Source organism: Paracoccus saliphilus (assembly GCF_028553805.1).
Classification (GTDB): domain Bacteria; phylum Pseudomonadota; class Alphaproteobacteria; order Rhodobacterales; family Rhodobacteraceae; genus Paracoccus; species Paracoccus saliphilus.
This window is the reverse complement of record NZ_CP067140.1, coordinates 740316-797986: the sequence shown is the minus strand read 5'-3', so window position 1 is coordinate 797986 and position 57671 is coordinate 740316. Positions and strand designations below refer to the sequence as shown.

Genomic DNA, 57671 nt, shown 5'->3' with positions numbered 1-57671 from the left:
CGCGCTGGCTTTCGCGCCATATACGCCATTCGGCGGCAATACGGGGCGATTGCAGCACGAGGATCACCAGAACCAGCGCCGCCTTGATGACGAGGTTGTATTCCGAGGGGAACCCGGCCAGCAGGATCCCGGTATCGATGGTCTGGATGATCAGCGCTCCCAAAAGCGCCGCAAGGATCGAGAACCGCCCTCCCAACAGGGAATTACCGCCGATCACCACCGCAAGGATCGCGTCCAGTTCCAGCCACAAACCGGAATTATTGGCATCCGCCCCGCGAATATCGGCGGTCACGACGATCCCGGCCAGCGCCGCGCAAAGTCCCGATGCCACGTAAACCGCGATCAGCAGCACGGTCGCGTTGACACCGGCCAGGGCGCTGGCCCGCCGATTGATACCCGTGGCCTCGATCAGCATGCCAAGCGCGCTGCGCCGCATCAGCAGTGCCACGCCCGCCCCGGTCAGCAGCCATAGCCAGGCCGGAACCGGCAGGCCGAGAACCGTGCCCGAGCCGAAGAACGCGAATCCCGGATGGTTGAAGGTCAGGATGCGCCCCTCGGTGATCAGCTGGGCGATGCCGCGCCCCATGGTCATCAGGATCAGCGTGGCGACGAAGGGCTGAATGCCGACCACGGCGACCAGCAAGCCATTCCACAGCCCTGCCGCCGCGCCCGCCGCAAGTGCCAGAACAAGCGCGGGCACAAGTCCCCACCCCGCCGCAATGGCCCATGCCGCCACCGCGCCGCAGATCGCCATCGTGGTGCCGACGGACAGATCAATGCCGCGCGTGGCAATGACCAGCGTCATGCCGACGGCCAGCAATGCCACGGGGGCACCACGCTTCAGCACGTCGATCACCGGGCCGACGAGGCGGCCGTCATTAATGGAAATATCGAGAAAGCCGGGATAGACCAGCGTCACCAGCAGGATCAGGGCGGCCAGCGCGATCAGTTGCGGAGCGATCCGTTTCAGCAGCATCTGGCGGCCTCCCCATCCTTGGCATCGTCCTTGGCGATGGCCCGCATGATGGTATCGGGAGCTATCCTCTCGCCTCTTAACTCTGCGACATGGCGACGGTCGCGCAGCACGATGACCCGGTCGGATACCGCCACCAGTTCCTCGATCTCGGAACTGATGACCAGCACGGACATGCCTGCATCGGTCAGGTCATGGATCAGCCGCAGGATCTCGGCATGCGCGCCCACATCGATCCCGCGCGTTGGCTCGTCCAGGATCAGGAAACGCGGGTTCATCGCCAGCCAACGGGCCAGAACGACCTTTTGCTGATTGCCCCCGGACAGGTCCCCGACAGGTTTTTCGCGCCCCGAGGTGCGGATATCCAGCCGCTTGATATAATCATCGGCCAGTCGGTTCTGCTCGGTCCGAGGGATCGGCCGCGCCCATCCTCGTCGCGCCTGCAGGCCAAGGACGATATTCTCGCGGATGGACAGATCGGCGACGACACCGTCGGTCTTGCGATCCTCGGGGGCGAAGCCGAAACCCGCGGCAATGGCGGCGCGGGGGTTCTTCAGGTCCAGAGGCCCCTTGTCATCGCGGGCAGAGCCGGTTTGGGCAGGGCGAACGCCGAACATCAGCTCGGCACTTTCGGTGCGGCCCGAGCCCAACAAACCGGCGAGCCCCACGACCTCGCCCTGCCCGACGGTCAGATCGAAAGGCTCGACCACACCGCGGCGACCGATGCCCTTGAAATGCAGTAAGTCCGGGTGGGCCGTGTCAGCCCCTTCGGCGCTTTGCTGCTCCACCTCGTTTTCCAGCGCACGGCCCAGCATATGCTCGATCAGGCTCATCCGGTTCAGATCGGCAGTGCGTTCGGTCACGATCTTGCGGCCATTTCGCAGCACGGTGACGCGGTCGGTCAGGTCGAACACCTGATCGAGGAAATGCGACACGAAGACGATCCCCAGCCCGCGCTCGCGCAATCCGCGCACAACATCGAAAACCATCTCGACCTCGCGGGCATCGAGGCTGGCAGTGGGCTCGTCGAGGATCAGCACCTTGCCCGACAGTGCCACCGCGCGGGCGATGGCGATGATTTGCTGGATGGCGACGGAATAATTGCCAAGGTCGCGATCGACATCGAGTTCCAGCCCGTATTGGCGCAGCATCTCGCGCGCCTCGGCCCGCATGGCACGGGTATTGATCAGTCCGAAACGACGCGGCTCGCGCCCGAACATCAGGTTCTGCGCCACGGTCAGGTTCGGCAGCAGGTTGACCTCTTGGTAAACGGTGCCGATGCCAAGTTCCTGTGCTTCAACCGTCGAGCCTGGGGCAATCTCTGCCCCGTTCAGCGCCACCGTCCCGCTATCACGCTGATAGGCGCCGGTCAGGCATTTGATCAAAGTCGATTTTCCAGCGCCATTCTCACCCAGAAGCGCGTGGACTTCGCCCGCTTCCAGATCGAAATCGACTTCGTCCAGCGCAAGCGTTCCCGGGAATGTCTTGGTCAGCGAGCGGATCGAGAGCAGCATAGCATCTTTCCCTGCCAAATAGACCGGGCCGCGAGAAACGGCCCGGTCACGATCATCAATAGCCCAGATCCTTGCGCGTCTCGTATTCACCCATCGGATCGTTCTCCTGCGTGTACAGCTTGGACTCGGTCTGGATGAATTTCTCGGGCATCGTGCCGTCGGCCCAGTACGCCTCCAGCGCGTCAAAGGCCGGACCCGCCATGTTCGGGGTCAGTTCGACCGTGGCATTGGCCTCGCCATCGGCCATGGCCTTGAAGATGTCCGGCACAGCATCGATGGAGACGATCAGGATATCATCGCCCGGTGCCAGCCCGGCTTCCTTGATCGCCTGGATCGCGCCTACCGCCATATCGTCGTTATGGGCGTAGAGTGCGCAGATATCCTTGCCGCCATTCTCGGCCTGCAGGAAGCTCTCCATCACTTCCTTGCCCTGCGCGCGGGTGAAATCACCAGTTTGACTGCGGACGATTTCCAGGTTGTCATGGCCTTCGATGGCATTCTCGAAGCCGGTCTTGCGGTCGATGGCCGGGGTCGAGCCTGTCGTCCCCTGCAACTCGACGATGCGGCATTCCTCGTCGCCGACAGCGTTCACCAGCCATTCGCCTGCGACCTCGCCCTCATGCACGAGGTCCGAGCCAACCGCCGTCAGGTACAGATCATCAGAGCTGTCCACCTGCCGATCCAGCAGAACCACCGGGATCTCGGCCTCTTGCGCCTCTTCCAGCACCGAATCCCAACCGGTCGCCACGACCGGGGCCAGCAGGATCGCATCGACCCCCTGCGCAACGAAGGAACGGATCGCCGCGATCTGGTTTTCCTGCTTCTGCTGCGCGTCCGAGAAGCGCAGGTCGATCCCGCGCTCTTCGGCCTGCTGCTTGGTCAGCGTCGTTTCCGCAGCGCGCCAGCCCGATTCCGAGCCAATCTGGGCGAAGCCTACCGTTTCGCCTTCGGCCATCGCTGCTGTCGTCGAGATCATCAACGCAGCAGCCGTTCCTAGCAAAGTCTTCATTTTTCCCTCCCTTGGGTTTTACAATTTTATTGGAACCGTCTCCCTCAGTTCCGCAGGTCTTCGGGCAACAGCTCCTCGGGCATGTTCTGGAAACAGACCGGCCGCAGGAAGCGGCGGATCGCCAGGGTGCCAACGCTGGTGGCTCCGAAATTCGTGGATGCGGGATAGGGGCCGCCATGCACCATCGCATCGCAGACCTCGACCCCGGTGGGCCAGCCATTGGCCATGACCCGTCCCGCCTTGCGCTCCAATACCGGCATCAGGCGGCGGGCAAGCGGCGTGTCGCCCTCGTCCATCTGCAGGGTCGCGGTCAACTGCCCCTCCAGCCCGCGCGCCAGTTCCAGCATCTGATCTTCGTCGCGGGCGGTGACGATCAAGCCAAGCGGACCGAAGACCTCTTCGCCAAGCGCATGGTCGCGCAGGAAATCGTCGGCGCTGGTCTTGTAGATATTCGGCAAGGCATTGCGGCCGGGGCTTTCGGTCTCGATCACCGCCGAGGCCAGCCCGGCGACGCGCCCGGCGCCTTCACGGTAAGCATCGGCGATGTCGTCGGTCAGCATCACTTGCGCCGCCGGATCGGCAAGGGCGGTACGGGCAGCCTCGGTGAAGGCATCAGCCGCATCGCCTTCCGGCAGGACCAGCAGGCCGGGATTGGTACAGAACTGCCCAGCCCCCATGGTCAGGCTGCCCGTCCAGCCCTCGGCAATCGCCTGTCCGCGTGCGGCCAGGGCTTCAGGCAGGACAAAGCAGGGATTGATGCTGCCAAGTTCTCCGAAAAACGGGATCGGTTCGGCGCGTGCGGCGCAAAGGTCGAACAGCGCCCGGCCACCGCGCAAGCTGCCGGTGAAGCCCACCGCCTTGATCAGCGAATGCTGGACAAGTGCGCCTCCGACCTCATGGCTGTCGCCATGGATGAAGGAAAACACGCCCTTGGGCATGCCGGTGCGGGTGATAGCGGCATGGATCGCCTCGGCCACGATCTCGCCGGTGCCGGGATGGGCGGGATGCCCCTTGACCACCACCGGGCAGCCTGCGGCCAGCGCCGAGGCGGTATCCCCTCCGGCGGTCGAGAAAGCCAGCGGGAAATTCGAAGCGCCGAACACCGCGACAGGGCCAATGGGCCGCTGGATCATCCGCAGATCGGGACGCGGCAACGGCTTGCGCTCGGGCAGCGCCTCGTCATGGCGGCGGTCGAGATAGTCGCCCTTGCGGATATGTTCCGCAAACAGGCGAAGCTGGCCTGTGGTACGCCCACGCTCGCCCTGCAACCGTGCCTCGGGCAGGCCGGTTTCCTGAGTTCCGATCTCGGTAATCGCATCGGCGCGCTCTTCGATCTCGTCCGCGATGGCGTCAAGGAAAGCAGCTCGCTCTTCCCGGGTCGCGTAGCCATAGGACCAAAAGGCCTCTTCGGCGGCCTCGACGGCGCGGTTCACCAGCTCGACGGTTCCGGCGCTGAACTCATAGACTGGTCCATGCGCGGGCGTCGAGGGAAAGCTGCGATCCGCCCCGACCCATTCGCCAGCGACCAGATGTTTGCCATGCGGTGTGAAAGTCATTGCGTTTCCTTCTAGAATTCAAAATCTTCGACGATATTGCGACGCCCCAGTGTGAAAGCGTCCGCCACCTGAACCATCGGCGACAGGTCCACGTCCGAGCTGCCAGATCGAACTAACTCCGCCATGCGGGCATAAAGCGCGGGATATTCTCCCATGATGCTGTCCTCGCCCCCCGCGGGCTGGCCATCGACCTCCATCACATTGCCCCCCATGCGCAACGCGAGAGTCCCCGCATCGGTGGAGAACTCCATGTCCCATGTCTGCGGGCCTTCCTGCCGGAAATCGAAATCGGCCGAGATGCTCTGCGTGAACGCCAAACGGGCGGCGATGGGTGCCTGCCGGTTGGACGGGAAATCCAGTTCGGCACCCGTCAGATGCACCGGGTCGGGCAGGATCTCTGTCAGGATCGACAGGGCATTGATGCCGGGATCGAATACGCCCATGCCACCGGCCTCGAATATCCAGTCCTGCCCGGGATGCCATTTGCGCACATCCTCGCGCCAGATGATGCGGCCTTCGCGGATCGTCTTGCCCGCCAGCCATGCCTTGGCCTTTGCCACCGCATGGGCCATGCGCGAATGCCAGGTCGCGAACAGGCTGACGCCTTGGGCCTGTGCCAGGGCGGCGAGCGCGTGAACCTCGGACAAGGTCGCGCCGGGTGGTTTCTCCAGCATCAGATGCCGGCCCGCCCTCAGCGCCGCCTGTGCTGCGGCAAAGCGTGGGACCGGAGGCAGGCAAAGGCTGACAAGCTCGATATCGGGACGCGCGTCCAACATGTCCTCGATCCGGGTGAAGGCCTCGACACCATCGACCGTCCCGCTACGCGAAACCGTGGCGGCCAGTTCCCAATCCGGGCTGGCCGCGATGGCGGGAACATGCTGATCGAGGGCGATCTTTCCGATGCCGACAAGTGCAAGCTTCATCAGTGGCTGTCCTTTCCGACCGGGTTGCCCCGGCAACCTTTCAGGAACTCCAGATCGGCGCCGGTATCCGCACCGCCGACATGCTGCTGGTGCAACCATGCATAGCCGCTATCGGCCTGCTCATGCCTCGGTTGCCACTCGGCCAAGCGGGCGGCGAGTTCCTCGTCGCCGATTTCAAGATGCAGGCGGCGGTTTGGCACATCCAGTTCGATCATGTCGCCGTCTTGCACCACGGCCAGGGGACCGCCCGCCGCGGCTTCGGGGGAGGTATGCAGAATGACGGTGCCATAGGCGGTGCCCGACATGCGCGCATCCGAGATCCGCACCATGTCTGTGATGCCCTTTTTCAGCACCTTGGGAGGCAGCCCCATATTGCCGACCTCGGCCATGCCCGGATAACCCTTGGGCCCGCAATTCTTCAGCACCATGACACAGGTTTCGTCGATATCCAGCGCCTCGTCGTTGATCCGCGCCTTGTAGTCGTCGATATCCTCGAACACGACTGCACGGCCACGATGGGTCAGCAAATTCGGACTGGCAGCGGAGGGTTTCAGCACCGCGCCTTTCGGGGCAAGATTGCCGCGCAGAACGGCAATGCCGCCCTGTTGTGTCAGCGCCTTGTCGGTCGGTAGGATGACGTCTTCGTTGTGATTGATGACATCCTTCACCTCGTCCCAAATCGTGTCGCCCGAGACGGTCAGCGCATCACGGTTCAGCAGGCCCGCCTCTCCCAACCGTTTGATGACGACGGGCAGGCCGCCAGCATAGAAGAATTCTTCCATCAGGTATTCGCCGGAAGGCATCAGGTTGACAATGGTCGGCACATCGCGACCGCAGCGATCCCAATCGTCCAGCGTCACATCTATGCCAACCCGCCCTGCCATCGCCAACAGGTGGACTACGGCATTGGTCGACCCGCCGATCGCACCATTCGTGCGAATGGCGTTTTCGAAAGCAGGCTTGGTCATGATATCAGATGGCTTGAGATCGTCCTTGACCATCTGCACGATCCGCCGCCCGGAAAGCTGCGCCATCACCCGGCGACGCGAATCCACGGCCGGGATCGCGGCATTGCCGGACAGGGCCATGCCCAAGGCCTCGGCCATCGACGCCATGGTGGAGGCCGTGCCCATCGTGTTGCAGGTGCCCGAGGAACGGCTCATCGACGCCTCGGCCTCCAGGAACTCCTCCTGTGTCATCTCACCCGCCTTCACGGCTTCTGAGAATTTCCACAGATGGGTGCCGGAACCGACGCGCTCGCCCCGGAAATAACCGTTCAGCATCGGCCCGCCGGTGACAACGATAGAGGGAATATCCGTCGATGCCGCAGCCATCATCAGCGAAGGCGTGGTCTTGTCGCAGCCGACCAGCAGCACGGCACCATCCATCGGTTGCCCGCGAATGGTTTCCTCGATGGCGAGCGCAGCCAGGTTGCGGAACATCATCGCCGAGGGGCGGAAGGTGTTTTCCGAGGCCGAGAATACCGGCACCTCGACGGGAAAACCCCCGGCCTCCCACACGCCCGCCTTCACCTTTTCGGCCAGTTCCCGCAAATGGCCGTTGCAAGGGGTCAGATCCGACCAGGTGTTCAGGATGCCGATGATCGGGCGCCCATCGAACAGGTCATGCGGATAACCCTGATTTTTCAACCAGCCGCGATGGTAGATCGTGTCGCGCGAATTGCCGCCATACCATTCCTGCGAACGCAGTTTCCGGGGCCAAGGTGCGGGAGTGAAAGACATTTGGGACCTCAGAGTGCATCGACGGCGACGAATTCCGATCCGGCCGCCTGCTGTTCCAGTGGATTGCGGAGCGCGTGCCCGAAGGCATCGCAGGCAATCTCGAATTCGTCGCCCGGCTGGACGGTTACCCCGTCGGCGAATGACAAGGTTGCGGTGCCGAAGAAATGCACATGCACATCGCCGGGCTTGCGGAACAACTCGTATTTGAAATGGTGGTGCTCCAGGTTGGCGAGGCTGTGGGACATGTTCTCTTCGCCCGACAGGAACGGTTTTTCCCAGATCGCCTTGCCGTCGCGGAGAACCCGGCTGGCTCCCTCGACATGCTGCGGCAGATCGCCTAGCAGCATCTCGGGACCATAGCTTGCAGGACGTAGCTTGGAATGGGCGAGCCACAGGTAATTGCCGCGTTCGGTGACGTGATCCGAGAACTCGTTTGCCAGCGCAAAGCCAAGCCGGTAGGGTCGCCCATCAGGGCCAATGATGTAGAGCCCCGCGATTTCGGGCTCCTCCCCTGCATCCAGCGCGAAAGAAGGCGAGGTCAGCGCCGCTCCGGGTGCGGCAGTGGCGTAACCGTTGCCCTTGTAAAACCACTCGGGTTGCACCCCGGCCTCGCCGGCACGGGGCTTGCCGCCTTCCAAGCCCATCCGGAACATCTTCATGCTATCAGACATATCCTCGGGATCGGCCTTCTGATGCATGGAGTCCCGCGTCGATGCGGAGCCCAGATGCGTCAGCCCGGTTCCGGTCAGGTGCAGATGCGCCGGATCAGGATGATCTAGCGGCAAGAGCACCCGGCCCTCGGCCAGCGCTGCTGCCAGATCAACCGCTTCGCCAAGTCCGCGCGCGGCGATTTCATCACCCAACTTGTGGCCTGCCGAAATTGCAGCAAGCGCCAGGTCGAGCGTGCCTGTGGCACCAGAAACCAGCCGGGCCTCATCCCCGTCTCGCATGGCGACGGCACGGCTACCGTCAGGCATTCGGATTTGCGACAGAAGCATGGATCAGCCTTCCTTGTTCTTGTTGTAGACGTCGAAAAACACGGCGGCGAGCAGCACCAGGCCCTTGATCACCTGCTGGTAGTCGATACCGATCCCAAGGATCGACATGCCGTTATTCATCACCCCCATGATGAAAGCGCCGACGACTGCGCCGACGATCTTGCCGGAACCGCCCGCCATCGATGCCCCGCCGATGAAGACGGCGGCGATCACGTCCAGCTCGACCGCGAAGCCCGCCTTTGGGGTGGCCGTGTTCAGCCGCGCCGCAAAGACCAGCCCGGCCAGCGCCGCCAGAAGCCCCATGTTCACGAAGGTCAGGAAAGTCAGCCGCTCGGTCCGGATACCGGACAGCTTGGCGGCCTTGGCATTGCCGCCCACGGCATAGATGCGGCGCCCTAGCGTGGTGCGTTCCGTGATGAAGACATAGATCACCGTCAGGATCACCATGGACAGCAGGACATTGGGCAGGCCGCGGAACCAGGCCAGTTTCCAGGTCACGAACAGAAGCGCGAAGGCGACGATGCCGTTGCGGAGCAGGAACAACCCCCATGGCTCATCCTCGATCCCGTAGCGCATGTTGCGGGACCGGTTGCGCAGCGCCAGCCAGACCAGCACCAGAACCGCCGCCACGCCTATCGCCAATGCCACCACATTCGGCTTGTCCGGTCCGAACAGGTCGGGAATGAAGCCGGTGGAAAGGGACTGAAAGTTGCGCGGGAACGGACCGATGGATTGTCCGGCCAGAAGCCACAGCGACAAGCCCCGGAACACCAACATCCCGGCCAGCGTCACGATGAATGAGGGAATTTTCCAATAGGCGACGAAATAGCCCTGTATCGCCCCGATCAACATACCGACGATCAGGCAGATTCCCATCGCGATACCGACGGGCATTTCCCATGAGACGATCATCACCGCGGCCAGAGCACCGATGAACCCCATGACCGAGCCGACCGACAGGTCGATATTGCCGCCGACGATCACCAGCAGCATGCCAAGTGCCATGATGATGATATAACTGTTCTGCAGGAACAGATTGGTGATGTTGACGGGTTTCAACAGGACCCCGCCGGTCATGATCTGGAAGAAGGCCATGATCGCGATCAGGGCAAATAACAGCCCGTATTCGCGGATATGCTTGGCGATATATGCACCTATACCAAGACCCGGTGCGCGTTCGGTCTGTTCCATGCTGCCCTACTCCCTGACGATCAGCGACATGATGCTTTCCTGCGAGGCGTCTTCGGCCTGCAATTCGCCCACGAAACTGCCCTCGTTCATGACATAGATCCGGTCGCACATGCCCAGAAGCTCGGGCATTTCGGACGAGATCATGATGACAGCTTTTCCGGCCGCGCTCAGATCATTGATGATGTTGTAAATTTCATATTTCGCGCCGACATCGATCCCCCGCGTCGGTTCGTCGAGGATCAACACCTCGGGTTCAGTGAACAGCCATTTGGCCAGCACTACCTTCTGCTGATTGCCGCCCGACAGGTTCATCACCTTCTGGAACACGCTCGGCGTGCGGATATTCATCACCTTGCGGTATTTCTCGGCCACCTCGGTCTCGCGGCTTTCATCGACAACGCCGCGATTGGCGACACCGTCCAGATTGGCTAGTACCGTGTTGCGGCGAACCGTTTCTTCCAGGATCAGGCCAAGGGACTTGCGGTCCTCGGTCACATAGGCGAGCCCCGCCGCAATCGCCCTGTCCACCGTGGAAAGATCGACCGGCTGGCCGCGCATGAATGCCTGCCCCGAGATATTGCGACCATAGCTGCGGCCGAAAATGCTCATCGCAAGCTCGGTGCGCCCCGAGCCCATCAACCCGGCAATGCCCACCACCTCGCCGGCGCGGACATTCATTGAAAGATCGCGGATCACCTGCCGGTCCGCATGCTCGGGATGCCAGGCATTCCAGTCCTTGATCTCGAATACCATGTCGCCCGCACGCCGCTCGCGATCAGGGTAGCGATGGGCCATGTCGCGCCCGACCATGTCGCGCACGATGCGATCTTCTGTCAGATCTCCACCACGCGCATCGATGGTCGAAATGGTCGCCCCGTCGCGGATCACCGTGACGCTGTCGGCAACCCGGCGAACCTCGTTCAGCTTGTGGCTGATAATGATCGAGGTCACGCCCTGCTGCTTCAGTTCCAGCAACAGATCCAGCAACGCCTGGCTGTCCCCCTCGGACAAAGCTGCCGTGGGCTCGTCCAGGATCAGCAGGCGGACATTCTTCGAAAGTGCCTTGGCGATCTCGACCAGTTGCTGCTTGCCGACACCAAGGCTGTCCACCTTGATCCCCGGAGCCTCCCGCAGCCCGACCTTGGCCAGCAGGCCCTCGGTTTGCCGGAACGTCTCACGCCAGTTGACGACGCCCTTGCTGGCGCGTTCATTGCCCAGGTAAATATTCTCGGCAATCGACAAAAGCGGCACCAGCGCAAGTTCCTGGTGGATGATGATGATGCCTTGATCTTCGCTGTCACGGATACCGCCGAATTCGCTGGTCTTGCCGTCATAGACGATCTCGCCATCATAGCTGCCGGCGGGATAGACACCCGACAGCACCTTCATCAAGGTGGATTTACCTGCACCGTTCTCCCCGCAAATGGCGTGAATTTCACCTTCGCGGACACTGATGCTGACATTGTCCAGCGCTTTGACACCAGGGAACGTCTTGGTGATATTGCGCATTTCCAGAAGCGCGGTCATGCTGGAGCACTCCGGTGGTGGCTGCGGATATAGGGCCGCCCGAAGATGGGCGGCCCGGAATCGAGGCGGGCTTACTTGATCTCGTCTTCGCTGTAATAGCCGGACCCGATCAGCACCTCTTCCCAGTTCGAGGCATCAACCGGCTGCGGCTCCAACAGGTAGGACGGCACGACCTTGACGCCGTTGTCATAGGTTTCGGTATCGTTGATCTCGGGCTCGCCGCCCTTCAGCATCGCATCGACCATGCCAACCGTCACACGGGCAAGTTCGCGCGTATCCTTGAAGATCGTCGCGTATTGCTCGCCCGCGATGATCGACTTGACCGATTGAACCTCGGCGTCCTGACCGGACACGATCGGCATCGGCAGATCGCCTGACCCGTATCCGACCCCCTTGAGAGAGGACAGGATGCCGATCGACAGGCCGTCATAGGGGGACAACACGCCGTGCACCTGTTTATCGGTGTAATTCGCCGACAGCAGGTTATCCATCCGCGACTGCGCGACCGCGCCGTCCCAACGCAGCGTGCCGACCGTATCCATGCCCATCTGTCCCGACGGGACCACGATATCGCCCGCATCGATCAGCGGCTGCAGAACCGACATTGCGCCATCATAGAAGAAATAGGCGTTGTTGTCGTCGGGGCTGCCGCCGAACAGCTCGACATTCCACGGTTTCTCGTCGGAGAAGCGCTCTTCCAGACCCTGAACCAGCGTGTTCGCCTGCTGCACACCGACCTGAAAATTGTCGAATGTGGCATAGTAATCGACATCCGGCGTGTCGCGGATCAGGCGATCATAGGCGATCACCTTGATATCGGCGGCGGCGGCATTGGCCAGTGCATTCGACAGCGTGGTGCCGTCGATGGCCGCGATCACCAGCACGTCAACGCCCTTGGTTATCATGTTCTCGACCTGGGCAAGCTGGTTCGGGATATCATCCTCGGCATATTGCAGATCGGTGTCGTAGCCCGCCTCCTCGAACTGCTTGACCATGTTGTTGCCGTCGTCGATCCAGCGGGCCGAGGATTTCGTGGGCATCGAGATACCCACGGTTTCGGCCATGGCACCGAAGGCGAGTCCTGAAACGCCGAGCGCAAGCGCAATGGCGGCTGTGGTGAATTTCATGGTTTACCTCCCTCTGATCGGCAGAGCTCTCTCACCCCGCCCAAATGGCCACCCGTTCGCCGGGGCGGCATTCGCGAAACGCTTAACAAGCCGATGACATGATGGTAAAATGACAAATTCAGCCATCTGCATAACGGAAATGATATGCCAAAGCCTCCCTCTCGTCTGATGCTCAAACCTGCGCAGCTGCGGTTGATCCACGAGATCGCGCAGCACGGGCAGCTTCAGATGGCCGCCGAAACTTGCGCGATGACGCAACCTGCCGCCTCGCGCATGCTGGCGGAGATCGAGCGGCAAGTGGATGCAAAGCTGTTTCTGCGTCAGCCCAAGGGCATGGAGCCGACCGAGATCGGGCAGACGGTCCTGCGCCGCGCCCGGGTGATCCTGCGAGAGATGTTCAGCATGGCAACCGATGTGCAGGAAATGCAGGGTGGGGCTGCCGGGTCTGTGCGTGTAGGTGCGGTGACGGGACCGGCGGTGGGCTATCTCGTCTCGGCCATCCGCGAGATCAAGGCGCAGGCGCCCGAAGCCGATATCACCGTCGATGTCCTGCCCTCGCGCGATTTGCTGACGCATCTGGCGGCAGGTGACATGGATTTCGTGCTGGCCCGGATTCTGCCCGAATTCGACAGCCGGGATTTCAACATCCTGCCCATGCGGGACGAAAAAGTCAGTTTTCTGTCGCGTGCCAGCCATCCGCTTTCGCGCGCCGCATCGGTCACACTGACCGAATTGCTCGATTACGAATGGATCATGCAGCAGCGCGGCGCGCCTATCCGCGAGGCCACGCTCTCTGCCTTTGCCAGTGTCGGGCTGCCCGAACCCCGCAATATCGTCAGCAGTCCTTCGCTGTTGTTGACCATCGCCTATCTGGCCCAGAGCGAAGCGGTATCACCAATGTCGGACGAGGTCGCACAATTGCTGTTGCACCCGCCAATCAGCGCGGGACTGACAACCCTGCCGATGCCACATGAGATCCGAGTTTCGCCCTATTATATGCTTAGTCTGCGCCGTCGCCCGCTATCGCCATTGGCATTGCGATTGCGAGATTCGGTGATCCGGTATTCGAAACTCCCCGCTCGGAACGATGCCGCTTGACGGCGGCACAGCATTTCGGGGCAGACCAGGCAGCCGCAGACATTTATCGGACCAATCCCGCCCGATATGCGATTGATTTCATCATCATGCCATGGGTAATAGTCGATCCGTCCTCGTGTGGCCTTTCCGAATCGACGACCGACTTGCGCAAATCGGCTCGATCACGCATGAAGCGAGGATCGCGGTCCCGTAGCTCAACTGGATAGAGCAGCCGACTTCTAATCGGCAGGTTGAGGGTTCAAGTCCTTCCGGGACCGCCAGAACTCCGAATAACTGTCAATGGGTCATAAGAGTGCACATTTTGGCGTTTTCATGCACACCCCCTGCCAATAGAAAAGTGAAGTAATGAAAGAAATTACTTCAACTGATTGATTTTCATTTTTTATTTTTCTCTGACATGGATGCACCGCTCTATCGAGCAGGCAGCAGCCTCACGAATTGCGATCGTGAGTGAAGAGCTTCTCTATCGAATCTCTCAACCAAATCGAGCCGGCAGGTTTCCCATCAAAGCTGAAGGGCTCTACTTTATGTGCTCTCAAAACTGCCAGAATCGTGTTCCTGTGCAGGCCGAATTCCGCTTCGACCGTCGAGACCGTCAGGAACTTTCGATGGAAAACTGCGATGTCCTCATCGGTCATACGGTGCTGTTTTCGCCTGGTGTTGGGATGCAGGACGACATGTGTCGGCACATGGCCCGCCTCGCCCAGGGCGAGGAAGCGGGCGCCGTCGCGCAATGACTTTCGGTGCTCTGGTGCGTGGCACAAGCAAACCGCCAGCCAGCAATGACGCGAACGCGGCCTTGGTGGTTCCCATTGCGGCCAGCATCTCGCCTGGGCCAACCCACGTTGGGATCTCGGTCAGTATCGAAGCGTAGTCCTTTGCGATGAAAGTCTTGCGACTACGGGCGCGTGGATCGTCGGGTGAGAACGCGCCCGCATCCGTCAGGATTGCATCAAGGACCGCGTCCCAGACCCCCGTCTCACGTGCGGCCGTGACGACCGAATGCAGGCGGCGTTCGTTGACCCGCTCCCCCAGCAATGTATCGCCGACGGCATAGGGCCAATGCGACAGGATGCATTCGCGAAGGATCTGCCGAAACGGTGCGAAAGCCTCGTCAAACAGAAGATCCCTGGAAAGCCTGTCAAACAAATTGCCGAAGGCCTTACCCGCCTCGTCCAATGGACCATCGGCACGGGCGGCGAGTCGAGCCAGCGCTTCCCTGAATGCGCCCTCTCCATTCCGCAAAACCTCGAAACCACTCAACAGCGCAAGCCTGTGTCGCGCGATCTGAGTTTTAGAAGCATCTGGATTTGCCTTGAGAAGCTCTGCTCCAAGCAAGCCACAGATGGTTGTTGCGGCATAGAGCGAAAAGTCGCGTAGCCATGTCGGATCAACGCCCGTCGCCAGCCTTTCGTCAAGCCAGATGTCGTAGGGTGAAGGATTAACGACAGGTTGGTCGTAGCACTTGGCTAGGCAGAGAACCCATACAAGATTTTGATAAATTGTGGTATTCTTCATCTGTATGAGGATAGGAGCAGACGCCATGTCCAAGGATCACCTGTTTTAGCTTTCCGATGCAGCCTGGAAAGCCATCGAACCGCATCTTCCGCATGGACAACCGGGAAAGCCACGCGTGGATGATCGCCGAGTGATTTCGGGTATTCTACACGTGCTGAAGACCGGTTGCCGTTGACGGGACGTTCCGAGCGAATACGGTCCAGCCACCACGGTCTATAACCGTTATCATCGCTGGTCGCGGCGGCGCATCTGGCAAGGCATCTTTGAACGCATGGCGGCGACCGGGCCGGTTCCGGAGGAGCTGTCGCTGGATAGTAGTCACATTAAGGCGCACCGTTCGGCGCAGACCGAAAAAGAGGGGCGTGGGCTCAAGCGATTGGCACGTCGCTTGGCGGAAGAACGAGCAAAATCCATGCATTGGCCGATAATCAAGGCCGACCTGTCGCCTTCGCCCCGACGCCGGGAAATGTCGCCGACATCACCATAGCTATTCCGATCATGGAGGGCCTGCCGAGCCCCCAGAGGCTCGTGGCCGACAAAGCCTATGATGCCGACAAGTTCCGCGGATGGCTAAGGAACCGAAGGATCAAAGCCGTGATCCCCTCAAATGCAGCACGCAACAAGCCCTACCCGCTGGATCGTCACGCCTACCGGAGACGAAATGTCATCGAGCGCATGTTCGGCAGGCTCAAGAACTAGCCAATCGTCGGGAAAACAGTCCCCCAGACTGTTTTCTGATCCTCCTCATACATCGCCACCAGATATGACAGGCTCGCGCGAAACTATCTCGCCGCGTTGGCCCTTGTATCCGTCGTCATCGCATGGACTTGAATGAGTCCCCAACCTAACACTACTTTGGCAGATTTTTCTCACCCGCTGCGATACGCCTTTCGCAATGAGGGCATCGAATAGGCGGTGGACGCTCCAGGATATCGAGGATTGCTTGCCTGACGGCTGGCATGGTTGGTTGTGGGGGTGGTCCCGGGACTCTTTTTCCCCCGTCCCGCAGCCTTGAGGCGGCGGGATTGGAGGAAGGCGTAGGCGATCATCGTCATCAGTGCGTGTCGGTGAAGACCCGTCCAGGACCGCCCCTCGAAATGATCGAGACCAAGCTCTTCCTTGAGTTGTTGATGCGCCTGTTCGCAGATCCATCGGGCCTTGACGGTAGCGGCGAGCGTCTTGAGGCAGGTGTCGGCTGGCAGGTTCGAGGCGTAATATTTCCGTTCGCCGGTCGCACGGCGTTCACCGATCAGCCAAACCTCCTCGTCACCAGGCATAGCCTGCACACGGCCATCCGCCATGCGATGCCGATAGCCATCGGCGATGCGGACACGGATTGCGGCGAACTGGCAATTCAACCTGCCTTTGGTCCCACGCCTCCAGCTGACCTTCCGCCATTTCTCGTCCTTCAGCATCTGTTCAGCGGAAACGGCCACGCGGTCGGGGAGGTGATATTTGCGGCGGCGACCGCGTCCCACCTCGGGAAAGACCAGCCCGACATCCGCCGGATAGACGTTCTGGCGCCGCGACAGGCCGACCGCCCATGCAAGGCCGCGCTCGCTCAGAGACTGGCGGAAAGGCCCGCCCGATCCGTAACCCGCATCGGCCAGCACACAGCCGAAGCGGACGCCCGCATCCCTCACCCGGTCAATCTCCTCGATGGCAATCTCAGGTTTACTCAGGGCCGCTCGCCGATATTCCGGCACCCGGGCTCGGGCCATGCGGTCGGGATCGTCGGTCCAGACTTCCGGTAGAAACAGCCGCAACCCCACCGCCACCGGCACCTCGCGCGACGCCAGTGTTACCGAGACCAGCGACTGGCAATTCGCGGTCTTGCCCAGCGAGGAGGCATATTGTGGCGCAACCCCAACCGAGCGTTCGCCCTTCTTCGGCAGACAGGTATCATCGATGACCAGAAAGGCCTCCGCGCCGCCAACCAGCCTGTCGGCCTCGGCCAGCAAGGCCGCTTCCAGCGGCGCGCTGTCCCAGACCCCGTCGGCGATGAAATGATGCAGTTGGTCATAGCTGACCGCCCTGTCCCGCTCGGCCATCGGCTGCACGCTCTTGCGATCACCCGGGCCGATCAACCCGGCAACATAGGCCGGACACATCCGCCCCCGCGTCTTGTGCCCAAGCCCCGCAATAAACGGTGCCAGCCATGTCTCCAGATCGTCCCGCCAGTTCTCCATAATCCGCCAGCCTCCCTCAAAGCTGGCTCCCTATGAATCACCCAAAACACCTCCCGTGAATCCGGAGATTGTCGTATCAGCAAAAATCTGCCAAAGTAGTGCTAAGCGAAGCCATCCTTCATTGACGCTCGACGAGTCAGCCAATCAGGATCCATGTTCGGCACGGAGGAAAGAAGCAACTTGGTATAATCTGCCTGGGGATCAGCGAAGATTCCGGCGGTGGGGCCGCTTTCTTCAATCTTGCCACGGCGCATCACGACAACATCGTCGGCAATGGCCTTCACTGTGGCCAGATCATGCGTAATGAACATATAGGTCAGATCCAATTGCTTCTGCAGCCGGTCCAGCAAGTCCAGGATGCTTTCGGCCACCAGCTGATCGAGAGCGGAAGTGATCTCATCGCATATGATGAAGCTGGGGTTCGCCGCCAGTGCCCTGGCTATCCCGATCCGTTGCTTCTGTCCGCCGGAAAGCTCTGCGGGTAACCGATCGATATAATCGTCAGGTTCCAGATCGATCATTCGCAAGAGCTCTCGTATGCGTTCGTGGCGTGCGCGCCCGCGGAGGCCGGAAAAAAAGGAGATGGGCCAGCCAAGTGTCTCGCGGATGGTATGCCTCGGATTCAGCGCCGTGTCCGCCATCTGATAGATCATCTGGATCTGCCGCAAGTCCTCCTTGCTGCGCTTGCGGAAATCCACAGCCAGATACTTGTCATCGAATGTAACCTCTCCCGCTGTCGGAGACAGAAGCCCGGCGATGACCCGAGCCATGGTAGATTTACCACTGCCCGATTCCCCCACGAGCGCTGTCGTATGACCTCGGTGAATCCGGAACGAAACGTTGTCGAGCACCTTGACCGTTCCGTAACTGGCACTCACACCGTTGACCGAGATCTTGGGCACCGCAGTCTCGGGTGGCGCCGGCTTGGGTACATGCACCTTGTTACGCACGCCCCAAAGCGATTTCGTATAGTCTTGCCTTGGCGCGCCAAGCATCTCGCGTGTCGGCGCCTCCTCAACTTCTTGTCCATCGCGCAGAACCTTGATGCGGTCAGCCATTTGCGCGACAACCGCCAGATCGTGGGTAATATAGATTGCCGCCGTGTCAAACTGTTCGACGATATCACGAATTGCCCCCAGCACTTCGATCTGAGTGGTCACGTCCAACGCAGTCGTCGGCTCGTCAAAAATGATCAGGTCCGGACGACAGGCCATCGCCATCGCAGTCATCGCTCGCTGCAGCTGCCCACCCGAAACCTGATGAGGATAGCGGAGCCCAATCTGCTGCGGATCGGGCAGTCGCATCCTCGTATACAGGTCCACCGCATCCTTTCGTGCCTTCTCTGCAGACATTATGCCATGGATCTTTGGCCCCTCGGCATATTGATCGATAATACGCCAGGCAGGATTGAGACTGGCGGCGGCGGATTGCGCCACATAGGCAATCCGTCGACCGCGCAAATCGGCAAGCTGCCGTGCCGTGGCTCTGCGCAGGTCCATTCCATCGAACAAAACCTGCCCACCAGAAAGGCGGCAGCCATCTCGTGCATAACCCATCGCCGCAAGTCCGATCGTGGATTTTCCCGCACCGGATTCTCCGATCAATCCGAGGACTTCGCCGCGATGGAGGGTCAAGGTGACGCCCTTCACGATCTCAGACCAGCTGTAATCCCGTTTGCCTTCGATCTGCAGGGCCCGAATATCGAGAAGCGGGCTGGCGGAGGATGTATGATTGGATGTCTCGGTCATTCCATTACTCCTTCAACCCGCTGGAAAGGTGCAGCGCCCAGTCGACGACAAAGTTCACCGCTACGGTCAGCAAGGCAATGAGCGCGGCGGGCAGGATCGGGGTGATGTCACCGAAGGTAATCAGCGAGGCGTTCTCGCGCACCATGGCCCCTAAATCCGCGCTCGGTGGCTGCACTCCAAGTCCAAGAAAAGAAAGTGCCGAGATCGACAGGAAAACAAAACAGAATCGCAAACCAAACTCCGCGACCAAAGGCGGCATCGCATTGGGCAAGATCTCGCGTCCAATCAATCGCCAGAGCCCCGCGCCTCGCAGCCGGGCAGATTCGACATACTCCATGACCACGATATTGGCTGCAACCGCACGGGCGATACGAAAAACCCTCGTGGCATCGACGATGGCGATTACCAGGATCAAATTTGGAATCGAGGTTCCCAGGATCGACAACATTAACAGCGCAAAGATCAATGACGGAATTGCCATCAGCACATCGACGATGCGGCTGAGGAGTTGGTCCAGCCAGCCGCCGATCGTGGCGGCCAGGAGTCCTCCGATCGCACCGGCCAGGAAGGCCAGAACCGTCGTCGCGAAGGCGATCCCAACAGAGTTGCGGATACCGAAGATCAGCCGCGACAGCATGTCCCTGCCCAGATTGTCGGTGCCCAACGGATAAGTGGAGTTCCAGGGCAAGTATTCGGCGTCCAGCACGATCCTTTCGCCATGAGGTGCGATCAGGGGCGCTGCCAGCACGACTATGACATAGGCTGCGATGACGGCCATGCCGAAGGTCGCGGTCAGCGGCGCATGGCGAACGGTGCGCGCATTTCGGGCAGGCAGAACCAGCACGAGGGCCGCACGGCAGCTCCAGCCAACTACTGCAGCACAGGCCAGCGCCACAATGGCCCAACCGAAGGGGAGAAGCAGGGTTGTCATGGTGTCCATCATTCCTTCTCAGCGCCGGTGCAACACGCGTGGGTTTGTCAGGATCGCCAGCACATCTGCTAGAAGGTTGAGCAGGACATAGGCACAGGCAAAGATCAACGCGGCGGCCTGCACCACCGGAACATCGCGTTTAGATACGGAATCTACCATCAACTGTCCCATGCCTGGATAGGCAAAAACCACCTCGACAACCACGACCCCGGTGACCAGATAGGCTAGGTTGATCGCCACCACATTGATGATCGGTGAGGCCGCATTCGGGAGCGCGTGAATCAGAACCAGACGGATCGGACCCGCCCCCTTGAGGTGTGCCATTTCAATATATGGTGATGCCAAAAGATTGACGATTGAGGCTCGCGTCATGCGCAACATATGCGCTGAAACTGCAAGACTGAGTGTCACGGCCGGCAGAAAGCTCATATGCAGTCGCCCCACGAAATCCGCAGTTGCCACGCCCGACGCGATCGTTGGGAACATCCCGGTCTGCGCAAGCAGGAAAATCAGGATATACGCAACGAAGAAATCGGGAAATGAGATCGCCGACAAGGCAGTGACGTTGACCAACCGATCAAAGATCGTGTTGCGCAGCATGGCCGATGCCAATCCCAGAACCAGCGAGATGGGAACAGCGATGGCGGCCGCATAGAGTGCAAGGAACAGCGTGTTCTGGAACCGTCCGCTGATCAGTTCCCCGATTGGCTGGCGACTGGCGAGAGATATACCGAAATCTCCCTGTAATGCTCCGGCGAGCCAGGACAGGTAGCGTAGAACCAGAGGCTGATCGAGGCCAAGGTCCCGTCGCAGGGCAGCCACCGTTTCCGGAGAGGCTGCCTGTCCCAGCAAAGCCTCGGCTGCATCGCCCGGCAATAACTCCAGCGCGCCAAAGATCAGGATTGAGATGACAAACAGGATCGCAAGCGCCAGGAGCAGACGTCGACCGACCAATCTCCACATATGAGCCATACGGGGCGATACCTCACATAGAATTCGTGAACGGGAAAGCCGGTCCGAAATCGGGCCGACTGGCCTTCATCTCAGGCCGCCCACCAGCGCTTGATGAAATGGCCGCCGTCCATTTCCCATCCGCCGCCGTATTTGCCGGTAGTGGCGACCTTGTCGTTGAGCAGCATCACCTCTTGCGCGAATGCCGGAACAAGACTGCCCCCCTGTTCCGCAATGATGTGCTGAATGTCGGCATATTGCTGGCGCCGCTTCTCCTCGTCGATTTCGGCCCGTGCAGTCGTGATCAATTGATCCAGTTGTTCGATCTGGATATGCGTGTCGTTCCAAGGCGCCCCCGTGCGATAGGCGATCGACAGCATCATGTCCTCGACTGGCCGTGACCCCCAAAAACATGTGCACCAAGGCTTTTTCAGCCAGATGTTCGACCAGTAGCCATCATTGGGTTCACGCACGACATTGATATTCACACCAATATTGCGTACATTCTCGGCCATCAGAACTGCAGCGTCCACTGCGCCGACGAAAGCCGCATCGGCTGCAGACAGATTGACCTGGATACCGTTCAATTCCGCCTTTTCGATGTGAAATTTAGCCTTGTCGAGGTCGAACTCGCGTTGGGGCAGGCTGGCATCGTGGAAGCGGAAGCCCGGCCCGATCGGGTTATCGTTCCCGACCTTGCCGTAACCGAACAGCACCTTCTCGATAAACTCCTCCCGGTTGAGCGCGTATTTCATCGCCATGCGGAAATCGGGATTGTCGAAGGGCGCGACATCCATATGCATAGGCATCGTGTAGTGGATGTTCGACGTCACGGTCTCCGCTCGCAGCCCCTGCACCCGTGCCATTCGCTGCATCAGGCGCAGTTCCGGGCGGTTGATCACATCGACCTCGCCATTGATGACGGCGTTCTGGCGTGCCGTGTTGTCGGCGATGACAAGGATCCGGGCCTCATCGAAGAATCCCAGTTCTCCGGCCTGCCAGGCATCAGGATTACGCTTCAACTCGGCACTCACGCCCGGCTCGAAACTTTCAAGCGTATAGAGGCCGGTGCCTATCCGGGACATGACATCAGCCTTCCCATCCTTCGTCGGCAGGATTGGCACATGGTAATCGGTCAGCAAATAAGGAAAATCGATATCACCAGCTGAAAGGGTGATCACGATAGTATCGCTACCATCAGCTTGAATATCCGAAACCGTCTCGAAAAGGCCTTTCGCACCCGAGCTGCTATCCTCTCCCCTGTGTAGATTGAGAGAAGCAATGACATCATCGGTGGTCAGCGGTTTGCCATCTGAGAAGCTGACACCCTGACGTAGCTTGAACCTCCAGGTCTTCGCATCCTGCGACGTCTCCCAGCTTTCAGCCAATGCCGGTTGCAGCGAGTTATCGTAGCCCACATCAACGAGGTGGTCGCGGATCGCATGCGAGACCGAGATCATGAACGTATCGTTGAACGTCGCAGGATCCAGCGTATCGGAGGTCGAGCCCCCTATCAGTCCCGCACGCAGCAATCCGCCGCGTGTCGGGCTGGGGGTTTGCGCCGCTGCCATAGTCCAGAGGCCCGAGGCTGCGGTTGCGCCAAGTCCAAGTGCCGTCGCGCTCGCGATGAAACTGCGGCGCGTGGTGTGCCCCCGCGCATAGAGATAGTTGATCTTGTTCCTGTCAGACATGTCAGCCTTCCTTGTTGCAGTATTTTTTTCTTGTTTCGCCAGGGCCGGAGACCGCCCCTAGCGGTCGATATCCGTTAGATCGCCTGGCCAAGGACGCGACCCTCGTAGATTGCGGCAACGGCCAGCCGCGGTGCCATAGCATCCCCGATCAGGTGCTTAGACTGTGCTGAGTTCAGGTTTTCGAGTTCGGCCATAATCCAATCTTCCGAGATATTGGTGGTGGCCAGGATGAGTGTATCCGCCTCGATGAAGCTTTCACTGCGATCAAGGACACTGCGGAGTCGGGCGCCGCTGTCCGTCCATTCAGTTATGGCAGTCTCGGTCAGGAGACTGCCGCCCGAGGCCTTGACCCGCGCCCGGCTGTCGTTGTCGCTCAGAGTGCGCGGCAAGAACTGCCCTACTAGCGGCCAGCCGGTCACCACGCTAACCCGGTGACCGCGGCTGGCAATATGCATCGCGGTGCCAAGGCCACGCCAGTCGCCCGTGTCGTCCAGAACCAACACATGCCCCCCCAACTTGGCATTGTTGGTCATCACGTCCTCGACCGAGAAGACATTCTTCTTCTCTGCTCCCGGCAAGCGCTCCAGCTCCGGCAATACGCGTTGAAAACCTGTCTCTGCAGGTAGAGAGCCAGTGGCGACGATCACCTCGTCGGCTTCGTAGCTCAGAATATCCTCGCCATCGACCGGGCTGTTGAACTGGACTTTCACGTCCAGCCGTTCGAATTGCCTTTCATACCACTCAATCAACTCAAGAATCTGCGAACGGCGATGCTGGAGACCCGCCAGCCGGAACTGGCCGCCCAGTTTAGAGGAAGCCTCGACAAGCGTGACGCTGTGACCGCGTTCCGCCGCAACCCGCGCCGCTTCAAGCCCCGCCGGCCCACCCCCGACGACAAGAAGGCGCTTGGACTTGTCGGCGGCAGTAAAGCTGTCGCCGCCCCATTCGAACTCGCGCCCGGCAGAAGGATTGACCAGACACGAGATCCAATAGTCTCGCGATCGGCGGCCCCAGCACATCTGGTTGCACGAAATGCAGCCACGCACATCCGTATCACGGTTCTGGGCGACCTTGTTGACCCAGTGGGGATCGGCGATCTGCCCTCGCACGATCGAAACCAAATCTGCTCCACCGGACGTAATGACCTCGTTGGCGTTCTCAGGCGTGCGTATATGACTTTCCGCCTGTACCCGGATATGCTTGCAAACCGCCTTCAGGGCCTCCGCATTGGGCGCGCCGAGCTTGTCGGCGTTCAGGAATCCCGGAATTGTGGAACTATGGTCAAAATAACTGCCCGTCCCAACAGAGATATAATCGATCAGCGCACGGTCATCGAGATAGGAGGCAATCTCCTGTAGTTCCTCCACCTTCAGACCAACATTGACATCGCGCTCGATACTGGAAGCGATGCCGATAATGAATTCATCGCCTGCGGCTTTCCGAATACGCGATACCATTTCGGTGGTGAACCGCATCCGGTTCTCCAATGTCCCGCCCCATCGGTCGTCTCGCCGATTGTTCCAGGGCAGCCAGAACTGCTCCAGCAACGAGTTATAGGCCCCAAATATCTCGACCCCCTCAAAACCGCAGGCGCGCGCACGTATGGCAGCCTGAACGAAACAGTCGATCAGAGTTTCGATTTCGGATTCGCTCATTCGGTGACTGCCATCGCCATCATGAAACGAGGGCAATCCGGAAGGCGACCAGTTTGGTTGATATGACAGATCGTAGTCACCGTGCTGACCCACGTGATAAATCTGCTGCAGCATGGTCGCACCCTCGGCCTTACAGACCTCGGTAATTCGACGGAAACCCGGGATCACCTCGTCAGAGCAGGGTTTGAAATTGCCACGAGTCAACACGGCCGTAGGGTGAACCGGCATCGGCTCGACCACGATCATGCCGGCTCCCCCTCGCGCGCGCTCCAAATAGTATCCAAGATGCCGCTCTCCAGGCAAACCACCCTCAGCCATGTTGGCTGTGTGAGCACCGAACACGATACGATTGCGCAGCGTCTTGTGACGCATTTCCAGAGGTTCAAGAAGTTTCGCGTATTTTGCGCGCTCATAGTTCATTCGCAGGCTTCCATAATGCAGGTGGCTGTCTGGAAACTCAGCCTAGGAACAAGTCAGGCGCCGGAGATTGCATATATGGATAGTTTTTCATAATATTTAGATCAAAAGGATTGTTGCCGGATCATGGAATTCAAACCCAGAGCCCATGCCAGAGAGGGTCTGCCTTATCTTCGGGTCGCAATTCTACTTTGCCCGGGTTTCACGCTGACCGCGATGTCAGGCTTCGTTGATGCGCTCCGCTTGGCTGCGGATCACGGCGACCGCAGCCAGCAGATCTATTTTTCATGGGACTTTCTGGCCGCCGGCCCACTGCCCCTGCGGGCCAGCTGTGGGCTGGAGATCACGCCAACCAATATTCTTCGTGACCCAGAGGCATATGAATGTGTCGTCGTTTGCGGTGGTCGCCTGAAATTCATCGATCAGTTGGCTCCGGAAGTCGAGCCATTCCTGGCGACATTTCACAAGCGCGGACTGCCGATCATCGGTCTTTGCACCGGCTCGTTCGTACTTGCGCGCTCCGGGCTATTGGACGGGCGACGATGCGCCCTGCATTTCGAAACGTCGCAAACCTTCTCCGAACGTTATCCGCAGGCAGTCGCAGTCACCAACCGAAGCCATGTCATCGACGGCAACATCCTGACCTGCCCGGGCGGAGTTGCAAGTGCCTGGGTCGCAACGCTACTTATCAGCGCCTACAGCAATAGCACACGCGCGAACAAGGCGCTGGCGCATCTGCTGATGGATCAGGCGCCACCGAAATTCATGCGCAAGGTTACTGACAGCAATGCCGGTTTGAGTACAGCCAGCGGCCTGACGCGGCGCGCAGTCGAAGCCATGGAGTTCGGCCTGGACTCACCATGCTCGATCACCGAGCTTGCGCGCAAACTGAATGTCTCGAAACCCAGCCTGAATCGTGCCTTTTCCCAAGACCTGAACAGCTCACCGGCGCGCTTCTGGCGGCGATTGCGCTTGATGGCCGCGCAGGAAATGCTGCTCGGGCGCAAGCGCAACATCACCGAGATCGCGTATGAGACGGGCTTCTCGGACACCGCGCATTTCTGTGCAACATTCAAGCGCGAATTTGGCAAGACCCCAAAGACGTTCCAGCAGCAGGCTGTAACGGCATGAACCTCAGACTGGCTGAACCGCCATCATTCGTCGACTGCCAGGACTGACAGCAACGCCTGATGCAGGTCGGACTGAATTTACTCTGCAGAAACCGACATTTCGGATCGGGTGGAAACTTTCGCGATGTAGTCCGCGATCATGAGATCAAGATGCGCGCCGCCGCCATTCTTGAAAACCGTGATGTCTGTATCGGACAATCGCCCGGGCGCATCCTTCGCAATGATATCGTAAAGATCACCTATCAAATGCTGGCGGGTAATCGCTCCCGAAGAGATGGGCTGGATCAAATCGCCAACCTGTTCAAGGGTTGTCTGACGGCAATCCGCAAACAGGCGCGACGCAGCGATCAAGGAGTCATCAGCTTCACGCATTTCGGGTGTAAAGGAGCCGACAAGATCGACATGCGTGCCTGGCCTGATCCATTCGCCGAAGATGATCGGTTGCCGCGCCATCGTGGCGGCGGTGACGATATCGGCCTCCTGCACCGCGTCTCGAAGACTGGAAACCGAAACCAGTTCCGGGCCAAGCCCGTCGAGGTTGGAAACAAGCAACTGCGCCCGATCAATTCGACGCGCCCAGATCGAAATCCTGTCCAGTTTCGGAAACAACGCCGTGTAGGCCCGGGCAAGACAGGCTGCCATGGCGCCCGCCCCGACGATCACCAGGTGGCGACTTTCGGGCCGTGCCAGCAGGCATGCGCCCAAAACGGAGTCGCTGGCGGTCTTGAACTCGGTGACCAGGCGACTTTCGATTACGGCGCGCACCGCGCCTGTGTCGGGATCAAACACAATCACAGATCCTTGTATGGAAGGGAGGTTCCGCCCCGCATTCCCTTCCATCACGGTCTCAGCCTTCACACCAAAGCCCAAACCCTCTATGCGCGCGGCACGGTTGAGAAGGCACGATCCGGAGGGCCCCAACAACAGATCCTCCATATCAGCCTTGGGCAGCTCGTGACCCTTGCGCAAGGCTTCGACCGCCTCCTGCCAGGATAGTTTCGGAAGCATTTCCTCGTAATTCAGAATGACAGGCTGCATCGGTAATCCTAGATGGTTGTGTTTCAAGCTTTTGCAGTGCCGAAGATTGCTTGGCCCGGCAAGCTCGGGCAATATGTTGATAGAATTGCATGAACACATGCAATTGGAGGCGGTGCAGGCTGCCCACGATGCATATTCGGCACTTCAACAACTGTTCCCTTAGAGTGGCCCGCTGGAGCCTTAAAACATGCTGGACTTTTTCTCCAATGCGTTTGCGGACGATGCGCCGACAGCAGCAACGCGTGGCAATTGCCTAAGCACGCGCCATGTCGATGATTTGCGTTATACATAAGGTCGGCGTCGCTCGCGCCGGTGCGAACCGTGTCACCTTCTTCCATCATGAGGCTTTCACCCGGATCGAAACACCGGAACGCATTTTAAAGAGCCCCAGAATCCCCAAACCCACAGCACACGCCGTCACGCCGGAAATATCTTGCCTGGGTTCAAGATCCCTTTGGGATCCATCGCGCTCTTCAGAACCTGCATGGTGTCCAGAGCATCTCCGTGCTGCTCACGCATGAGGTTTACCTTGCCCATTCCAACCCCGTGCTCACCCGAGATCGTTCCGTCCATCCGGATAGCAATCCGTGCCAGATCGTCACTGAACGCTTTGGCGCGGGCTCGTTCCTCGAGATTGCCGGCTTCAATGACGATACCGCAATGGAAGTTGCCGTCGCCGGCGTGACCGATCACGCACATGGTCATGCCGTATTTTTCGCCCAGCTCATAGGCAGCGGCCACCGCATCCGACAGTTTCGAGATCGGTACGCAGATATCGGTGGAATACTGATCGATCGGACCCGCGCGCAGCATGCGCTCGGCATATTGCGAGTTATGGCGCATCGTCCACAAGCGGTTGCGCTCCTCAGACCGTTTCGACCAGGTAAAATCCATCCCGCCGAACTCTTCGACGACCAAGCCGAACGCCTCGGATTGATCTTTCACGGATCGTTCCGAACCATGAAACTCTACCATGAGATGGGGCGCCTCGGGCATGTTCGTATCGGCATAGAGGTTGAAAGCATGCACGCTCTTTTCGTCCAAGAGCTCGATCCGCGCGATCGGCATGCCAAGCTGAATGGTCATGATCACGGCATTCACTGCATCCTCGACCGAGGGCATGCGGCAGATCGCGGCGGCCTGCGCCTCGGGAATGCCGGAAAGCTGGACGGTAATCTCGGTGATGATACCCAAAGTACCTTCAGCGCCGATGAACAGGCTGGTGAGGTCGTACCCATTCGAGGATTTGCGTGCACGGCTGCCCGTCCGGATCACGCGGCCGTCAGCCCGGACCACTTCGAGCGCGAGCACAACATCCCGCATTGTTCCATAGCGAACGGCCGTAGTACCCGAGGCGCGAGTGGAGGCCATCCCGCCGATCGTTGCGTTGGCACCGGGATCGACAGGGAAGAACAAGCCGCTGGTGCGCAACTCGGCATTCAGCTGCTCGCGGGTTACGCCGGGCTGCACAACCGCATCAAGATCGCTCTCGTGGACCGCGACGATCTTGTTCATATTGGTCATGTCCAGAGCCAACCCACCATGTACGGCAAGATGCTGTCCCTCAATCGCCGAACGGGCGCCCTGAGCTGTCACGGGCACGTTCAAGCGGTGACATAGGTGCATGATGCGGGAAACTTCGTCAGTGGTCCGCGGGAAAGCCACAAAATCCGGTAACGCTTGCGGATACCAGGATTCGTTCTCTCCATGCTGTGCGCGAAGAGCCTCGGAATCCTGCACCCGTTCACCAAGGATGACACGCAACTCCTGCATGACTCCGCCGTGATCTATCATCCCTGACCCTCCGTTAGCACGAGCTTGAGCCGAGCGCGGAGGCCGTACGGAATATCCGGCGGGATCGTGGCATTCGACTTGCTCATTTCGATTTTCTCTTGACAGATAGATATTGTCAGGCAATCTGTCAATCAGGCTATTTGTAAAAAGCAGCATCAGTTGACCAACAGGAGAGCAACATGAAGATCACCCAGACAGCGCTGTTCACAAGCGCTCTTGCCCTCATGGCAAGCGCCTCGGCGGCTCAACAAACCACCCTCCGGATCCAGACTCAGTTGACGCCGGAAACGCCCTCTGGACAGATGGTCCAGGCCTTTGTCGAGAATGTGGAAGCCATGTCGAACGGCGAAATCGCCATAGAGCTGTTCATGTCCTCCTCCGTGGTCGATTCGGGGGATACGTTCGATGCGGCTGTAAATGGCATCATCGACTGCGACATGACCAACGCCACCTATGTCACCGGCAAAAACGCGGCGTTCCAGTTCGCCGCCGACACCATGGGCGGCTACGACACGCCGATGCAGTTCCAGGCATGGATCCACGAGGGCGGCGGCGCAGAAGCAATGACGGAGCTCTATGGCCAATACGGGATGACTTGGATCGGCACTTTCATCGGCTCACAGGAAAGTCTTGTCTCCACCACGCCGATCCGCGGCGTCGAGGATTTGAAAGGCTGGAAATTCCGGTCTCCCCCAGGCATGGAATCGGAAATCTTCTCCAAACTCGGCGCCTCCGCCGTAGTAATGGATTACAGCGAGGTCTTCACTGCGCTCGAAACCAATATCATCGACGGCGCTGATTCATCGTCTCTGTCAGACAATGCCGGTGTCGGGCTCTACGATATCGGAAAATATGGCACCTATCCCGGCTTTCATTCGATGGCCGCGGATCATTTGGCGTGCAACTCGACTGTCTGGGAAGGGCTTCCGGAGCACCACAAGACAATCATCAAGATTGCCGTCGACAAACTCTCTCATGACGTCGTAACCCGCATGTTCGTCGACAACAACCGAACGGCAACCGAGCTGCGCGCCAAAGGGGTGGAGCTTTCCGACTGGTCAGACGCGGATCGGGCGAAATTCCGAGAGGCCGCCGTGGCGACTTGGGATGAGTGGGCCTCGAAGACCCCGGAAACCGCCACGATGGTGGAAAGCCACAAGTCCTTTCTGACCTCGATCGGCTTTTTCGAGTGAATGACCTATGGCGCCCCGAGCTTTTCTCCGGGTCGCCAGCGGGTGTCTCAACGGCGGAGAGGACAGCAATTCGAGGTTAGTGTCGATATCTCATCGGCCGGCCGCTTGTATGGTTCCTCCTGACGTCTATTAATTATCGAGGACCAAGCGTCAGTACCGCTACGCGCATTAAACCGGAGATTTCAATGTTCCGCCCAGTTGTTCAGAAACCCCGATACAGGATTGCCGCGGATCAGATTGCGGAACAGATCCGCTCGGGAGCGCTTGCGCCAGGAACGAAAGTTCCGCCGGATCGCGAGTTGGTCGAGCAACTCGGCGTCAGCCGTGCGACCGTGCGTGAAGCACTGATCGCCCTCGAGATCCAAGGATATGTCGAAACCCGCTTCGGTGCTGGCTCCTATGTCGTTGAGCATCTCCCGGAATACGTCCTTGCGAGCGACGAGCTTCCGGAATTCTTCGATCTGGTCGAGGCCCGCCTTCACGTGGAAGGTACGATAGCCTCGCTGGCGGCGAAAAGCTGTGATGCTTCGACAACCCAGAGGTTGCGCGAACTGATCCGCAAAATGGTGGCCGAGAGTACACCATTCGAAGAGATAGAGGCCGCCGACCGTGACTTTCACCTGACCATTGCCAAGTCGACCGGCAACCTCGTGCTGGTTCAGATGATGAGAGATATCTGGGATATGCGCAGCAAGTATCCGGAATGGACGCGTCAGAACAATCTCTTCGGGCCCGATAATGACCGCTCTTATTACGAGGACGAGCATCTTGCGATCGTCGAGCCTCTGGAGGCGGGAGAGCCGGAGGCCGCCAAGCGTGCCATGCAGATTCATTGCCTGGGCTTTGCCCAGCACGGACGGTTGATGACGGAAAGCTCCGGCAGTCGGAGCAAGGAGAGACTACTGAGCGAATTCGAAATGACTCAGGGCGATTGACGCTAGTAAACTGCGGACAGTTGCAGTTCGGCGCCTGCGCAACAACATGCCGGCCACGACACGTATCGCCACCGTGATGCGACAACTCGGTTCCAAGTGATTGCCCGGATGGCTGGGGAATCTGTGCAATTCCGTTCCCAGTCGACAACAGGGGAGCCGTGAAGGTCGAACAGGAAGCAACAGGGAAAGATTCCATGAGCAAAAAGATATCTCCGAAAGACGCGGCTTGGCCGGTCGTCTTTCTGTCGTCCTTGTCGGTCGCCATCTGGAAAATGCCCGCCCTTCTCTCCGCTATCCGCGATGGAGCCGAAAGTAGTGCCACCATCTCAGCCCTGACGGCGTCAGTAGCGCTGATCTTTCTTCTGGTTTCGATCGTCATCGGTACAATAACGGTTCGCCCGATCTTCGATGAAATCCCTCCGCAGAATATCTTTGATCGCTTCTCAATGTTCATCAGCCGCCCGTCGCTTCTGCTGATCGTCGTGCTTGTGGCCGTGATGATTTACGAGGTGATCCTGCGCTACGCCTTCGGTGCCCCGACCATCTGGGCAAACGAGATGACGGTCTGGCTGGCCGCCGCGATCTTCCTCCTGTCTGGGCCATATGTCCAACAACAGCGGGCCCATATCAGCGTCGACATAGTGCACCAGGCCGTGCCACGTTGGCTAAGTCGATGTTTCGACATCGTTTCAACTGCTCTGCTTGTCCTGTTTGCCGTGGCCATTGTCTGGGGCGGGTATGCCGAGGCCATGGGAAAATTCGTAAACTGGGAAACTTTGGGGACGATTTTCGATCCACCGGTCCCGGCAACGCTGAAGCCGTTAATACTTGTCATGGTTGTCGTCACCGCGATCCAGGGTATCGCCAATCTCGTTTCCGACTGGAACAAGGTTGTAAACCACGACGCTGTCGATCCAAGCGAAATCGAGGGAATCAAGGCGAGTCTCGCCAAGTATGGCATGGCCGAGAAAGGCCAATCACATGTTTGATGTCCAGACCATCTCGATCATTACCTTCGTAGCTATCTTTGTCCTTCTCGTAATCGGTATGCCGCTGGCATTTTCTTCATCCATTCTCGCGGTGGCAGTCCTGCTGATGAAATTCGGTCCGGAGCTATTGTTCGGAACTTTCGGGCAAGGCCCCCTGAATATCCTTGCGCAGCGCATCAGCGGCATGATCACGGACTACGTCCTGATCTCCATCCCGCTGTTCATCTTCATGGCGAACCTGCTCGAACGCTCCGGGATCGCGGCAGAGATGTATGACTCGATGAACAACTGGCTGAGCCGCAGCCGGGGCGGAATTGCGGTGGTAACTTCGGTCATGGCCGTCCTGATGGCCGCGATGTCGGGGATCATCGGCGGCGAAGTGGTTCTGCTCGGGCTGATTGCCCTGCCGCAGATGCTGCGCCTCGGATACAATCAGAACCTCGCAATCGGAACGATCTGCGCCTCGGGTTCGCTCGGCACAATGATCCCGCCATCGATCGTACTGATCATGTACGGCATGGTTACCGAAACCTCGATCACGGCTCTGTTCACCGCCTCCTTCATCCCGGGCCTGATGCTGGCGAGCCTGTTCATCGTCTATATCATCATTCGCACCAGGCTGCGCCCGGATGAAGCTCCGCTCGCCGCACCCGACCCGTCGGCTCCGGCAGGTCGACAAAAGGCTGCGCTGTTTCTGACATTTCTTACCCTGCTAGCCACGGGCGTTACGGCGCTTCTGGTCCTACATGCCCTTTGGCAGTTCGCTTTCGGGGTTGCAGCTGTGCAAGAAGGCGCCGACACCAAGTCCGGACTGCACTGGCTGGTCACCCTCGCAGCGGTGTTGCTGGTCGAAATTCTGCTTCTCTTCGGCCTGTTCGGCCAGGATCGCATGCGTCTGAGCTGGCATATGGGGAAGGGCCTTGTCGCCCCACTGGTGGTGATCGGAGTCGTACTCGGATCCATTTATGGCGGGGTCACAGGCATTACCGAGGCAGCCGCCATGGGCGTCATGGCCGTCATGATCTTCACGATCCAGCGTAGAGAAATGAGCTTCTCCATGCTTGTCGAGACATTGTTGCGCTCGCTGAAAGCGACTGGAAACATAATGTGGGTCACCATCGGTGCAACTGCTCTAGCCGGAGCTTACACCATCGCCGGCGGTCCCACCTATATCGCCAACGCGATCACCGGAACCGAGATCTCGCCGATGGTCATCATTCTCATGATGATGCTGATCTGCCTGCTGCTCGGCGCGGTGATGGACTGGGTCGGGATCGTATTGCTTATCATGCCAGTTTTCCTACCAATCGTAAACAAGCTGCCTGTTGAAGACCTGGGTATCATCGGCAGCCTGAACCCGGCTCACGTGGGGATCTGGTTCGGAGTGTTGTTCTGCATGAACATGCAGGTCAGCTTTTTGTCTCCACCTTTCGGCCCCGCTGCTTTCTATCTGAAATCCGTGGCCCCGCCGCACATTTCGCTCACCGATATATTCAGGGGTTTCCTGCCGTTCATTGCGCTGCAACTCATCGCATTGAGCGTATTGCTGGTGTGGCCCCCAATCGTATCCCTGCTCCTGTAACCGGTCGCGCCCAGCCTGCCGCATGAAAAGCCCCATGGGTATTGGTGACCGCCAGCGATCCACACTCACGAATATGAGAGATTTCGATTATGCCAGACGACAAGAAGAACCGTAGCCAGGACTGGTATGGACCGGTCAACAAGGACGGATTCATTCACCGCTCCTCCATGAAGGCTCTGGGGCTTCCGGATCACGTTTTCGATGGTCGACCCGTGATCGGCATCTGCAATACCTGGTCCGAATTCAACCCATGCAATTCCGGCCTGCGCACCCTTGCGGAAGGCGTAAAGCGCGGGGTCTGGGAGGCCGGGGGGCTGCCCGTGGAATTTCCGGTCAGCTCGCTTGGAGAAGACCAAGTTCGGCCAACTACTATGTTGTTTCGCAACCTGCTCGCGATGGATGTCGAGGAGGCTATTCGCGCCCACCCTATGGATGGCGTCGTGCTGATGGGCGGGTGCGACAAGACCACGCCAGGTCAGCTCATGGGCGCCGCAAGCGTCGATCTTCCGACTATCGTGGTATCTGCAGGACCGTCACTCAGCGGACGATACCGTGGCAAGACACTTGGCTCGGGAACTGATGTGTGGCGCCTGTCTGAAGACGTGCGTGCGGGCACAATGAGTGTAAAGGACTTCATGGCAGCCGAGGCAGACATCAACCGCTCGATTGGCGTTTGCAACACAATGGGAACCGCGTCGACCATGGCGTCACTGATCGAGACGATGGGTCTCAGTCTGCCAATGAACGCTTCGCTGCCTGCCGTGGATGCGCGGCGAATGGCGCTGGCGCACCTTAGTGGTATCCGCATCGTCGAGATGGTGAAGGAAGATATGACACTCTCCAGCATTCTCACTCGCAACAGTTTCGAGAATGCAATCCTCGCCAATGCAGCACTCGGCGGGTCCAGCAATGCGGTGGTGCATCTCCTTGCCTTGGCCAAGCGTGTTGGGGTGCCTCTGGATCTTTCAGATTTCGATCTGGGCGCCGAAGTGCCACTGCTGGTCGATTGCATGCCCTCGGGCAAATACCTGATGGAGGAATTCTGCTATGCAGGGGGTGTCCCCGCGGTGTTGAACTCCATAAGAGAAATGCTGCGCGATGCACCAACCATTCAAGGACGTTCGATCCGCGACACGGCCGCGGAGGCGGAATGCTACAATGACGACGTGATCCGCAGGCTTGACAACCCCGTGTTGGCCGCAGCCGGAATACGCGGCCTCAAGGGTAACCTCGCGCCGAACGGCGCCATTATCAAACCCTGCGCCGCAACCGAAAACCTGTTGCAGCACGAAGGTCCGGCCCTGGTCTTCAGTTCCATCGAGGACCTCCGCGCGAGGATCAACGACCCTGATCTGCCGGTCACCGCGGATAGCGTACTGGTGCTCCAAGGCTGTGGTCCGCAGGGATATCCTGGCATGGCCGAGGTCGGCAACTTACCCATCCCGGCACGACTGGTGAAGGCCGGGATACGCGACATGGTGAGAATTTCGGATGCGCGGATGTCCGGCACGGCCTTCGGAACAGTCGTCCTGCATGTGTCGCCCGAGTCATCCGTGGGGGGGCCTTTGGCCCTTGTTCAGACAGGCGACCTCATTCGTCTGGATACACAGGCGGGACGTCTGGACTTGCTGGTCGACGAGGCCGAACTCGAGGCACGCCGTGCCGATTGGACGGCGCCCACGAATCTTGCCGAGCGCGGCTATGTCCGCCTCTACCAGGATCACGTTCTTCAGGCCGATCAAGGAGCGGATCTCGATTTTCTTGTTGGATCCAGCGGGGCTACCGTTACCCGTGAATCCCATTGAATTGCATGTATGCTTGCTACCCCGTATGCGTAAGCTTCGTCTTACGGCGTTTTGATGAGCCGCAAGCCGACATGGTAATCAGCGAATTGAAACCGAATCTATAACTTTATCCTGGATGCTCGAGGCATTCTGCTGGTTTTCCGAACCCGTCCGAACCACAGTATAGATCCCTTCAAGCGCAAGTCTGAACGTCATGATGTCATCCTGCACACTGCTCCTCTGTGGTGCTGCCAATACCTCAGGAGGAAGTGGCGCTAAATCGAGGCAATGCGCGAATTTCACCAGCGGCGGCGCCTCTTTCCAGCTCACCAAGACGGAGGCTTCAAGGTCGAGGCCCTTCGGGAGTGAGAAACCCAGATCGTCAGCTTCGGCGTTAATCCATCTCCAAGATGCCTCAAGCTCAGCCGTAAGAGGAAATCAAAGCATTTTTCCTTTAACCTGCGACATATCCTGCGGCTCTGAAGAGGTTCCGGCATTCTTGGGGAGAGAACATGTCGCAAATCTCGGCGATGGCCTCGAACACCTGTGTGAGGCCGCGCGCGCCGATCCGTCTCAGATACGCTTTGAGCTTGGCAAAGGCCATTTCGATGGGGTTGAGATCGGGCGCAAGAACCTTCGTTTGTGCAACAACGCCCATCTCGGGGCGGAAGTGCCGAAAGCAAGCTGTGAAATACGACAAGCAACGATACAACCACCACAAACGCATCGAGATCATGTTCGGACGGTTGAAGGATTGGCGGCGGGTGGTAACCCTATATGACCGCTACCCCGAGACGTTTTGTCAACCATAGCGTTGGCCGCGACAATGATCTTCAGGCTATGAAACAGAACGAGTTCTGAGCCCAGCGGTAGCCAGCCCTGCTGCCAACGCGAACCATGTCAAGGCGTAGCCGAGATGTGTATTGCGAAATTTGACCACCGTTAATCCGCTGATGGGGAGCTCGTTTTGATCATTGCGTGCCACATCGATGAAATAAGGGGCAGTCTTGTCGAGGTCGCGCGAAAGGGCAAGCGCCTGAATATCGCGTGAATACCATCGGTCATTGGCGGGATCGTTGCTCCGCAGGAAAGCGCCGCCGGATTGGCTCATACGCAGCAACCCGGTGATCTGTTGTTGACCGGAGGGCAAGGGGCGATCGGATGCGGTGCTTCGGTCCTGCGGCACAAAGCCACGATTAATCCAGACAATCCACCCCTCGGGCATCTGCAGTGGAGACATGACCCAGTACCCCGCCCCGTACTCGGTGACAGCCTTCACCAAGACATCGGCCCCTCGCAAATAGCTGCCGGTCAGAGTGACGCGGCGGTATTCATCGGCCTGCGCGTTCAGTGCGGGCCAATCGGGTGGGGCGGGAGCCTTGACGACTGGCGCAGCGAGGCGTGCTTCTACTCGAGCAATCAAATCGGACTTCCAGCCGAAACGCTGGACCTGCCAGATGCCCAGCCCAGCCAACAGCGCGACAAACAGCAGCATCAGAAGTCCGGTCAGAACGATCCTCTTGCGATTGCGAGGTGCTGCGGATGTCACTGCAGACGCTCCGGCAGCAGGTCGTGGTTCATCTGAGGCATCATGTTTGTATTCAGATGGTGCATGACCCATAGCGAGCCAGCTATCATGATGAACACGATGATGATCGTGAACAGGGTTGAAAGCAGTGTCCAACCCTCTTCCGAGTGGCTGCTCATATGCAGAAAGTATACCATGTGGACCAGAACCTGCAGGATTGCGCAGCCCACCACCACGCCGACGGTCAGCAGGCGATTGTCGAATCCCCCGGCCATGACCAGCCCGAAAGGAACAGCGGTCAGGATCACCGAGAGCAGGAAGCCGGTGATATAGCTGCGATAGCTGCCGTGGTCTTGGCTGTCGTCGTGATGCATATGTGCCGACATCAGATCACCCCCAACAGATAAACAAGCGTGAAGACTCCGATCCAAATCACATCGAGGAAGTGCCAGAACAAGCTGAGGCATATCAGCCGCCGCCGATTTGCCGCGATCAGCCCGCGTTGCCACACCTGTACCATCAGCGTCACCAGCCAGATCGAACCAAAGGTGACATGCAGCCCATGCGTGCCGACCAGTGTGAAAAAGGCCGATAGAAAGGCTGAACGCTGCGGCCCCACACCCTCATGGATCATGTGACGGAATTCATAGAGTTCGATGCCCAGGAAACATAATCCGAAGATCAGCGTGATTCCCAGCCAACGCAGCGTCCCGGCCCGGTTGTCCTGCGCCATGGCCAGCATCGCGAAGCCATAAGTTATAGAGGAGAATAGCAACATCGCCGTGTTCAGTGCGACCAGCTCCAGATCGAACAGGTCCTTGGGAGCTGGCCCTGCGGCATAATTGCCATGTAGAACACCGAATGTCGCGAAGAGGACTGCGAACATCAGGCAATCGCTCATCAGATATATCCAGAATCCGATGCTGGTCGACGCGCCTTCCTCATGATGATGGGGTTCGGTTTGCCAGAAATCTTGGGTGGTCGTGCTCATCGATTCAGGCTCACTATGCTAGCTGACGCGAACGCGCGTCCTCGGTGCGGCGTACTTCGTCGGCGGGGATGTGATAATCGCGGTCGTAGTCGAACGTATGGGCAATGGCTGTCGCCACCAGTGCGGCAAAGGAGAGTGCAGCCAGCCACCAGATATACCAGACGAGTGCCATACCGCAGATAGTGGAGAGAGCCGCCAAGATCACTCCTGCGCCGGTTCCACGCGGCATGTGTATTGGCAGCCAGGGCGCGTCGGGGCGAGTAGCACCATGCGCCTTGATCTCGGCCCATGCATCCAGACCATGCACGACTGGTGTGAAAGCGAAGTTGTAGGGTGCGGGCGGTGAAGATGTCGCCCATTCCAGTGTTCGTCCGTCCCACGGATCCCCGGTCAGATCGCGGTTGCGATCTCGTCGCCAGATCGAGACGCCGAACTGGACGAACATGGCGGCAATGCCGCAGGCGATCAGGACTGCACCGAATCCTGCGATGACGAACCAGATCTGCAATCCGGGATCGTCGAAGACGCGCATGCGCCGGGTCACGCCCATCAGGCCGAGGATGTAAAGCGGCATGAAGGCGCCCCAGAAGCCGGTGATCCAAAACCAGAAGGACACCTTCCCCCAAAACACGTCCAGCTTGTAGCCGAAGGCCTTGGGCCACCAGAAATTAATCGCTGCGAAGATGCCGAACAGCACGCCGCCTATGATCACGTTATGGAAATGCGCCACCAGGAACAGGGAGTTGTGCAGCACGAAATCCGCTGGCGGAACGGCCAGCAGTACCCCGGTCATGCCGCCGACCACGAAGGTCAGCATGAAGGCAATGGTCCACATCAGTGGCAGCTCGAAGCGCAGCCGTCCCTGATACATGGTGAACAGCCAGTTGAAGATTTTCGCGCCTGTCGGGATCGAGATGATCATCGTGGTGATCCCGAAGAAGGAATTCACCGAGGCACCCGACCCCATGGTAAAGAAGTGGTGCAGCCAGACGACATAGCTGAGGATGGTGATGCAGACCGTCGCATAGACCATCGAGGTATAGCCGAACAGCTTCTTGCCCGAGAAGGTCGAGGTGACCTCGGAAAAAACTCCAAACAGCGGCAGGATGAGGATATAAACCTCGGGATGGCCCCAGATCCAGATGAGGTTGATATACATCATCGAATTACCGCCAAGGTCATTGGTGAAGAAATTCGTGCCGAGATAGCGGTCCAGCGTCAGCAGCACGAGGGTCGCGGTTAGCACCGGGAAAGAGGCGACAATCAGGATATTGGTGCAAAAGGATGTCCAGGTGAATACCGGCATCCGCATCATGGTCATGCCCGGCGCGCGCATCTTGAGGATCGTCACCAGCAGGTTGATCCCCGACAATGTCGTGCCAACGCCCGCGACCTGCAGGCCCCAGATATAGTAATCGACGCCGACCCACGGGCTGTAGGACAGCCCCGAAAGCGGCGGAAAGGCCAGCCAGCCGGTCTGCGCGAACTCTCCCACGAAAAGCGACGCCATCACGATCACCGCACCGCCCACGGTCATCCAGAACGAGAAATTGTTGAGGAAGGGAAAGGAGACGTCGCGCGCGCCGATTTGCAGGGGCACGATATAGTTCATCAACCCGGTGACGAATGGCATTGCCACGAAGAAGATCATGATCACGCCATGGGCGGTGAAAATCTGGTCGTAATGATGGGCGTTCAGGTAACCTTCGGAGCCGTTGAAGGCCATCGCCTGCTGCAGCCGCATCATGATGGCATCGGCAAAGCCGCGAACGAACATGATCAGGCCCAGAACCATATACATGATCCCGATCTTCTTGTGATCGACCGAGGTGAACCATTCGTGCCACAGATATCCCCAGAGCCGGTATCGGGTCAGAGCCGCGAGCACGGCGATGCCGCCAACCGCCACAACCACGAAGGTGGCAATCACGATAGGTTCCTTTGGAATGGCGTCCCAGTTCAGGCGGCCAAGCAGGAAGGTGGTCTCGACATTGGCAGGGATGGCCATCGCGAATATCCGTTCAAAGTTTCTGTTCTGGGGTGCCGGTGGTCCGGGCGTCGTGGATCACCGGCGCGTTCAACCGCTCGAAAATCCCGGTAGGCACGGGCAGGGCATGGCCACGCATCGGAGTTCGGTCGGCGCGCCTGGCCGGATCTTCATCGAGATCGGCCAACATCAATGCGGTGTCCTGCGGCGTACAGATGGACGAGACCATGAATGCTGCCTTGCCGAGAACCGGTTCGCCCGAACCGCGGCGAACATGCTTGTCATGGGTCAGGGCCTGAATATTGACGGTGCCTTCCAGCCCCAGCCCGCCCCGATCGTCGATGGCCATCATTTCTGCCATGCACATCTTGCCCGGCTCCACGCACAGATTCACCACGCGGTTGAACAATTCTGGATCGACCTCGGCGTAGCTGCGGGGCGCGACGTTCCGGCTAGGGGCCTCGAGCTCAAGATATTCTTCTCTGGTCAGCCTGCCGCCCGTCTCACGCACTTCCGTCAGCCAGTTTTCGAAACCGGCCTCATCCGTGGCGTGGGCCTTGAAGCGCATGCCCGAAAAGCCCCAGCCCGAATAATGCGAGGCAAACCCCTGATAGATGCCGGGATTGTTGAACACCCCGTGCAGCTTGGTTTCCATCCCCGGCATGGCATAGATCATTCCCGCCATCGCAGGGATATAGAAGGCATTCATCACCGAAGATGACGTCAGATTGAACTCAATCTCGCGATTCACAGGTACGGCCAATTCATTGACTGAAGCGACGCCCTGCTCTGGGTAGATGAACAGCCATTTCCAATCCAGCGCCACGACCTGAACCTTCAACGGCTGATGATCCTCGGCAATCACTTCGTCGGCGCTCAGCCGGTCCAGTGGGCGATAGGGGTCGAGCAAATGCGTGCCGACCCAGGTAAGCGCGCCCAGGCAAATGATGATCAAAAGCGGCGCAGCCCAGATCACCAGCTCGAACTTGGTCGAATGATCCCAATCAGGATTATAGGCGGCCTTTTTCGCTGCCCGGTATTTCCATGCGAAGAAGATGGTCAGGATCATGACTGGAATAATGATGATCAACATCAGGCCGGTTGCGGCCAGCAAAAGATCCTTCTGTCGTTCGGCAATGTCGCCTGCGGGGGAGAGGACGACGGCTTTACAGCCCGAGAGTAACGGGATGATGAGAGCTAGCGCAGCAAGCCGAACGGGTCCTGAAAATCTAGACATAGAAATCTGTGTCCTCTCGTGATGAGGGAAGCGGAACGCGATCGATCCGGTTTCTAGTTTGTACGATATCCATCCGGTATTGGACAATTTGACACATACAATTTGAGACAGTTTCTTGGCTAGGAATGGGTCAAACTGGGGTAAGGTCGGGATCATGATGACAGGATTTCCGCCGAGCGACGAAGGAGCCCACACGTATGAGCAATGCATCAATGTCCGAATCTGCTCATGATCCGTCGGATGGTGCGAGCGAATCGCAGCACGCAGTGTCGCCATCGGACATCGCCGTCGGCGTCATCATCGGACGGACGTCGGAGTTCTTTGATTTTTTCGTTTTTGCGATCGCTTCGGTCATTGTCTTCCCACTGAGATACTTCCCGTTTGAAGAGCCGCTGAGGGCAACACTATGGTCCTTCGCGATCTTTGCGCTCGCATTTCTTGCCCGCCCGTTGGGAACGGCGATTTTCACAGTAATCGATCGCGCCTATGGAAAGGGCGTCAAGTTGACCATTGCCCTGCTTTTGCTAGGGACTTCGACCGTGGCAATGGGGTTGGTGCCATCCTACGAAAGCATAGGCGCTGCGGCGATAGTGATCCTGTGCATCCTGCGAATCGGGCAGGGAGTGGCGCTTGGCGGTGCGTGGGACGGGCTGCCTGCCTTGCTGGCGGTAACCGCGCCGAAAGCCCGGAGGGGGTTCTATGCCATGGTGCCGCAGCTCGGTGCGCCGCTTGGCCTTATCGTGGCCAGCCTTCTGTTCGCTTATCTCGTCGCGCAACTCTCACAAGAGGATTTCATAGACTGGGGTTGGCGCTACCCGTTCTTCGTCGCATTCGCGATCAATGTGGTGGCCCTGTTCGCTCGCCTGCGAATCGTGGTGACACCCGAATACGAACAGATGTTCCATGCCCGCGAGTTGGAGCCCTCGACCCTGCGCGAGGCAATTGCCAATGACGGCATGACGATCCTCGTCGGCGCATTCGTGCCGCTGGCGACTTTCGCGTTGTTTCATATGGTCACTGTGTTTCCGCTGTCCTGGGTGTTTCTCTACACCGATGAGAGCCTGGCCGGCTTTCTGTTGATCGAATCCGTGGCGGCGGTTTTCGGTCTTGTCGCCATCTATTTCTCGGGAGTGCTGGCCGACCGCATGGGGCATCGCAAGTACCTGTTCCAGGGGGCCATCTATATCGCGGGTTTCAGCGTGGCCGCCCCGCTGCTGTTGTCGGGGCAGGAATTGGGCGAGGCGATCTACATGATCCTGGGCTTCGTTATTCTCGGGCTGAATTTCGGTCAATCCTCAGGCGCCGTCGCCTCGTTGTTCGAAAGGCGCCGCCGCTATACGGGATCGGCTATCGTCTCGGACCTCGCATGGCTGTTTGGAGCGGGCTTTGCGCCATTGGCTGCACTGGCATTGTCGGCATGGGGCGGGCTCGCCGCCTCGGGGCTTTACCTGCTGTCGGGGGCTGTTTGCACGTTTCTGGCCCTATGGTTGGCGCGCAAGCTGGAATTCGGAAAATCTTGATTTATCCTGCGTCATGACTGGCAAGAGGCGGTGCGATTTTCGCGCCGCCTATTAGTTTACAACAGATGGCACTTCATTTTCCATGCTGGCGGGGACAGAAAGAGGTCAGGACAAAGATAGGGAGGATTCGATGAATCCCAATACGCTCGAAAACTACTGGATGCCATTCACGGCGAACCGCGACTTCAAGGCCGATCCGCGTATGGTCGTGTCGGCCGAGGGAATGCATTACACTTCGGAGGATGGGCGCCAGATCATGGATGGTACGGCTGGCTTGTGGTGCGCCAATGCGGGGCATAGTCATCCGCTGATAGTCGAGGCGATCTCCAGTACCGCCAAGACGCTCGATTTCGCGCCCATGTTCAATTTCGGCCATCCCGAGGCATTCAGGCTGGCGGCCCAACTCGCCGCACTGTTCCCGGATCCGTTGAATCGCATTTTCTTCTCCAATTCCGGTTCCGAGGCGGTGGACACTGCGCTCAAGATCTCGCTGGCCTATCACAAGGCAAGGGGCAAGGCGGGCAAGATCCGTTTCATTGGACGTGAGCGGGGCTACCACGGGGTAGGTTTTGGCGGCATCTCGGTGGGGGGCATTGTGGCGAACCGCAAGCAGTTCAACACGCATCTGCCGGGCGTCGATCATATGCGCCACACCCATGATCCGGACCGAAACAGCTTTACCCGCGGTGCGGTTCCGCATGGTGCCGAACTGGCCGATGATCTGGAGCGTCTGGTCGGCCTGCACGGTGCGGAAACCATCGCCGCAGTGATCGTGGAGCCAGTCGCTGGTTCGACCGGTGTGTTGCCGCCCCCGCAGGGTTATCTTCAGCGCTTGCGCGAAATCGCGACAAAACACGACATCCTGCTGATCTTCGACGAGGTGATCACCGGATTCGGCCGCTTGGGTAAGGCGACTGCGTCAGAGTATTTTGGCGTGACACCGGATCTGATCACCTTCGCCAAGGGAGTGACCAGCGGCACAATACCCATGGGTGGCGTTGCAGCCTCGCAGTTCATCTATGATGCCGTGGTCGAGAATTCCGAAACGCCGATCGAGCTGTTCCACGGTTATACCTATTCGGCCCACCCGATTGCTACCGCGGCGGCACTGGCGTCGCTGCGCGCCTATACAGAAGAGGGGATGTTCGAGAATGCGGCAAACCTGGAGCAAGCTTGGGGCGACGCCTTCCACACGTTGAAAGATGCCACAAATGTCATCGATATCAGGACCATCGGACTAGTTGCCGGGATAGAGCTCTCCAGCCGTGATGGTGCCCCTGGGGCAAGAGCTTATGAGGTGATGAAGCGAGCCTGGGCCAAGGGTCTCATGGTTCGCGTGACCGGAGATATTATCGCGTTATCGCCGCCGCTGATCCTGTCAGAAGCCGATATCGGCTTCATGACAGATACGCTGCGCGAGGTGCTGGCCGAGACGGCTTGAACCTTGCGTCGCCGAATAACGATGTCGCGGCAATACGCCGCGACATCTCATCGGATGCAGTTGGATAATGGCAGAGCAGCACACCATTGCGCGCTCCAGACTGCATCTTCTCGGAAAGATGCAGTTGCTTCATGTGCTTGCAAAAAATTTTGCGGTCCCGGAAGGACTTGAACCCTCAACCTGCCGATTAGAAGTCAGGACTACAGTGCGCTGCAAAAACCAACTGTAAGATACTGATTATAATGCACCATGCTTTCCACGTCCGTTGCGAAACATGACATATGATTGCAGGCGACAGCGACGTGTGATGCGTAAAATTGTCTGCTATATGTCTGACCGGAGGGGATGCGGGATCATGGAACGACTACGGTTGACGGATGGATCGGTTGCGGCGCTGGAACCGCAGGACAAGCGTTACGACAAATCGGATGGCCTGCGGATCGGCTTATGGATTCGAGTGACACCAACCGGGGTCAAGACATGGATATTCGAGAAGCGGATTCGGGGCGGTGCGCTGCGCAGCCACACGCTCGGGCGTTCTCCCGTTGTCAGCCTGTCAGAGGCTCTCGAAAAGCCCTGCCCCTTGAGAAAGAAGCTTTAGAAGGTATCGATCACATGGCCAAGAAATACCGTGGCGCGTGCAGGGCACCGATGCAATGCCGAACGGGTCAGATGCGGGATGGAGGGCTGCAGAGCGTAGGGACAATCGTCCAGCGGCAGCAATGTATACCGCCTGAACGCAATGATCGTCGCCTCCTTAGCCTCCGTCAAAACCGTTGAATGCGGTTCCTGCGGCCCGGTCTTGAGAACCACGACCGTCCTATGCTTGCACCATTTTGCTACCGTCTTCGGACTGGTTCCGAGTTTCCGGCTCAGCGTCACAAGCGAAGCTTGCGGTCGTTATATTGCAACTCTGACGGCGTGCGTGGTCATGGCGCTATCGTGACGAACTTTGCCCAGAATGCCTTTTTCCATTTCTGAGAAAGGATCGCAAAATCAGACCGTAGGATCAAACACCCTAGCATCATCCTTCTGCATCGAGAGTGGTGCCGCTGAATTCATTCGAAATCTGCGCCGTAATCCAGCCTCGGAACGCTTCCAGCGGCTTCAGCCCCTGCCGCGCCGCCGGCCATGCCAGCCAATATGCTCCCGTTCCCGGAACCGCCGGCCTCAGGATCGGCTGCAAGCGCCCTTCGGCAATCTCGATCTGCGCGAGATAGTCGGGCAGAAGCGCCACCCCCAGTCCCGAAATCGCCGCCTGTATCATCATCGAAAACTGATCCATCAGCATCCCGTTGCGGATCGGCGGTGCCTCCGCCCCCTGCCCCGCGAACCAATCCGCCCAGGCAGTCAGCCGGGTCTCGAGTTGCAACAGCACCAGATCATCCAGATCCTCGGCCCGCGTCACCGGATACCGGCTCAGGAACTCGGGCGACGCGCAAGCCGTGACCTGTTCGTCGAACAGCTTGACATGCACTGCGCCCGGCCAGTCGTCTTGACCGAAATAGATCACTGCGTCGAAGCGCTCTGCGTCAAAACTGAAGGACTTGAACCGCGTCGCCAGATTGACTGACACTCCCGGATTGGCAGAAAGAAAAGCAGGCAACCGTGGAGCGAGCCAGCGGGTGGCGAAGGTCGGCAAAACCGCCAGATCAAGACTACCGCCATCGGGATTGGCGATCAGCGACATGCTGGAGCGCTGTATCTGGTCCAATGCCTGCGAGATCTCGCGGAAATAACGATGCGCGGCCTCGGTGGGGACCAGCCGCTTGCGATGGCGTATGAACAGCGGCTGCCCCAGCTGCGCTTCCAGCGACTGCACCAGACGGCTGACTGTGCTTTGCGTCAGGCTCAGGTCCTGCGCCGCGCCGGTGACCGACCCGTTGCGCATCACTGCGTCAAAGGCCATCAGCAGGCTGAGATTGGGAAGAAAGCGCCGTTGTCGCAACTTCATTCATTCCATACATGAACTAATGCGGATTATCCGATTTCCGGGCAGGTTGCAAAGCGCTAAGTGTTGCCGCCAGAATATGGGTGCGGCTAGACGCCGCCCAAATGGGAGAACTTCGATGTCCACCAAATCGCATAAGGGCGTGCCCTTCTCGTGGTCCGATCCGTTCCTGCTGGACGACCAGCTGACCGAAGAAGAACGGATGATCCGCGATTCCGCTGCCGCTTTCGCCGCAGAGAGCCTCGCCCCGCGGGTGCAGCACGCCTATCTGAACGAACACACAGACCCGGAAATCTTCCGCGAAATGGGCGCGGCGGGCATGCTGGGCGTGACGGTGGCCGAGGAATATGGCGGCGTCGGCGCCTCCTACGTCTCCTATGGTCTCGTCGCCCGCGAGATCGAGCGGATCGATTCCGGCTATCGTTCGATGGCTTCGGTGCAGTCCTCGCTAGTGATGTTCCCGATCGAGGCCTATGGCAGCGAAGAGCAGAAACAGAAATACCTGCCAAAATTGGCAAGCGGCGAATTCATCGGCTGCTTCGGCCTGACCGAACCCGATGCAGGCTCGGATCCCGCCGGAATGCACACCCGCGCCATCAAGACCGATGGCGGTTACCGGCTGACCGGTTCCAAGATGTGGATCTCGAACGCGCCGATCGCAGATGTCTTCGTGGTCTGGGCAAAATCAGAAGCACATGGCGGCAAGATCCGTGGCTTCGTGCTGGAAAAGGGCATGAAGGGCCTCTCCGCGCCCAAGATCGAGGGCAAACTTTCCTTGCGCGCCTCGATCACCGGCGAAATCGTCATGGATAATGTCGAAGTCGGCGAGGATGCGCTTTTGCCCAATATAGAGGGTATGGGCGGCCCCTTCGGCTGTCTCAACCGGGCTCGCTACGGCATCAGCTGGGGCGCGATGGGCGCTGCCGAGGATTGCTGGTTCCGCGCCCGCCAATACGGCCTGGATCGCCACCAGTTCAACCGCCCGCTGGCCGCGACGCAACTTTATCAGAAAAAGCTGGCCGACATGCAGACCGAGATCGCACTTGGCCTGCAAGGCAGCCTGCGCGTTGGGCGCCTGTTCGACGAAGGCCGCTTTGCGCCCGAGATGATCTCGATCGTCAAGCGCAACAATTGTGGCAAGGCACTGGATATCGCCCGCATGGCCCGCGACATGCATGGCGGCAACGGCATCCAGATCGAGTATCACGTGATGCGCCACGCCCAGAACCTGGAAACGGTGAACACCTACGAGGGCACGCATGACGTCCACGCGCTGATCCTTGGACGAGCACAGACCGACCTGCAGGCATTCGGGTAAAGCATGTCCGCCGCACCGCTGAAGGGGCTGAAGGTCGTCGAACTGGCCCGGATTCTCGCCGGGCCATGGATCGGCCAGACATTGGCCGATCTGGGCGCCGAGGTAATCAAGGTCGAGGGCCCCGAAGGCGACGACACCCGCCGATGGGGCCCTCCCTTCATCGACCGCCCCCGCGCCGATGGCACGACCGAAAAGGTCGCCGCCTATTTTCACGCGGCAAATCGCGGCAAGCGCTCGATCACCTGCGATTTCAAGAACCCCGACGACTTGGAACGGCTCAAGCGGTTGATCGACGGTGCCGATGTGGTGATCGAGAATTTCAAGCTGGGCGGTTTGCGGCGTTTCGGCCTGGATTACGACAGCCTTGCTGCGCGCAACCCGCGCCTCGTCTATGCCTCGATCACCGGTTTCGGACAGGACGGGCCACGCGCGGCGCAGCCGGGTTATGATTTCCTGATCCAGGGCATGAGCGGCATCATGGACCTGACCGGCGAACCGGGAGGGGAGCCGCAAAAGGTCGGCGTCGCCTGGATCGACATTTTCACCGGCCTTTATGGCGTCATTGCCGTGCAGGCGGCACTGACCGAGCGCGAAAGCTCGGGGCGCGGGCAGCAGATCGACCTGTCGCTACTGGATTGCGGTGTGGCGGTGCTGGCCAATCAGGCGACGAATTATCTGTTGGGCGGGGCCGTGCCGCACCGGCTTGGAAATGCCCATCCGAATATCGTGCCCTACCAGCTCTTTCCCGCTTCCGACGGTCATGCGATCATCGCCTGCGGGAACGACCGGCAATTTGCCGCCCTGTGCCGCGCGCTGGAGCTGCCGTCCCTGCCCGAGGATCCCGATTACGCGACCAACCCCGCCCGCGTGGCCAATCGCGCGCGCCTGACCCCGCTGCTTGCGCAGGCCACGGAACGCTTCACCCGCTCCGATCTGATCTCGAAGATGGAAAGCGCCGGTGTTCCCGCCGGGCCTGTCAATGACGTGGCCGAAGCACTTGCCGATCCGCAGATCGAGGCGCGCGGATTGCAGGTCGCACCTGAAGGCATTCCCGGCCTGCGCAGCCCGATCCGCTTTTCACGTAGCGATACCGTGGCCGAACTTGCCTCTCCTGCATTGGGGGAAGGAGATTGGGCGTTCAGCAGTAAGAGCGAATAACGGCTTGCAGCATGGGGTCCGGTCAGGCGACACTGGGGCAACAGATCGGAACAAGCCATGACCACACAGCTAGATCACGTCTTCACCGCCATCGACGCCGCCAATGCCAAGGACCCCACGCTGGAAGGCGACCAGCCCGCCGCACTGCTCTACGGGCAAAGGATGACAGCCGAACAGCAAAGACTGTTCCCCGAGGCAAGCGAGCCGCTGCGCATCGCCTGCCGCGGCCAACACATCGAACGCTGGCTCTTGCCGCGCAGCGACTATCCGAAGGACCGGGCGGGCTATCTGAAATGGCGACAGGAACAGGGTCGCCGCCACGCCGAACGTATTGCCGGGATCATGACCGAGGCGGGCTATGATGAAGAGGATATCGACCATGCCCGCAAGATGCTGATGAAACAGGGCCTCAAGCGCGACGCGGATGTGCAGGCGCTGGAGGATGTAATCTGCTTCACCTTCATCCGCTGGTACTTAGGCGATTTCGCCGCCGAACAGCCGGACGAGAAGATACCCCGCATCATCGAGAAGACCGCCCGCAAGATGTCCGCCGAAGCCCGCGCGAAGGCGCTGACGGAGTTCGACATCCCCGACGCGTTCGCGCCTTATTTCCTCGATTGACGGGCGCAGGATGAGGCGCGCCGTCATCGTTTCCCACGGCCAGCCCGGCGACCCGGAACCGCAACAGCGCGCCATCGAGGAACTGGCGGCACGGGTGGCCGACCACGACCCCGGCTGCCCGGTTCTTGGCGCAACGCTTGCCATGCCCGGCGCGCTGACTGAAACCTGCAGCGGTGACAGCCTGATCTACCCGATGTTCATGGCCGAGGGCTGGTTTACCGGCAGCGAACTCCCCCGCCGGCTGGCCGCTGCGGGGGCAGCGAATGCGCAGATCATGCGCCCCTTCGGCACCGATCCCGCCCTCCCCGCCCTGATCGTGGCCAAGAGCCATGAGGCGGCCATCTCGGCCGGGTGGCATCCACAGGAGACCACGCTTCTGCTGACCGCACATGGCTCGCAACGTTCGCAAGCCAGCTTTCATATCACCCATGCGCTGGCCGACCTGATCGCACCTCGTTTCGCCCAGGTTGTCACCGGCTTCGTCGAGCAGCAACCCTTCATCGCCGACGCCGCCCGCGGTCTCGCCCGTGCCGTCAGCCTGCCGCTATTCGCGCTCAGGGCCGAGCATGTGCTGGACGACCTGCCCGCCGCACTGGACCAGGTGGGCTTTACCGGGCCTCGCCTGCCCCCTATCGGGCTTGCCCCCGAAGTGCCCGGATTGATCGCCGCGGCCATCCGACAAGAAATTTCAAGCTTGAAATAAATTCGCTCCTGTGCCAGCTTCTGCGCAGGAGGTAGTCCAGCATGAAGATTCTTTGCCTCGGTGGCGGCCCTGCGGGTTTGTATTTCGCGATTTCAATGAAGCTGCGCGATCCGGCGCATGAGGTGACGGTGATCGAACGCAACCGCGCCAATGACACATTCGGTTGGGGCGTCGTGTTGTCGGATGACGCTCTGTCCCGGATGCAGAACAACGATCCCAAATCGACCGACGCGATCCGCGACAATTTCATCTATTGGGACGACATCGCTGTCATCCGCGATGGGCGACGCGACGTCTCGGGCGGGCACGGCTTTGCAGGTATCGGACGCAAGAAGATGCTGACATTGTTGCAGGAGCGCGCCCACGAGCTGGGCATCGATATGCGCTTCGAGACAGAGTTCGACAGTGCCGACTCCTATCGCGCGGATTACGATCTGGTCGTTGCCTCGGACGGGCTGAACAGCAGGATCCGGGGCGAGTATCAGGATGTGTTCAAACCCGATATCGACACCCGGTTATGCAAGTTCATCTGGCTTGGCACGCATCAGAAATTCAACGACGCCTTCACCTTCATCTTCGAGCGGACCGAACATGGCTGGATGTGGGCGCATGTCTACCAGTTCGATGATGAGACCGCGACCTTTATCGTCGAATGCAGCCAGCAGACATGGGACAGTTTCGGCTTTGAATTCATGTCCAAGGAAGAGATCGTCGAAACCTGCCGCCGGGTCTTCGAGGGTCATCTGGACGGGAATGAACTGATGTCGAATGCCGCCCATCTGCGCGGCTCGGCCGTCTGGATGAATTTCCCCCGCGTGATCTGCGAACGCTGGTATCACGACAATGTCGTGCTGATGGGGGATGCGGCAGCGACCGGGCATTTCTCGATCGGCTCGGGCACGCGGCTGGCATTCGACAGCGCCATCGCACTGGCCGATTACCTGCATAGCGAGCCCAGATTGCAGGACGCCTTCGAACGCTATCAGGAAGAACGGCGGCTCGAGGTTCTGCGTCTGCAATCGGCGGCTCGCAACTCGCTGGAATGGTTCGAGGATGTCGAACGTTATTTCGATCTTCACCCGATCCAGTTCACCTATTCGCTCCTGACCCGCAGCCAACGCATCAGCCATGAAAACTTGCGCCTGCGCGATCCCGAATGGGTGCGCCGCGCCGAGGACTGGTTCCAGGAGCAGGCAGGCGGACAAAAAGGGCGCGCGCCGATGTTCGCGCCGTTCAAGCTGCGGGGAATGGGACTGAAGAACCGGGTAGTCGTCTCGCCCATGGCGCAATACAAGGCGGTGGACGGCAAGCCGACCAACTGGCACCTCGTGCATTACGGCGAACGCGCCAAGGGCGGCGCAGGGCTGGTCTATACCGAAATGACCTGCGTCTCGCCCGAGGGCCGCATCACCCCCGGCTGCCCCGGCCTCTATACCCCCGAACACGAGGCCGCATGGACCGAGATCGTGGATTTCGTGCATGACGAGACCGACGCGAAAATCTGTTGCCAGATCGGCCATTCGGGCCGCAAGGGCAGCACGAATATCGGTTGGGAGGGCATGGACAAGCCGCTGAAGGATGGCAACTGGCCTGTGATCTCGGCCTCGCCCATTCCCTGGTCGCCGGAAAATGCCATGCCGCAGGAGATGACCCGGGCGCAGATGACCGAGGTCACGGACCAGTTCGTTACTGCTACAAGGATGGCCGAGCGGGCGGGCTTCGACATGATAGAGTTGCACGCCGCCCATGGCTATCTGGTCAGCAGCTTCATCTCGCCCGTCTCGAACCAGCGCGGCGACGAATATGGCGGCTCGCTGGAAAACCGGATGCGCTGGCCGCTGGAGGTCTTGCGAGCGATGCGTGCGGCATGGCCCGAGGACAAGCCGATGTCGGTCAGGATCTCGGCCAATGACTGGATCGGCGAGGATGGCGTCACCCCGCAGGAAGCGGTGGAAATCGCCCGGATGTTCCGCGAGGCGGGGGCCGATATCATCGACGTCTCGGCCGGACAGACCACGACCGAAGCCCGCCCGGTCTATGGCCGCATGTTCCAGACCCCATTCTCGGACCGCATCCGCAACGAGGCCGGGATCGCGACCATGGCCGTCGGCAATATCTATGAAACCGATCATGTGAATTCGATCCTCATGGCGGGCCGCGCCGATCTGGTCTGCCTTGCCCGCCCGCATCTGGCCGATCCCTACTGGACGCTGCATGCGGCGGTGAAGCTGGGAGATACCGCCAGCGAATGGCCCCTGCCCTATCTGGCGGGCCGCGACCAGGCCCGAAGGCTGGCCGAGCGCGAAGCCGAGGAGATCCGGGCATGAGCTCCCGCGTCCTCATCACCGGCGGCGGCAGTGGCACCGGCGCGGACATGGCCCGGTCCTTTGCCGCGCAGGGGCATGAGGTCGTCATAACCGGCCGCAGCATGGACAAGCTGCAAGAGGTGGCGGGGGACGGTATTCGCGCCGTGCAAGGCGACGTCACCGAACCGGATCAGCTTCGCACCATTTTCGAAGCCGCAGGCCCCTGCCAGATCGTCATCGCCAATGCGGGCGTGGCCGAGGCCGCGCCCTTCCAAAAGGTCACGGCGGATCACTGGCACCGGATGATCACCACCAACCTGACCGGCGTTTTCCTGACCTTCCAGCATGGTCTGGCGCAGATGTCCGAGGGCGGGCGGCTGATCGCCATCTCGTCCATCGCGGGCATCCGTGGCGCCGCCTATGCCGCGCCCTATGCGGCCAGCAAGCATGGGGTGATGGGGCTGGTCCGCTCGCTCGCGCTGGAAGTCGCGCGCAAGGGCATCACCGTCAATGCCATCTGCCCGGGCTACCTGGATACCGAGATGACGCAGCGGACGCTCTCCAACATCACCGAGAAGACGGGGCGCAGCCGGGACGAGGCGCTGGCCTCGCTGACGGCAAAAAACCCGCAGGGGCGGCTGGTCGCACCGGCGGAGGTGACGGCGACGGCGCTTTGGCTGGCCTCTGCGGGCGCGGCCAGCGTCAACGGGCAGGCCATCCTGCTGGACGGAGGAGAAAGCGCATGAGCGAGTTGTCGAAACGCCGCCTCAAGCTGTGGATCAGGATGCTGGGCGTCACCCGCGCCGCCGAGAACCGCTTGCGCGACTACCTGCGGCGCGAGCATAATACCACCCTGCCCCGTTTCGACGTGATGGCCGCCCTGTGGCGGCGGCGCGAGGGCGTGACCATGTCGGAACTGTCGCGGATGCTGCTGGTCTCGAACGGCAATGCCACGGCGGTGATGGATCGGCTGGAGGCGGACGGGCTGGCCAGGCGCGAATCCGAGGATGGCGACCGCCGCCGGGTCCGCGTGCGACTGACGCCGGAGGGGCTGGCCGCTTTCGAGGCGATGGCCGTGGGCCACGAGGCCGAGGTCGATGCGATCTTCGCCGACCTGACCGAAACCGATCTTGATACGATGCGCGAGATACTGGCGCGCGCAGGCAGGAGGACCGAATGAAGACAACCCAGATGGCCGGGCTGAAACCCGAACATTTCCTGTGGGAGGTCACGGACCGCATCGCGGTAATCCGGCTGAATATCCCCGAACGCAAGAACCCGCTGACCTTCGACAGCTATGCCGAGCTGCGTGACACCTTTCGCGCACTGGCCCATGCCGGTGACGTGGATACCGTCGTGCTGGCCTCGAATGGCGGCAATTTTTGCTCGGGTGGGGATGTGCATGACATCATCGGCCCGCTGGTCGCGATGGAGATGCCAGAGCTTCTGGCCTTCACCCGCATGACCGGCGATCTGGTCAAGGCGATGCTTCATTGCGGCAAGCCGATCATCGCCTCGGTCGAGGGGGTCTGCGTCGGCGCGGGCGCGATCATGGCAATGGCATCGGACCTGCGGCTCGCCGCGCCCTCGGCCAAGGCGGCGTTCCTGTTCACGCGGGTCGGTCTGGCAGGCTGCGACATGGGCGCTTGCGCGATGCTGCCCCGGATCGTCGGACAGGGCCGGGCGGCGGAACTGCTTTATACGGGCCGGATGCTGCGCGCCGAGGAAGGCGAGCGCTGGGGCTTATGGAACAGCCTGCACGAGGATGTCGAGGCGGCGGCGCTTGATCTGGCGCGGCAGATCGCGGCAGGGCCTGTCTGGGCGCATGGGATCACCAAGACCCAGTTGAACCAGGAATGGAACATGGGGCTGGACCAGGCGATCGAGTCCGAGGCGCAAGCTCAGGCAATCTGCATGCAAACCCGCGATTTCGAGCGTGCCTATCGAGCCTTCGTCGCCAAGGAGACGCCGGTTTTCGAGGGAAACTGACGCGGGGGCTCTGCCCCGTCGCCGTTCCGGCGACTCCCCGGGATATTTGGATGAAGAAGAAGATGGATCGAAGCTTTCTGAATTGGCCGTTTTTCGAGGATCGTCATCGCGAGTTGGCGGCGGGGCTGGAGGAATGGTCTCGAAATGCCCTGCCAGTGGATCACGGCGATGTCGATGCCACCTGCCGCGGGCTGGTCGCGGCCCTGGGCGATGGCGGATGGTTGCGCCATTCGGGGGGCGAGAAGCTGGATATCCGCAGCCTCTGCCTGATCCGCGAGACGCTGGCGCGGCATGACGGGCTGGCGGATTTCGCCTTTGCGATGCAGGGCCTGGGCATGGGGGCGGTGAGCCTGTTCGGCACGCCTTCGCAGCGGGAATGGCTGAAGCGCACGCGGGCGGGACAGGCAATTTCCGCCTTTGCCCTGACCGAGCCGGGATCAGGGTCGGACGTGGCCCGCACGTCTACCACGGCGCGGCGCGAGGGCGGCGAATGGGTGCTGGACGGCGAAAAGACCTATATCTCGAATGGCGGAATCGCCGATGTCTACGTGATCTTCGCACGCACTGGCGAGGGCGAAGGCGCCAAGGGGCTCTCGGCTTTTCTGTTGCCCGCCGACACGCCGGGGTTGGCAGTGCTTAACCGCATCGACGTGATCGCACCGCATCCTTTGGCGCATCTGCGGCTGGACGGCGTTCGGCTGCCCGAGAACGCCCTGATCGGCGAGGCCGGGGCGGGTTTTCGTATCGCCATGACGGTGCTGGACAATTTCCGCCCCACCGTCGGGGCGGCTGCACTGGGCTTTGCCCGGCGGGCGCTGGACGAGGCGATGTCACGGGTCACCGAGCGGCAATTGTTCGGAGCACCAATGTCGGAACTGCAGATGGTCCAGGGCCATATCGCCGACATGGCGCTGAAGGTCGATGCCAGCGCGTTGCTGGTCTACCGCGCCGCATGGGCCAAGGATCAGGGCGCGGCGCGCATCACCCGAGAGGCGGCGATGGCCAAGCTGCATGCGACCGAGGCCGCGCAGCAGGTAATCGATCAGGCCGTGCAACTTTTCGGCGGCGATGGCGTGCGCCAAGGCATCCCGGTCGAAAGCCTCTATCGCGAGATTCGGGCGCTACGCATCTATGAGGGGGCCTCGGACGTGCAGAAGCTGATCATCGCGCGGGCCGCCCTGGGCGAGTTTCTTGCAGACCAAAAGGCAGTGCCATGAGTTATTCGCGCGTTATCCCCATTGAATTCTGCCATTGCGACCCGGCTGGTATCGTCTTCTATCCGCGTTATGCCGAGATGGTGAACTCGATGGTGGAAAATTTTTTCATCGATGAAGTCGATTACCCTTTCGCCCGGATGATGGCGGCAGGTCAGGGCATGCCGACTGTCCGGCTGGAGATCGACTTCCGCAAGCCTTCCCGCCTTGGCGACCGGCTGGAATGGCAGCTTCGGGTCGAACATGTCGGGCGCAGCTCTGTCCGTTTCCTGGTGAATGCCGGAGACAGGCTGGAGGCACGCAGCACCGTGGTCTGGATGGATCGCGACTTCACCCCTTCGCCATGGCCCGACCATATCCGTCAAACACTGGAGGCGCATCATGCATGAACAGCTTCACCCCGCGAACTGGAAACGCGCCGTCGGCTACGCGAACGGCATCTCGGCCCGTGGCCGGATGATCTTTACCGGCGGTCTTGTCGGGTGGGACGCGGATCAGCAATTCCAGAGCGATGATTTCGCGGCCCAGACCCGGCAGGTGCTCGAAAATATCGTGGCGGTGCTGGCCGAGGGCGGGGCCGGGCCCGAGCATCTTGTGCGGCTGACATGGTATGTGACCGACAAGCGGGAATACCTTGAAGCCCTGCGCGAGATCGGCACGGCCTATCGCGAGGTGATCGGACGGCATTTCCCGGCCATGGCGCTGGTGCAGGTCGTCGCGCTGGTCGAGGACCGTGCCAAGGTGGAAATCGAGGCGACGGCAATTGTGCCCGACTGAACGAGAAAACCGACAGGAGAGGGAAATGGCAAAACTGGGACCAAGCGGACATGTTGACAGCTTTACCCGCGACAGCCTTCCTCCGTCCGAGGCATGGCCGCAGATCGATCTGTCGGGTTTCGATTATCCCGACTGGATCAATGCCGGGGCCGAACTGACCGATCACATGGTCGAGCGTGGCTTTGGCGACCGCAACGCGCTGATCGGCAATGGCCGGGCGCGGACCTACAAGGAACTGTCCGACTGGACCAATCGTCTGGCCCATGCGCTGGTCGAGGATTACGGCGTCAAGCCGGGCAACCGCGTGTTGATCCGCTCGGCCAACAATCCCGCCATGGTGGCCTGCTGGCTGGCCGCGACCAAGGCCGGTGCAGTAGTGGTCAATTCCATGCCGATGCTGCGAGCGGGGGAACTGACCAAGATTATCGACAAGGCCGAAATCACCCACGCGCTTTGCGACACGAGGCTGATGGATGAGTTGGTCTCTGCCGCCAAGGGCTCGAAATACCTGAACACCGTGATCGGTTTCGACGGCACCGCCAATCACGATGCCGAGCTTGACCGCGCCGCACTGACCAAGGCGGTGCGTTTCGACGCCATCCGCACGGGTCGCGACGACGTGGCGTTGCTCGGTTTCACCTCGGGCAGCACGGGCGAGCCCAAGGCGACGATGCATTTCCATCGCGACCTGCTGATCATCGCCGACGGCTATGCAAGGGAAGTTCTGGGCGTCACGCCAGAGGATGTCTTTGTCGGCTCGCCGCCGCTGGCCTTTACCTTCGGTCTGGGTGGGATGGCGGTGTTTCCGTTGCGCTTCGGCGCCTCGGCGGTGCTGCTGGAAAATGCCTCGCCGGCGGGCATGATCGAGATCATCGAGAAACATCGCGCCACCATCTGCTTCACCGCCCCCACCGCCTATCGCGTCATGCTACGGGCAATGGATGACGGCGCCGACCTGTCCAGCCTTCGCGCAGCGATCAGCGCGGGCGAGACCCTGCCCGCTCCGATTTGGGAGGAATGGCGGCAAAAGACCGGCAAGCCGATGCTGGACGGGATCGGCGCGACCGAGATGCTGCATATCTTCATTACCAACCGTTTCGACGACAGCCATCCCGGCTGCACCGGCCGACCGGTCGGCGGTTACCGCGCCCGCATCGTAGACGAGGACGGCAATGAAGTGCAGCGCGGCGAAACCGGGCGACTGTCGGTGATCGGCCCGACCGGTTGCCGTTACCTGAACGATGAGCGACAGGCCGAATATGTCAAGGACGGCTGGAACCTGACCGGCGACAGCTTCTGGCAGGACGAGGACGGGCGCTTTCATTTTGCCGCCCGCTCGGACGACATCATCCTGTCCTCGGGCTACAACATCGCAGGGCCCGATGTAGAAGCTGCGCTGCTTGCCCATGACGACGTGCTGGAATGCGCCGTTATCGGCATCCCCGACGAGGAACGCGGCCAGATCGTGCAGGCGCATGTCGTGCTGGCCGAGGGCGTTTCCTCGGATGAGGCGACGGTCCTGCGGCTGCAACAGCATGTCAAGGATATGATCGCGCCCTATAAATACCCGCGCAGCGTGGTCTTTTGCACGTCGTTGCCGAAAACTCAGACCGGCAAGATCCAGCGATTCAGGTTGCGGCCATGAGCTATGATCCCTCTGATGAAGGCGCCCGCATGTCCTTTGACGGTCGTATGTCCTATGGCGATTACCTGGGGCTCGACCGGAT

49 protein-coding genes, 1 tRNA gene and 4 pseudogenes (2 of these 54 cut by a window edge) are annotated in these 57671 nt (G+C 59.9%); 26 read left to right on the top strand and 28 right to left on the bottom strand.

The genetic code is table 11. The features are described from left to right. From JHX88_RS03710 to chvE, 10 genes are all read right to left on the bottom strand, one after another. A protein-coding gene (locus tag JHX88_RS03710; protein ID WP_076527625.1) for an ABC transporter permease crosses the window boundary here: on the bottom strand, positions 1–976 show its 5' portion. It extends 38 nt beyond the left edge of the window; the window shows 976 of its 1014 coding nt (coding positions 1–976); its start codon is at positions 974–976; the stop codon falls past the left edge of the window. Further along, the gene (locus tag JHX88_RS03705; protein WP_076527627.1) at positions 967–2487 is read right to left on the bottom strand and encodes a sugar ABC transporter ATP-binding protein; all 1521 of its coding nucleotides are present in this window, start codon (positions 2485–2487) and stop codon (positions 967–969) included. The genes JHX88_RS03710 and JHX88_RS03705 overlap by 10 nt, the downstream gene beginning before the upstream one ends. 55 nt (positions 2488–2542) lie before the next feature. Next, positions 2543–3496 carry a galactofuranose ABC transporter, galactofuranose-binding protein YtfQ gene (ytfQ, locus tag JHX88_RS03700; protein ID WP_076527629.1) on the bottom strand — a complete coding sequence of 318 codons (954 nt, stop codon included), beginning with the start codon at positions 3494–3496 and terminating at the stop codon, positions 2543–2545. A 44-nt stretch (positions 3497–3540) separates the two neighbouring features. Beyond that, positions 3541–5052, bottom strand: coding sequence for an aldehyde dehydrogenase (NADP(+)) (locus JHX88_RS03695; protein ID WP_076527630.1), 1512 nt, complete (start codon positions 5050–5052; stop codon positions 3541–3543). An 11-nt stretch (positions 5053–5063) separates the two neighbouring features. Next, positions 5064–5975, bottom strand: coding sequence for a Gfo/Idh/MocA family protein (locus JHX88_RS03690; RefSeq protein ID WP_076527632.1), 912 nt, complete (start codon positions 5973–5975; stop codon positions 5064–5066). Next, positions 5975–7717, bottom strand: coding sequence for an L-arabinonate dehydratase (gene araD, locus JHX88_RS03685; protein WP_076527634.1), 1743 nt, complete (start codon positions 7715–7717; stop codon positions 5975–5977). Before araD ends, JHX88_RS03690 begins: the two co-directional genes overlap by 1 nt. A gap of 8 nt (positions 7718–7725) precedes the next feature. Then, a complete protein-coding gene (gene araD1 / locus JHX88_RS03680; RefSeq protein WP_076527635.1) occupies positions 7726–8715 on the bottom strand; it encodes an AraD1 family protein in 990 nt (329 codons plus the stop codon). Positions 8716–8718: 3 nt separating this feature from the next. Continuing rightward, a complete protein-coding gene (gene mmsB / locus JHX88_RS03675; protein WP_076527637.1) occupies positions 8719–9906 on the bottom strand; it encodes a multiple monosaccharide ABC transporter permease in 1188 nt (395 codons plus the stop codon). Between the two features lie 6 nt (positions 9907–9912). After that, positions 9913–11433: a multiple monosaccharide ABC transporter ATP-binding protein gene (gene mmsA, locus JHX88_RS03670; RefSeq protein WP_076527639.1), complete on the bottom strand. Its 1521-nt coding sequence runs from the start codon at positions 11431–11433 to the stop codon at positions 9913–9915. Positions 11434–11504: 71 nt separating this feature from the next. After that, a complete protein-coding gene (chvE, locus tag JHX88_RS03665) occupies positions 11505–12560 on the bottom strand; it encodes a multiple monosaccharide ABC transporter substrate-binding protein (RefSeq protein ID WP_076527641.1) in 1056 nt (351 codons plus the stop codon). A 144-nt stretch (positions 12561–12704) separates the two neighbouring features. Between chvE and JHX88_RS03660 the strand changes: the two genes are divergently transcribed. Both JHX88_RS03660 and JHX88_RS03655 read left to right on the top strand, forming a co-directional pair. Next, positions 12705–13658, top strand: coding sequence for a LysR family transcriptional regulator (locus JHX88_RS03660; RefSeq protein WP_076527643.1), 954 nt, complete (start codon positions 12705–12707; stop codon positions 13656–13658). Between the two features lie 183 nt (positions 13659–13841). After that, positions 13842–13918: transfer RNA gene (locus JHX88_RS03655), tRNA-Arg, on the top strand. 171 nt (positions 13919–14089) lie between these two features. Here JHX88_RS03655 and JHX88_RS03650 read toward each other — a convergent pair. Together JHX88_RS03650 and JHX88_RS03645 are read right to left on the bottom strand one after the other, a co-directional pair. Further along, a complete protein-coding gene (locus JHX88_RS03650; protein ID WP_076527645.1) occupies positions 14090–14296 on the bottom strand; it encodes a hypothetical protein in 207 nt (68 codons plus the stop codon). After that, positions 14286–15203: a hypothetical protein gene (locus JHX88_RS03645; protein ID WP_076527647.1), complete on the bottom strand. Its 918-nt coding sequence runs from the start codon at positions 15201–15203 to the stop codon at positions 14286–14288. The genes JHX88_RS03650 and JHX88_RS03645 overlap by 11 nt, the downstream gene beginning before the upstream one ends. 46 nt (positions 15204–15249) lie before the next feature. On the opposite strand from JHX88_RS03645, the pseudogene JHX88_RS03640 reads away from it, so the two are divergent. After that, positions 15250–16007: pseudogene (locus JHX88_RS03640) on the top strand (IS5 family transposase). Between the two features lie 38 nt (positions 16008–16045). Here the strand turns inward: JHX88_RS03640 and JHX88_RS03635 are convergent. The 6 genes from JHX88_RS03635 to JHX88_RS03610 form a co-directional block, all read right to left on the bottom strand. Then, positions 16046–17365: an IS701 family transposase gene (locus JHX88_RS03635; protein ID WP_272848116.1), complete on the bottom strand. Its 1320-nt coding sequence runs from the start codon at positions 17363–17365 to the stop codon at positions 16046–16048. Between the two features lie 101 nt (positions 17366–17466). Next, the gene (locus JHX88_RS03630) at positions 17467–19113 is read right to left on the bottom strand and encodes an ABC transporter ATP-binding protein (protein WP_076527473.1); all 1647 of its coding nucleotides are present in this window, start codon (positions 19111–19113) and stop codon (positions 17467–17469) included. Positions 19114–19117: 4 nt separating this feature from the next. Beyond that, positions 19118–20044, bottom strand: coding sequence for an ABC transporter permease (locus tag JHX88_RS03625; protein WP_084203253.1), 927 nt, complete (start codon positions 20042–20044; stop codon positions 19118–19120). 18 nt (positions 20045–20062) lie between these two features. Beyond that, a complete protein-coding gene (locus tag JHX88_RS03620; protein WP_076527472.1) occupies positions 20063–21016 on the bottom strand; it encodes an ABC transporter permease in 954 nt (317 codons plus the stop codon). 71 nt (positions 21017–21087) lie between these two features. Beyond that, on the bottom strand, positions 21088–22686 hold the full coding sequence (locus tag JHX88_RS03615; protein WP_076527471.1) for an ABC transporter substrate-binding protein: 1599 nt from the start codon (positions 22684–22686) through the stop codon (positions 21088–21090). Between the two features lie 74 nt (positions 22687–22760). Then, positions 22761–24761 (bottom strand): oxidoreductase, encoded by a 2001-nt coding sequence (locus JHX88_RS03610; protein ID WP_076527470.1) that lies wholly within the window; start codon positions 24759–24761, stop codon positions 22761–22763. 123 nt (positions 24762–24884) lie between these two features. On the opposite strand from JHX88_RS03610, the gene JHX88_RS03605 reads away from it, so the two are divergent. Continuing rightward, positions 24885–25889 carry a GlxA family transcriptional regulator gene (locus JHX88_RS03605; RefSeq protein ID WP_076527469.1) on the top strand — a complete coding sequence of 335 codons (1005 nt, stop codon included), beginning with the start codon at positions 24885–24887 and terminating at the stop codon, positions 25887–25889. A gap of 77 nt (positions 25890–25966) precedes the next feature. Here the strand turns inward: JHX88_RS03605 and JHX88_RS03600 are convergent, their stop codons facing one another. Continuing rightward, positions 25967–26926: an ornithine cyclodeaminase family protein gene (locus JHX88_RS03600; RefSeq protein ID WP_076527468.1), complete on the bottom strand. Its 960-nt coding sequence runs from the start codon at positions 26924–26926 to the stop codon at positions 25967–25969. A gap of 417 nt (positions 26927–27343) precedes the next feature. After that, positions 27344–28720, bottom strand: a complete 1377-nt coding sequence (locus JHX88_RS03595) for an FAD-binding oxidoreductase (protein WP_076527467.1) — start codon at positions 28718–28720, stop codon at positions 27344–27346. 179 nt (positions 28721–28899) lie between these two features. On the opposite strand from JHX88_RS03595, the gene JHX88_RS03590 reads away from it, so the two are divergent. The 5 genes from JHX88_RS03590 (at position 28900) to JHX88_RS03570 (ending at position 35224) form a co-directional block, all read left to right on the top strand. Beyond that, a complete protein-coding gene (locus tag JHX88_RS03590) occupies positions 28900–29913 on the top strand; it encodes a TRAP transporter substrate-binding protein (RefSeq protein WP_076527466.1) in 1014 nt (337 codons plus the stop codon). A 185-nt stretch (positions 29914–30098) separates the two neighbouring features. Continuing rightward, positions 30099–30848: a FadR/GntR family transcriptional regulator gene (locus tag JHX88_RS03585; protein ID WP_076527465.1), complete on the top strand. Its 750-nt coding sequence runs from the start codon at positions 30099–30101 to the stop codon at positions 30846–30848. 158 nt (positions 30849–31006) lie between these two features. Next, entirely contained in the window at positions 31007–31837 is an 831-nt protein-coding gene (locus tag JHX88_RS03580; RefSeq protein ID WP_141225897.1) for a TRAP transporter small permease subunit, read from the top strand. Next, the gene (locus JHX88_RS03575) at positions 31830–33419 is read left to right on the top strand and encodes a TRAP transporter large permease (RefSeq protein WP_076527464.1); all 1590 of its coding nucleotides are present in this window, start codon (positions 31830–31832) and stop codon (positions 33417–33419) included. Before JHX88_RS03580 ends, JHX88_RS03575 begins: the two co-directional genes overlap by 8 nt. Before the next feature lie 89 nt (positions 33420–33508). Next, complete coding sequence (locus JHX88_RS03570) at positions 33509–35224, top strand: IlvD/Edd family dehydratase (RefSeq protein WP_076527463.1); 1716 nt, start codon at positions 33509–33511, stop codon at positions 35222–35224. A gap of 433 nt (positions 35225–35657) precedes the next feature. Here the strand turns inward: JHX88_RS03570 and JHX88_RS03565 are convergent. Then, positions 35658–35831, bottom strand: a pseudogene (locus JHX88_RS03565) (IS630-like element ISSpo6 family transposase); the annotation flags it as partial. Between the two features lie 28 nt (positions 35832–35859). Here JHX88_RS03565 and JHX88_RS03560 point away from each other — a divergent pair. Further along, a pseudogene (locus JHX88_RS03560) lies at positions 35860–36047 on the top strand (IS5/IS1182 family transposase); the annotation flags it as partial. Here the strand turns inward: JHX88_RS03560 and JHX88_RS03555 are convergent. From JHX88_RS03555 to cyoA, 5 genes are read right to left on the bottom strand one after another with little or no spacing between them, the layout of a single operon-like run. Further along, complete coding sequence (locus tag JHX88_RS03555; RefSeq protein WP_272848178.1) at positions 36042–36698, bottom strand: SURF1 family protein; 657 nt, start codon at positions 36696–36698, stop codon at positions 36042–36044. The pseudogene JHX88_RS03560 and the gene JHX88_RS03555 overlap by 6 nt on opposite strands. A 50-nt stretch (positions 36699–36748) precedes the next feature. Beyond that, on the bottom strand, positions 36749–37117 hold the full coding sequence (cyoD, locus tag JHX88_RS03550) for a cytochrome o ubiquinol oxidase subunit IV (RefSeq protein ID WP_076527461.1): 369 nt from the start codon (positions 37115–37117) through the stop codon (positions 36749–36751). Continuing rightward, a complete protein-coding gene (cyoC, locus tag JHX88_RS03545; RefSeq protein ID WP_076527460.1) occupies positions 37117–37722 on the bottom strand; it encodes a cytochrome o ubiquinol oxidase subunit III in 606 nt (201 codons plus the stop codon). Before cyoC ends, cyoD begins: the two co-directional genes overlap by 1 nt. Before the next feature lie 13 nt (positions 37723–37735). After that, the gene (cyoB, locus tag JHX88_RS03540) at positions 37736–39730 is read right to left on the bottom strand and encodes a cytochrome o ubiquinol oxidase subunit I (RefSeq protein ID WP_076527459.1); all 1995 of its coding nucleotides are present in this window, start codon (positions 39728–39730) and stop codon (positions 37736–37738) included. A gap of 13 nt (positions 39731–39743) precedes the next feature. Beyond that, complete coding sequence (cyoA, locus tag JHX88_RS03535; RefSeq protein WP_272848177.1) at positions 39744–41222, bottom strand: ubiquinol oxidase subunit II; 1479 nt, start codon at positions 41220–41222, stop codon at positions 39744–39746. On the opposite strand from cyoA, the gene JHX88_RS03530 reads away from it, so the two are divergent. From JHX88_RS03530 to JHX88_RS03520, 3 genes are all read left to right on the top strand, one after another. Continuing rightward, entirely contained in the window at positions 41213–42466 is a 1254-nt protein-coding gene (locus JHX88_RS03530; RefSeq protein ID WP_272848176.1) for an MFS transporter, read from the top strand. The genes cyoA and JHX88_RS03530 overlap by 10 nt on opposite strands. A gap of 130 nt (positions 42467–42596) precedes the next feature. Beyond that, a complete protein-coding gene (gene aptA / locus JHX88_RS03525; protein WP_141225895.1) occupies positions 42597–43907 on the top strand; it encodes an omega-aminotransferase AptA in 1311 nt (436 codons plus the stop codon). Between the two features lie 355 nt (positions 43908–44262). Then, positions 44263–44508 carry an Arm DNA-binding domain-containing protein gene (locus JHX88_RS03520; protein WP_076527456.1) on the top strand — a complete coding sequence of 82 codons (246 nt, stop codon included), beginning with the start codon at positions 44263–44265 and terminating at the stop codon, positions 44506–44508. A 21-nt stretch (positions 44509–44529) separates the two neighbouring features. Here the strand turns inward: JHX88_RS03520 and JHX88_RS03515 are convergent. Next, positions 44530–44867: pseudogene (locus JHX88_RS03515) on the bottom strand (IS481 family transposase); the annotation flags it as partial. Positions 44868–44931: 64 nt separating this feature from the next. After that, positions 44932–45861, bottom strand: coding sequence for a LysR family transcriptional regulator (locus tag JHX88_RS03510; protein ID WP_141225894.1), 930 nt, complete (start codon positions 45859–45861; stop codon positions 44932–44934). Positions 45862–45976: 115 nt separating this feature from the next. Here JHX88_RS03510 and JHX88_RS03505 point away from each other — a divergent pair, with 115 nt between their 5' ends. The 13 genes in view from JHX88_RS03505 to kynA are tightly spaced (at most 57 nt apart) and all read left to right on the top strand, a layout consistent with a single transcriptional unit that may run on beyond the window. Then, positions 45977–47176 (top strand): acyl-CoA dehydrogenase, encoded by a 1200-nt coding sequence (locus JHX88_RS03505; RefSeq protein WP_076527455.1) that lies wholly within the window; start codon positions 45977–45979, stop codon positions 47174–47176. A 3-nt stretch (positions 47177–47179) separates the two neighbouring features. Continuing rightward, positions 47180–48334, top strand: coding sequence for a CaiB/BaiF CoA transferase family protein (locus JHX88_RS03500; RefSeq protein WP_076527454.1), 1155 nt, complete (start codon positions 47180–47182; stop codon positions 48332–48334). Between the two features lie 57 nt (positions 48335–48391). After that, complete coding sequence (locus tag JHX88_RS03495; protein ID WP_076527453.1) at positions 48392–48955, top strand: DUF4202 domain-containing protein; 564 nt, start codon at positions 48392–48394, stop codon at positions 48953–48955. A gap of 10 nt (positions 48956–48965) precedes the next feature. Then, positions 48966–49658 carry a sirohydrochlorin chelatase gene (locus JHX88_RS03490; RefSeq protein ID WP_076527452.1) on the top strand — a complete coding sequence of 231 codons (693 nt, stop codon included), beginning with the start codon at positions 48966–48968 and terminating at the stop codon, positions 49656–49658. Positions 49659–49699: 41 nt separating this feature from the next. Next, on the top strand, positions 49700–51985 hold the full coding sequence (locus JHX88_RS03485; protein ID WP_076527451.1) for a bifunctional salicylyl-CoA 5-hydroxylase/oxidoreductase: 2286 nt from the start codon (positions 49700–49702) through the stop codon (positions 51983–51985). Continuing rightward, positions 51982–52710: an SDR family NAD(P)-dependent oxidoreductase gene (locus JHX88_RS03480; protein WP_076527450.1), complete on the top strand. Its 729-nt coding sequence runs from the start codon at positions 51982–51984 to the stop codon at positions 52708–52710. The genes JHX88_RS03485 and JHX88_RS03480 overlap by 4 nt, the downstream gene beginning before the upstream one ends. After that, positions 52707–53144 carry a MarR family winged helix-turn-helix transcriptional regulator gene (locus JHX88_RS03475; protein ID WP_076527449.1) on the top strand — a complete coding sequence of 146 codons (438 nt, stop codon included), beginning with the start codon at positions 52707–52709 and terminating at the stop codon, positions 53142–53144. Before JHX88_RS03480 ends, JHX88_RS03475 begins: the two co-directional genes overlap by 4 nt. After that, positions 53141–53953, top strand: a complete 813-nt coding sequence (locus JHX88_RS03470; RefSeq protein ID WP_076527448.1) for an enoyl-CoA hydratase family protein — start codon at positions 53141–53143, stop codon at positions 53951–53953. Before JHX88_RS03475 ends, JHX88_RS03470 begins: the two co-directional genes overlap by 4 nt. A 50-nt stretch (positions 53954–54003) precedes the next feature. After that, entirely contained in the window at positions 54004–55170 is a 1167-nt protein-coding gene (locus JHX88_RS03465; RefSeq protein WP_272848175.1) for an acyl-CoA dehydrogenase family protein, read from the top strand. Continuing rightward, the gene (locus tag JHX88_RS03460) at positions 55167–55556 is read left to right on the top strand and encodes an acyl-CoA thioesterase (protein ID WP_076527447.1); all 390 of its coding nucleotides are present in this window, start codon (positions 55167–55169) and stop codon (positions 55554–55556) included. Before JHX88_RS03465 ends, JHX88_RS03460 begins: the two co-directional genes overlap by 4 nt. Then, on the top strand, positions 55549–55944 hold the full coding sequence (locus tag JHX88_RS03455) for a RidA family protein (RefSeq protein WP_076527446.1): 396 nt from the start codon (positions 55549–55551) through the stop codon (positions 55942–55944). Before JHX88_RS03460 ends, JHX88_RS03455 begins: the two co-directional genes overlap by 8 nt. A 25-nt stretch (positions 55945–55969) precedes the next feature. Continuing rightward, positions 55970–57589, top strand: coding sequence for an AMP-binding protein (locus JHX88_RS03450; RefSeq protein WP_076527445.1), 1620 nt, complete (start codon positions 55970–55972; stop codon positions 57587–57589). Next, positions 57586–57671, top strand: the 5' end (the start) of a protein-coding gene (kynA, locus tag JHX88_RS03445; protein ID WP_076527444.1) for a tryptophan 2,3-dioxygenase. Its footprint extends 736 nt past the window's final position; 86 of the gene's 822 nt are visible here — the first part of the coding sequence; it begins with the start codon at positions 57586–57588; the stop codon falls past the right edge of the window. Before JHX88_RS03450 ends, kynA begins: the two co-directional genes overlap by 4 nt.

Bases quoted from the DNA above. Each gene is read 5' to 3' on its own strand.
- JHX88_RS03705 (WP_076527627.1), bottom strand. From the start codon at position 2,487: ATGCTGCTCTCGATCCGCTCGCTGACCAAGACATTCCCGGGAACGCTT.
- ytfQ (WP_076527629.1), bottom strand. From the start codon at position 3,496: ATGAAGACTTTGCTAGGAACGGCTGCTGCGTTGATGATCTCGACGACA.
- JHX88_RS03695 (WP_076527630.1), bottom strand. From the start codon at position 5,052: ATGACTTTCACACCGCATGGCAAACATCTGGTCGCTGGCGAATGGGTC.
- JHX88_RS03690 (WP_076527632.1), bottom strand. From the start codon at position 5,975: ATGAAGCTTGCACTTGTCGGCATCGGAAAGATCGCCCTCGATCAGCAT.
- araD (WP_076527634.1), bottom strand. From the start codon at position 7,717: ATGTCTTTCACTCCCGCACCTTGGCCCCGGAAACTGCGTTCGCAGGAA.
- araD1 (WP_076527635.1), bottom strand. From the start codon at position 8,715: ATGCTTCTGTCGCAAATCCGAATGCCTGACGGTAGCCGTGCCGTCGCC.
- mmsB (WP_076527637.1), bottom strand. From the start codon at position 9,906: ATGGAACAGACCGAACGCGCACCGGGTCTTGGTATAGGTGCATATATC.
- mmsA (WP_076527639.1), bottom strand. From the start codon at position 11,433: ATGACCGCGCTTCTGGAAATGCGCAATATCACCAAGACGTTCCCTGGT.
- chvE (WP_076527641.1), bottom strand. From the start codon at position 12,560: ATGAAATTCACCACAGCCGCCATTGCGCTTGCGCTCGGCGTTTCAGGA.
- JHX88_RS03660 (WP_076527643.1), top strand. From the start codon at position 12,705: ATGCCAAAGCCTCCCTCTCGTCTGATGCTCAAACCTGCGCAGCTGCGG.
- JHX88_RS03650 (WP_076527645.1), bottom strand. From the start codon at position 14,296: ATGACCGATGAGGACATCGCAGTTTTCCATCGAAAGTTCCTGACGGTC.
- JHX88_RS03645 (WP_076527647.1), bottom strand. From the start codon at position 15,203: ATGGCGTCTGCTCCTATCCTCATACAGATGAAGAATACCACAATTTAT.
- JHX88_RS03635 (WP_272848116.1), bottom strand. From the start codon at position 17,365: ATGGAGAACTGGCGGGACGATCTGGAGACATGGCTGGCACCGTTTATT.
- JHX88_RS03630 (WP_076527473.1), bottom strand. From the start codon at position 19,113: ATGACCGAGACATCCAATCATACATCCTCCGCCAGCCCGCTTCTCGAT.
- JHX88_RS03625 (WP_084203253.1), bottom strand. From the start codon at position 20,044: ATGACAACCCTGCTTCTCCCCTTCGGTTGGGCCATTGTGGCGCTGGCC.
- JHX88_RS03620 (WP_076527472.1), bottom strand. From the start codon at position 21,016: ATGGCTCATATGTGGAGATTGGTCGGTCGACGTCTGCTCCTGGCGCTT.
- JHX88_RS03615 (WP_076527471.1), bottom strand. From the start codon at position 22,686: ATGTCTGACAGGAACAAGATCAACTATCTCTATGCGCGGGGGCACACC.
- JHX88_RS03610 (WP_076527470.1), bottom strand. From the start codon at position 24,761: ATGAACTATGAGCGCGCAAAATACGCGAAACTTCTTGAACCTCTGGAA.
- JHX88_RS03605 (WP_076527469.1), top strand. From the start codon at position 24,885: ATGGAATTCAAACCCAGAGCCCATGCCAGAGAGGGTCTGCCTTATCTT.
- JHX88_RS03600 (WP_076527468.1), bottom strand. From the start codon at position 26,926: ATGCAGCCTGTCATTCTGAATTACGAGGAAATGCTTCCGAAACTATCC.
- JHX88_RS03595 (WP_076527467.1), bottom strand. From the start codon at position 28,720: ATGATAGATCACGGCGGAGTCATGCAGGAGTTGCGTGTCATCCTTGGT.
- JHX88_RS03590 (WP_076527466.1), top strand. From the start codon at position 28,900: ATGAAGATCACCCAGACAGCGCTGTTCACAAGCGCTCTTGCCCTCATG.
- JHX88_RS03585 (WP_076527465.1), top strand. From the start codon at position 30,099: ATGTTCCGCCCAGTTGTTCAGAAACCCCGATACAGGATTGCCGCGGAT.
- JHX88_RS03575 (WP_076527464.1), top strand. From the start codon at position 31,830: ATGTTTGATGTCCAGACCATCTCGATCATTACCTTCGTAGCTATCTTT.
- JHX88_RS03570 (WP_076527463.1), top strand. From the start codon at position 33,509: ATGCCAGACGACAAGAAGAACCGTAGCCAGGACTGGTATGGACCGGTC.
- JHX88_RS03555 (WP_272848178.1), bottom strand. From the start codon at position 36,698: ATGCTGCTGTTTGTCGCGCTGTTGGCTGGGCTGGGCATCTGGCAGGTC.
- cyoD (WP_076527461.1), bottom strand. From the start codon at position 37,117: ATGTCGGCACATATGCATCACGACGACAGCCAAGACCACGGCAGCTAT.
- cyoC (WP_076527460.1), bottom strand. From the start codon at position 37,722: ATGAGCACGACCACCCAAGATTTCTGGCAAACCGAACCCCATCATCAT.
- cyoB (WP_076527459.1), bottom strand. From the start codon at position 39,730: ATGGCCATCCCTGCCAATGTCGAGACCACCTTCCTGCTTGGCCGCCTG.
- cyoA (WP_272848177.1), bottom strand. From the start codon at position 41,222: ATGGCGACACTGCGTGCTGCGATTCGCTCGCACCATCCGACGGATCAT.
- aptA (WP_141225895.1), top strand. From the start codon at position 42,597: ATGAATCCCAATACGCTCGAAAACTACTGGATGCCATTCACGGCGAAC.
- JHX88_RS03520 (WP_076527456.1), top strand. From the start codon at position 44,263: ATGGAACGACTACGGTTGACGGATGGATCGGTTGCGGCGCTGGAACCG.
- JHX88_RS03510 (WP_141225894.1), bottom strand. From the start codon at position 45,861: ATGAAGTTGCGACAACGGCGCTTTCTTCCCAATCTCAGCCTGCTGATG.
- JHX88_RS03505 (WP_076527455.1), top strand. From the start codon at position 45,977: ATGTCCACCAAATCGCATAAGGGCGTGCCCTTCTCGTGGTCCGATCCG.
- JHX88_RS03500 (WP_076527454.1), top strand. From the start codon at position 47,180: ATGTCCGCCGCACCGCTGAAGGGGCTGAAGGTCGTCGAACTGGCCCGG.
- JHX88_RS03495 (WP_076527453.1), top strand. From the start codon at position 48,392: ATGACCACACAGCTAGATCACGTCTTCACCGCCATCGACGCCGCCAAT.
- JHX88_RS03490 (WP_076527452.1), top strand. From the start codon at position 48,966: ATGAGGCGCGCCGTCATCGTTTCCCACGGCCAGCCCGGCGACCCGGAA.
- JHX88_RS03485 (WP_076527451.1), top strand. From the start codon at position 49,700: ATGAAGATTCTTTGCCTCGGTGGCGGCCCTGCGGGTTTGTATTTCGCG.
- JHX88_RS03480 (WP_076527450.1), top strand. From the start codon at position 51,982: ATGAGCTCCCGCGTCCTCATCACCGGCGGCGGCAGTGGCACCGGCGCG.
- JHX88_RS03475 (WP_076527449.1), top strand. From the start codon at position 52,707: ATGAGCGAGTTGTCGAAACGCCGCCTCAAGCTGTGGATCAGGATGCTG.
- JHX88_RS03470 (WP_076527448.1), top strand. From the start codon at position 53,141: ATGAAGACAACCCAGATGGCCGGGCTGAAACCCGAACATTTCCTGTGG.
- JHX88_RS03465 (WP_272848175.1), top strand. From the start codon at position 54,004: ATGAAGAAGAAGATGGATCGAAGCTTTCTGAATTGGCCGTTTTTCGAG.
- JHX88_RS03460 (WP_076527447.1), top strand. From the start codon at position 55,167: ATGAGTTATTCGCGCGTTATCCCCATTGAATTCTGCCATTGCGACCCG.
- JHX88_RS03455 (WP_076527446.1), top strand. From the start codon at position 55,549: ATGCATGAACAGCTTCACCCCGCGAACTGGAAACGCGCCGTCGGCTAC.
- JHX88_RS03450 (WP_076527445.1), top strand. From the start codon at position 55,970: ATGGCAAAACTGGGACCAAGCGGACATGTTGACAGCTTTACCCGCGAC.